Origin of the sequence: Agrobacterium vitis, assembly GCF_037039395.1 — a bacterium.
Taxonomy (GTDB): Bacteria; Pseudomonadota; Alphaproteobacteria; order Rhizobiales; family Rhizobiaceae; genus Allorhizobium; species Allorhizobium vitis_E.
On record NZ_CP146242.1, the window covers coordinates 1,840,344 to 1,898,014 of the forward strand.

General features: G+C 58.9%; 47 protein-coding genes and 2 pseudogenes (1 of these 49 only partly in view). 25 read left to right on the plus strand and 24 right to left on the minus strand.

Annotation, left to right across the window (positions count from 1 at the left end):
• Window positions 1-144: 144 nt before the first annotated feature.
• The 4 genes from V6582_RS11195 to V6582_RS11210 form a co-directional block, all read right to left on the minus strand.
• Window positions 145-714 carry a CarD family transcriptional regulator gene (locus tag V6582_RS11195; protein ID WP_041697279.1) on the minus strand — a complete coding sequence of 190 codons (570 nt, stop codon included), beginning with the start codon at window positions 712-714 and terminating at the stop codon, window positions 145-147.
• Between the two features lie 702 nt (window positions 715-1,416).
• Window positions 1,417-1,755 carry a ferredoxin FdxA gene (fdxA, locus tag V6582_RS11200; RefSeq protein ID WP_156631407.1) on the minus strand — a complete coding sequence of 113 codons (339 nt, stop codon included), beginning with the start codon at window positions 1,753-1,755 and terminating at the stop codon, window positions 1,417-1,419.
• 353 nt (window positions 1,756-2,108) lie between these two features.
• Entirely contained in the window at window positions 2,109-2,510 is a 402-nt protein-coding gene (locus V6582_RS11205) for an RNA-binding S4 domain-containing protein (protein WP_156631406.1), read from the minus strand.
• A gap of 3 nt (window positions 2,511-2,513) precedes the next feature.
• Complete coding sequence (locus V6582_RS11210) at window positions 2,514-5,672, minus strand: helicase-related protein (protein ID WP_156631476.1); 3,159 nt, start codon at window positions 5,670-5,672, stop codon at window positions 2,514-2,516.
• A 463-nt stretch (window positions 5,673-6,135) separates the two neighbouring features.
• On the opposite strand from V6582_RS11210, the gene V6582_RS11215 reads away from it, so the two are divergent.
• Together V6582_RS11215 and V6582_RS11220 are read left to right on the plus strand one after the other, a co-directional pair.
• Window positions 6,136-6,291 carry a DUF3309 family protein gene (locus V6582_RS11215; protein WP_015917565.1) on the plus strand — a complete coding sequence of 52 codons (156 nt, stop codon included), beginning with the start codon at window positions 6,136-6,138 and terminating at the stop codon, window positions 6,289-6,291.
• A gap of 34 nt (window positions 6,292-6,325) precedes the next feature.
• Window positions 6,326-6,583, plus strand: coding sequence for a YMGG-like glycine zipper-containing protein (locus tag V6582_RS11220; protein ID WP_156631405.1), 258 nt, complete (start codon window positions 6,326-6,328; stop codon window positions 6,581-6,583).
• A gap of 72 nt (window positions 6,584-6,655) precedes the next feature.
• Here V6582_RS11220 and V6582_RS11225 read toward each other — a convergent pair whose 3' ends face one another.
• Complete coding sequence (locus V6582_RS11225) at window positions 6,656-7,381, minus strand: beta-ketoacyl-ACP reductase (RefSeq protein WP_156631404.1); 726 nt, start codon at window positions 7,379-7,381, stop codon at window positions 6,656-6,658.
• 349 nt (window positions 7,382-7,730) lie between these two features.
• Window positions 7,731-8,912 (minus strand): acetyl-CoA C-acetyltransferase, encoded by a 1,182-nt coding sequence (locus V6582_RS11230; RefSeq protein WP_060718794.1) that lies wholly within the window; start codon window positions 8,910-8,912, stop codon window positions 7,731-7,733.
• Window positions 8,913-9,151: 239 nt separating this feature from the next.
• Here V6582_RS11230 and phaR point away from each other — a divergent pair, with 239 nt between their 5' ends.
• Window positions 9,152-9,727, plus strand: a complete 576-nt coding sequence (phaR, locus tag V6582_RS11235) for a polyhydroxyalkanoate synthesis repressor PhaR (protein WP_156554669.1) — start codon at window positions 9,152-9,154, stop codon at window positions 9,725-9,727.
• A 159-nt stretch (window positions 9,728-9,886) separates the two neighbouring features.
• On the opposite strand, the gene rpmF is transcribed toward phaR, so the two are convergent.
• The 3 genes from rpmF to mtgA form a co-directional block, all read right to left on the minus strand.
• Window positions 9,887-10,072: a 50S ribosomal protein L32 gene (rpmF, locus tag V6582_RS11240; RefSeq protein WP_007604390.1), complete on the minus strand. Its 186-nt coding sequence runs from the start codon at window positions 10,070-10,072 to the stop codon at window positions 9,887-9,889.
• Window positions 10,073-10,270: 198 nt separating this feature from the next.
• On the minus strand, window positions 10,271-10,930 hold the full coding sequence (locus V6582_RS11245) for a glutathione S-transferase family protein (protein WP_156631403.1): 660 nt from the start codon (window positions 10,928-10,930) through the stop codon (window positions 10,271-10,273).
• 73 nt (window positions 10,931-11,003) lie between these two features.
• Complete coding sequence (gene mtgA / locus V6582_RS11250; RefSeq protein WP_156631475.1) at window positions 11,004-11,672, minus strand: monofunctional biosynthetic peptidoglycan transglycosylase; 669 nt, start codon at window positions 11,670-11,672, stop codon at window positions 11,004-11,006.
• Window positions 11,673-11,958: 286 nt separating this feature from the next.
• Here mtgA and V6582_RS11255 point away from each other — a divergent pair, with 286 nt between their 5' ends.
• Both V6582_RS11255 and V6582_RS11260 read left to right on the plus strand, forming a co-directional pair.
• Window positions 11,959-12,855 carry a polyprenyl synthetase family protein gene (locus V6582_RS11255; protein ID WP_156631402.1) on the plus strand — a complete coding sequence of 299 codons (897 nt, stop codon included), beginning with the start codon at window positions 11,959-11,961 and terminating at the stop codon, window positions 12,853-12,855.
• Between the two features lie 88 nt (window positions 12,856-12,943).
• On the plus strand, window positions 12,944-13,582 hold the full coding sequence (locus tag V6582_RS11260) for a LysE family translocator (RefSeq protein ID WP_156631401.1): 639 nt from the start codon (window positions 12,944-12,946) through the stop codon (window positions 13,580-13,582).
• Window positions 13,583-13,673: 91 nt separating this feature from the next.
• Here V6582_RS11260 and V6582_RS11265 read toward each other — a convergent pair whose 3' ends face one another.
• The 3 genes from V6582_RS11265 to V6582_RS11275 form a co-directional block, all read right to left on the minus strand.
• A complete protein-coding gene (locus V6582_RS11265) occupies window positions 13,674-14,339 on the minus strand; it encodes an OmpA family protein (protein ID WP_060718789.1) in 666 nt (221 codons plus the stop codon).
• A gap of 106 nt (window positions 14,340-14,445) precedes the next feature.
• On the minus strand, window positions 14,446-15,708 hold the full coding sequence (gene ispG / locus V6582_RS11270; protein ID WP_156631400.1) for a flavodoxin-dependent (E)-4-hydroxy-3-methylbut-2-enyl-diphosphate synthase: 1,263 nt from the start codon (window positions 15,706-15,708) through the stop codon (window positions 14,446-14,448).
• An 87-nt stretch (window positions 15,709-15,795) separates the two neighbouring features.
• The gene (locus V6582_RS11275; protein ID WP_420360176.1) at window positions 15,796-16,983 is read right to left on the minus strand and encodes an MFS transporter; all 1,188 of its coding nucleotides are present in this window, start codon (window positions 16,981-16,983) and stop codon (window positions 15,796-15,798) included.
• A 495-nt stretch (window positions 16,984-17,478) separates the two neighbouring features.
• On the opposite strand from V6582_RS11275, the gene V6582_RS11280 reads away from it, so the two are divergent.
• The 3 genes from V6582_RS11280 (at window position 17,479) to V6582_RS11290 (ending at window position 27,344) form a co-directional block, all read left to right on the plus strand.
• Complete coding sequence (locus V6582_RS11280) at window positions 17,479-25,062, plus strand: SDR family NAD(P)-dependent oxidoreductase (protein ID WP_156631398.1); 7,584 nt, start codon at window positions 17,479-17,481, stop codon at window positions 25,060-25,062.
• Window positions 25,063-25,176: 114 nt separating this feature from the next.
• A complete protein-coding gene (locus V6582_RS11285) occupies window positions 25,177-26,544 on the plus strand; it encodes an aminotransferase class I/II-fold pyridoxal phosphate-dependent enzyme (RefSeq protein WP_156631397.1) in 1,368 nt (455 codons plus the stop codon).
• A gap of 11 nt (window positions 26,545-26,555) precedes the next feature.
• Window positions 26,556-27,344, plus strand: coding sequence for an SDR family NAD(P)-dependent oxidoreductase (locus tag V6582_RS11290; RefSeq protein WP_337739215.1), 789 nt, complete (start codon window positions 26,556-26,558; stop codon window positions 27,342-27,344).
• Window positions 27,345-27,360: 16 nt separating this feature from the next.
• On the opposite strand, the gene V6582_RS11295 is transcribed toward V6582_RS11290, so the two are convergent.
• The gene (locus tag V6582_RS11295) at window positions 27,361-27,960 is read right to left on the minus strand and encodes an IMPACT family protein (RefSeq protein ID WP_156631395.1); all 600 of its coding nucleotides are present in this window, start codon (window positions 27,958-27,960) and stop codon (window positions 27,361-27,363) included.
• 402 nt (window positions 27,961-28,362) lie between these two features.
• Between V6582_RS11295 and V6582_RS11300 the strand changes: the two genes are divergently transcribed.
• On the plus strand, window positions 28,363-28,527 hold the full coding sequence (locus V6582_RS11300; RefSeq protein WP_085946601.1) for a hypothetical protein: 165 nt from the start codon (window positions 28,363-28,365) through the stop codon (window positions 28,525-28,527).
• Window positions 28,528-28,554: 27 nt separating this feature from the next.
• Here the strand turns inward: V6582_RS11300 and V6582_RS11305 are convergent, their stop codons facing one another.
• Complete coding sequence (locus V6582_RS11305) at window positions 28,555-29,025, minus strand: Lrp/AsnC family transcriptional regulator (RefSeq protein WP_156631394.1); 471 nt, start codon at window positions 29,023-29,025, stop codon at window positions 28,555-28,557.
• Between the two features lie 133 nt (window positions 29,026-29,158).
• Between V6582_RS11305 and putA the strand changes: the two genes are divergently transcribed.
• The 14 genes and pseudogenes from putA to V6582_RS11370 all read left to right on the plus strand — a co-directional run bounded on the left by putA (window position 29,159) and on the right by V6582_RS11370 (window position 47,188).
• Complete coding sequence (gene putA, locus V6582_RS11310) at window positions 29,159-32,878, plus strand: trifunctional transcriptional regulator/proline dehydrogenase/L-glutamate gamma-semialdehyde dehydrogenase (protein ID WP_156631393.1); 3,720 nt, start codon at window positions 29,159-29,161, stop codon at window positions 32,876-32,878.
• A gap of 82 nt (window positions 32,879-32,960) precedes the next feature.
• Complete coding sequence (locus V6582_RS11315) at window positions 32,961-34,181, plus strand: TIGR03862 family flavoprotein (protein WP_349508954.1); 1,221 nt, start codon at window positions 32,961-32,963, stop codon at window positions 34,179-34,181.
• 428 nt (window positions 34,182-34,609) lie between these two features.
• Window positions 34,610-35,758 (plus strand): HD-GYP domain-containing protein, encoded by a 1,149-nt coding sequence (locus tag V6582_RS11320; protein ID WP_156631391.1) that lies wholly within the window; start codon window positions 34,610-34,612, stop codon window positions 35,756-35,758.
• A 2-nt stretch (window positions 35,759-35,760) separates the two neighbouring features.
• Window positions 35,761-36,081, plus strand: a complete 321-nt coding sequence (locus tag V6582_RS11325; RefSeq protein WP_197434344.1) for an STAS domain-containing protein — start codon at window positions 35,761-35,763, stop codon at window positions 36,079-36,081.
• A 4-nt stretch (window positions 36,082-36,085) separates the two neighbouring features.
• Window positions 36,086-36,454 (plus strand): response regulator, encoded by a 369-nt coding sequence (locus tag V6582_RS11330; protein WP_015917544.1) that lies wholly within the window; start codon window positions 36,086-36,088, stop codon window positions 36,452-36,454.
• Window positions 36,451-38,508, plus strand: a complete 2,058-nt coding sequence (locus tag V6582_RS11335) for a chemotaxis protein CheA (RefSeq protein WP_156631389.1) — start codon at window positions 36,451-36,453, stop codon at window positions 38,506-38,508. Before V6582_RS11330 ends, V6582_RS11335 begins: the two co-directional genes overlap by 4 nt.
• Window positions 38,505-39,032, plus strand: a complete 528-nt coding sequence (locus tag V6582_RS11340) for a chemotaxis protein CheW (RefSeq protein ID WP_156631388.1) — start codon at window positions 38,505-38,507, stop codon at window positions 39,030-39,032. The genes V6582_RS11335 and V6582_RS11340 overlap by 4 nt, the downstream gene beginning before the upstream one ends.
• Window positions 39,033-39,040: 8 nt before the next feature.
• Complete coding sequence (locus V6582_RS11345) at window positions 39,041-40,735, plus strand: methyl-accepting chemotaxis protein (RefSeq protein WP_156631387.1); 1,695 nt, start codon at window positions 39,041-39,043, stop codon at window positions 40,733-40,735.
• Window positions 40,736-40,941: 206 nt separating this feature from the next.
• Window positions 40,942-41,706: pseudogene (locus tag V6582_RS27545) on the plus strand (HAMP domain-containing protein); the annotation flags it as partial.
• A gap of 69 nt (window positions 41,707-41,775) precedes the next feature.
• A pseudogene (locus V6582_RS27550) lies at window positions 41,776-42,815 on the plus strand (methyl-accepting chemotaxis protein); the annotation flags it as partial.
• A gap of 85 nt (window positions 42,816-42,900) precedes the next feature.
• Window positions 42,901-44,712, plus strand: a complete 1,812-nt coding sequence (locus V6582_RS11355; protein WP_156631386.1) for a methyl-accepting chemotaxis protein — start codon at window positions 42,901-42,903, stop codon at window positions 44,710-44,712.
• A 1-nt stretch (window position 44,713) separates the two neighbouring features.
• Window positions 44,714-45,208, plus strand: coding sequence for a chemotaxis protein CheW (locus V6582_RS11360; protein ID WP_156631385.1), 495 nt, complete (start codon window positions 44,714-44,716; stop codon window positions 45,206-45,208).
• A gap of 26 nt (window positions 45,209-45,234) precedes the next feature.
• Entirely contained in the window at window positions 45,235-46,086 is an 852-nt protein-coding gene (locus tag V6582_RS11365; protein WP_337739214.1) for a CheR family methyltransferase, read from the plus strand.
• Between the two features lie 7 nt (window positions 46,087-46,093).
• Window positions 46,094-47,188: a protein-glutamate methylesterase/protein-glutamine glutaminase gene (locus tag V6582_RS11370; RefSeq protein WP_156631384.1), complete on the plus strand. Its 1,095-nt coding sequence runs from the start codon at window positions 46,094-46,096 to the stop codon at window positions 47,186-47,188.
• Window positions 47,189-47,561: 373 nt separating this feature from the next.
• On the opposite strand, the gene V6582_RS11375 is transcribed toward V6582_RS11370, so the two are convergent.
• From V6582_RS11375 to V6582_RS11390, 4 genes are all read right to left on the minus strand, one after another.
• A complete protein-coding gene (locus V6582_RS11375) occupies window positions 47,562-48,134 on the minus strand; it encodes a protein kinase (protein ID WP_156631383.1) in 573 nt (190 codons plus the stop codon).
• Between the two features lie 386 nt (window positions 48,135-48,520).
• On the minus strand, window positions 48,521-49,228 hold the full coding sequence (locus V6582_RS11380) for a GIN domain-containing protein (RefSeq protein WP_156631382.1): 708 nt from the start codon (window positions 49,226-49,228) through the stop codon (window positions 48,521-48,523).
• 33 nt (window positions 49,229-49,261) lie between these two features.
• Entirely contained in the window at window positions 49,262-49,834 is a 573-nt protein-coding gene (locus V6582_RS11385) for a DUF1700 domain-containing protein (RefSeq protein WP_156631381.1), read from the minus strand.
• On the minus strand, window positions 49,831-50,157 hold the full coding sequence (locus tag V6582_RS11390; RefSeq protein WP_060718769.1) for a PadR family transcriptional regulator: 327 nt from the start codon (window positions 50,155-50,157) through the stop codon (window positions 49,831-49,833). The genes V6582_RS11385 and V6582_RS11390 overlap by 4 nt, the downstream gene beginning before the upstream one ends.
• Before the next feature lie 279 nt (window positions 50,158-50,436).
• Here V6582_RS11390 and V6582_RS11395 point away from each other — a divergent pair, with 279 nt between their 5' ends.
• Window positions 50,437-51,195 carry an AAA family ATPase gene (locus V6582_RS11395; protein WP_156631380.1) on the plus strand — a complete coding sequence of 253 codons (759 nt, stop codon included), beginning with the start codon at window positions 50,437-50,439 and terminating at the stop codon, window positions 51,193-51,195.
• 6 nt (window positions 51,196-51,201) lie between these two features.
• Here V6582_RS11395 and V6582_RS11400 read toward each other — a convergent pair whose 3' ends face one another.
• The 6 genes from V6582_RS11400 to V6582_RS11425 form a co-directional block, all read right to left on the minus strand.
• Window positions 51,202-51,729 carry an RNA pyrophosphohydrolase gene (locus tag V6582_RS11400; protein ID WP_156631379.1) on the minus strand — a complete coding sequence of 176 codons (528 nt, stop codon included), beginning with the start codon at window positions 51,727-51,729 and terminating at the stop codon, window positions 51,202-51,204.
• A 138-nt stretch (window positions 51,730-51,867) separates the two neighbouring features.
• Complete coding sequence (locus V6582_RS11405; RefSeq protein ID WP_156631378.1) at window positions 51,868-53,058, minus strand: divergent polysaccharide deacetylase family protein; 1,191 nt, start codon at window positions 53,056-53,058, stop codon at window positions 51,868-51,870.
• Between the two features lie 184 nt (window positions 53,059-53,242).
• Window positions 53,243-54,577, minus strand: coding sequence for a S41 family peptidase (locus tag V6582_RS11410; RefSeq protein WP_156598684.1), 1,335 nt, complete (start codon window positions 54,575-54,577; stop codon window positions 53,243-53,245).
• Window positions 54,567-56,060, minus strand: coding sequence for a murein hydrolase activator EnvC family protein (locus V6582_RS11415; RefSeq protein WP_156631377.1), 1,494 nt, complete (start codon window positions 56,058-56,060; stop codon window positions 54,567-54,569). Before V6582_RS11415 ends, V6582_RS11410 begins: the two co-directional genes overlap by 11 nt.
• A 283-nt stretch (window positions 56,061-56,343) precedes the next feature.
• Window positions 56,344-56,571 carry a hypothetical protein gene (locus V6582_RS11420; RefSeq protein ID WP_070152659.1) on the minus strand — a complete coding sequence of 76 codons (228 nt, stop codon included), beginning with the start codon at window positions 56,569-56,571 and terminating at the stop codon, window positions 56,344-56,346.
• A 184-nt stretch (window positions 56,572-56,755) separates the two neighbouring features.
• Complete coding sequence (locus V6582_RS11425) at window positions 56,756-56,986, minus strand: DUF1674 domain-containing protein (protein ID WP_156631376.1); 231 nt, start codon at window positions 56,984-56,986, stop codon at window positions 56,756-56,758.
• A 109-nt stretch (window positions 56,987-57,095) separates the two neighbouring features.
• Here V6582_RS11425 and htpX point away from each other — a divergent pair, with 109 nt between their 5' ends.
• Window positions 57,096-57,671 carry the 5' portion of a zinc metalloprotease HtpX gene (gene htpX, locus V6582_RS11430; RefSeq protein WP_156631375.1) on the plus strand. 453 nt of this gene lie beyond the right edge of the window, so only the first 576 of its 1,029 coding nucleotides appear in the window; it begins with the start codon at window positions 57,096-57,098; the stop codon falls past the right edge of the window.

Consider the following 57,671-nt stretch of genomic DNA (forward strand, 5'->3'; position numbering starts at 1 on the left):
GACTCCAAAGCATCGCAGCTGAAAAGTGGGTCATCTGTTTTCGGAAAATCCGCTGCAAATACCAAAGCCTCAGCATCAATGGATGTGCAGAAGACATAAAAAAACCCGGCAATGCCGGGCTTTTTTATGTTGGAATGAGCAGGCTTACGCTGCTTCTTCCTGAGTTTCGTCTTCTTCCACGGACTTGCCGCGCTTCGGGCCTTTGGCAAGATTGACTTCCACCAGCCGGACGGCTTCGGTTTCAGACATCTTGTTGACGGCGGCGATTTCACGCGCCATGCGGTCCAATGCGGCTTCATAAAGTTGACGCTCGGAATAGGACTGTTCCGGCTGATGTTCGGCGCGGAAAAGGTCACGAACCACTTCGGCAATGGAAATCAGATCGCCAGAATTGATTTTCGCATCATATTCCTGTGCCCGGCGTGACCACATGGTCCGCTTGACACGTGCCTTGCCCTGAACGACTTTCAAAGCCCGATCGACAAAATCGGTTTCCGAAAGCTTGCGCATTCCAATGGTGACAGCCTTGGTGACCGGCACTTTCAAACGCATTTTATCTTTATCGAAATCGATTACAAAAAGCTCAAGCTTCATGCCCGCGACTTCCTGCTCTTCAATGGCGGTAATCGTACCGACGCCATGGGCCGGATAAACGATCGCCTCACCTGTCTTGAAGCCCTGACGTGTCGAGGATTTTTTCTGCTGGGTCGTCATTCGCTCTAAAAACTCCCTGTTACTGTATCGGCGACAGCCGACCCCAGGCCGAAAGACCCGGATGAGACGGGGGAACCGTCGGGTGACTCCATGCTGATCCAGTTACGATCAAACGAATAAAAGCACATCAGCGACAAAACCGGCGAGGTTTACATGTCACAAACATAACTTTCGTGGATTTTTCGGCTTTCGCGGTAGGTTTGGGCACACAAATGCCCTCACGTGTGGATCAGTTCTATAGGCTTAACATAAAAAAGTGAGGAAATCAATATTTTGCTGCCTTGCGACCGCTTGACGGCGGAAACTGTTCTTCTTTAAGGGTGCGGTTTGACCTGTGGTTGGTTTGCGTGGCCAGACCTAAATAAAATATCTTTTAACGTATTGATTTTTTTAGAAATTCATAAAAGCGTCAAACTGTGGCAGCGATTCTTTTTGCTGTCTGGCTCTCCCCAGGTCGCGTCAATTGTTCACAGCGACACGCAATTGCACGGCTGCTGTCATAAAAAACAGAAGCTGCCATGCAGTTTTATGCCAAGTCTCAAAGATGTGACCCTGAAGGCATTTCAAATATCTCAAATGCGACAAAGGTTTGAGGCATTTGGAAGGTAATAGGAAGAGGTGACCTTCAACTGGCAACGGATTGTCCGCTGCCGCCCATGGGCGGCATTCGGTTGCGGGCGTGAGCGTGTTGCAGCTTGGCGATCAATCGCCAGTGCCTGGCTTTTCCGAGAAATAAAGGTCGAACTTGCCTTCGACGCCATCCATTTCCTTGGCCTCGGGCAAAGCATCACGCTTGGTGGTGATGTTTGGCCAGACCTGGGAAAACTCCGCATTGATTTTCAGCCACTTATCGAGACCCGGTTCCGTGTCCGGCTTGATGGCTTCCGCTGGACATTCCGGCTCGCAGACGCCGCAATCGATGCATTCGTCCGGATTGATGGCCAGAAAATTCTCACCTTCGTAAAAACAGTCGACCGGGCATACTTCCACGCAATCGGTATATTTGCAGCGTATGCAGTTGTCAGTCACGATATACGTCATGCGGTACTCCAGAGATCTCTCGATGGCGAGTGCGACGCCGCGTCTTGCAGGAACGAATTAGGCAAGGAAAAATCGACTGTCCCATATCATGAACAGCTTTTTCCACAAGGGCAGTGAGCTACTGCTTTCCAGGTCCCTTAGCAAGGATAAATCATCCCTATCTCGACGCGATAGAGGTCGATTTTCCTAGTGCCTGGCAGGCGCGTCCCAAACCGGATCGGCCAGCTCTGATGCCAGGCTCGACGATGCTGGCATATCCTCGCCTTGCGCAGATTTCGAATATCTCCAATGCATCAAAGGCTTGAGATATTCGAAAATGGACGACGACCGGTCATTGTCGTTGGCCCTTGATGTCAGTCTTCGCCATCCATCAGGCGGTCCACTTGCCGGCGCTCGCGCTTGGTCGGACGGCCCGAGCCGGGAAGTCTTTGTGCCTGTTCGAAAGCGGTGAGGGCGTCGCGGGGCTGGCGCGGCGGTGACTGGTCCTCATAGAGAAGTTTTGCCTGCTCGTAAGGGCCGCGATGCGTGCCGGGCTGGCGAACGACAAGTTTCATGTCGTGATTGGCAAGCGTAATATCCAGCACGTCGCCGGGCCGGACGATGGCGCTGGGCTGCTTTGTTGGCTTGCTATTGACCCGCACCCGGCCCGAGACGATCTGCTGCTGGGCCAGCGTACGGGATTTGAAAATCCGCGCAAAAAACAGCCACTTGTCGATCCGTTGCGAGGGTCCGGCGAGTGGCTGTTGTTCGCTCATGGCTTACTTCTTCATCTGCTCCTTCAAGGCAGCAAGTTTGGCGAAAGGAGAATCCGGATCGATCGGCTTTTCCTTGCGCGGCGGCTTGGCCTCGAAACGCTGCGGCTGGGCTGATTTCGTGTCCCTGTCGCGGTCCTTGCGCGGACCGCGATCATCGCGGTCGCCCCGGTTTGCGTGCTTGTCACGGTTGCCGTCCCGGTCGCGGGGCTTGCCGTGATGACCGCCCTCGCGGCGCTTGTCGTCGCGGTCACGTCCACCTTCGGTCCGTGCGCCGTCTGCGCGCGCTTCCGGCTTCTGCTCGCCCTGTTGCGGGGCGCGCTTGGCACCCTGCGGACGGCGGTCGCCCTGTTGTGGACGTCCGGCCTGACGCTGGTTGTCGTTGCGTCCGCCAGGACGCCAGAGCAGAACCGGCTTGGGTTCCGTGGGGCCTTCCGGATTGGCAAGAAGGTCAGCGGATGGAGCCTCGGTCGCTGCGACGTCGGTCTCTTTGACCTCGGCCGGCGCTTCTGCCGTTGCTTCGGCGCTGAGCTCAGCACTCGTGACGGAAGCCGTTGGGGCGGTCTCGAGCGTTACCGGTTCAGCAGCGACAGTTTCCGTCGCTGTGGCTTCGCCGTGCTGATCTGCATCGTCTTCGTCGGCCTTTTCGACGCTTTCGGATGTCTGCGTCGATGCATTGGCGGCTGCTGCGGCAGGTTTGTCGTCCTGGGTGCCGAGGAACGCCTGGGCCTCTTCCGCCTTGACGGCATCGGCGCGGTAGCCGAGACCTTTGAGGATTTCTTCCATGTCATCGGGCGTGGCACCGAGGATGGAGAGCATGGCGGTCGTTGTGGTGAACCGACGGCCATCATAGGCGCCGTCCGGACGCGCTGTGGTGCCGGGCTTCCATTGCAGCAGCGGACGGATCAGATCCGCCAACCGCTCCAGAATGTCGATGCGTACGGCGCGCTTGCCGAGGAAACGGAAACCGGCGAGCTTGTAGAAATTGCGCTCGAAGCTTGGATCGGTCACCACGGAGGTGCGGCCTGCGGCCAGCACCGGGATGAGATCGCCGTAGCCGGGCTTGTCCAACCCGTCATTCTTCAAGGCCCAGAGCAGGGTGATCAGCTCGGCCGGTGCGGGTTTCAACAGGGCCGGCATGAAGATGTGATAGGCACCGAAGCGCACGCCATAGCGGCGCATGGAGGCGCGCGCATCCTGGTCCAGCGATTTCACCTCTTCGGTGACGTCGCGGCGGAACAGAATTCCAAGCCCTTCCACCAGTTGGAAGGCCAATCCCTTGGAGAGGCCCTGCAAGTCTTCGGCCCGCGACAGATCGTCGAGCGGCTTCAGAATGGTCGAGATATGATGATTGACGAAGCGCTCGATGCGGGCGACGACATGATCGCGTGCATTGCCGCTCAGCGGTTCATCCGCCAGCAGCAGAATGCGGGGGCGCATGATATGATCCGAGCCGGTCAGCCGGGCGACGGGATCACCCAGCCACCGGACGAGACCGTCGGAACTGAGCGCCAGATCTCCATTGCCGGAGGCATGCAGTCTTGCAGCCCGCGCTTCGAATTCCAGGCCAAGCGCCTTTTGGGCAGCGGTTTGCACCGCCTTGGCGTCCGGCCCCTCGGTTCCAGAGATCGGCGTAAACCGGAATCCGGAGAGTTGGCCCACGTGATGTCCCTCAACGAAGACGTCACCGTTCACACTGATTTCAGCTTCCAGCATCCCATTCTCTCTCAAGCGCTTCATAAGCACAGATGTCCTGCGATCAACAAAGCGTTTCGTCAACCTTTCATGTAACGCGTCAGACAATCGATCTTCGATTTCCCGCGTCTTTTCTTGCCAGTGTGTCGGATCGGCAAGCCAACCTGGCCGGTTCGACACATACGTCCAAGTTCGGATCTGCGCAATGCGCGCAGAAAGAGTATCTATCTCACCGTCTGTCCGGTCGGAGCGATGCACCTGCTCTGCCATGAAATCTTCGTTCACACTACCGTGCCGGGCAAGGTCGGAATAGAGGGTAAGGATCAGATCGGCATGTTGTGCCGGGGTAATTCGCCGATAATCCGGTAATGCGCAGGCATCCCACAGCAGCGAGACCCGATTTGGCGACGAAGCAAGGTCCTGGACTTCCGGATAGCGGGCCAGATAATCCAGCGCCTGCTGGTCGATTGCCGGTAGTGCCCGCACCAGTCCCGCCACCTTGGGGGCGGCATCCAGGCTACGGCGCAGGTTGGCAATCGAGGAAAAATCGAATTGGGCGGTGCGCCATTGCAGCACCTTGATCGGATCGAAATGATGGCTTTGCAGCCGTTCCACCAATTCCGGCTCAAAGGGATCGACCCGTCCCGTCACCCCGAAAGTGCCATCCTTCAGATGGCGTCCGGCCCGTCCAGCAATCTGGCCCAGTTCGCCGGGATTGAGATTGCGAAACTGATAGCCATCGAATTTGCGGTCCTGGGCGAAGGCAACATGATCGACATCGAGGTTCAGGCCCATGCCGATCGCATCGGTCGCCACAAGATATTCGACATCGCCGGATTGATAGAGGCCGACCTGGGCATTGCGGGTGCGCGGGCTGAGTGCGCCGAGCACCACGGCGGCCCCGCCGCGCTGGCGACGGATCAATTCGGCAATGGAATAGACCTCGTCGGCGGAGAAGGCGACAATCGCTGTGCGCTGCGGCAGCCGGGTGATCTTCTTTTCGCCAGCATAAAAAAGCTGCGACAGGCGCGGGCGTTCGACGACAGTAATACCCGGCAGCAGATGCTGAAGGATTGGCTTCATCGTTGCCGAACCAAGCAGCAGGGTTTCCTCGCGTCCGCGCAGATGCAGCAGCCGGTCGGTGAAAATATGCCCGCGCTCGAGATCGCCTGCCAACTGGATTTCATCGATGGCGACGAAAGCGACTTTGGTCTCGCGCGGCAGCGCCTCGACCGTACAGACAGAAAACCTTGCATTGGGCGGGGTGATCTTTTCCTCGCCAGTAATGAGGGCGACATGCGCCGCGCCGACCCGCTCGACCACCCGCGTATAGACTTCGCGCGCCAGCAACCGCAAAGGCAGGCCGATCATACCCGACCCATGGGCAACCATGCGCTCAATGGCATAATGGGTCTTACCCGTATTGGTCGGCCCCAGCACAGCAATAACACTGCGGCCGCTCAGGATCATGGGTTGCGAAGTCAAATCGTCGCTCCGGACTGCACTGTCAAAAGAGGATGGCAACAGCCGATCTTCCTTCGGGACCACACATGGCGATGCCTTGGAGCAAAGGCAAGAAAAGAATTGCCCTGGCGCTGCTTTTCCGGCTCCAGAGGCGAATAGGAGAGAAATAACCTCCGGTTGTGGGTCATTTTGGTCGTTTTGCGCGTCAGGCTTTGATTCGGAACAGCTAAAGAACGAATCAGCGACGAATCACTGACTCCCGCCCTTTCATGCTTTGTTCCGGCCTTTATCTTGTGGGTCCCTGGCATGAGGGGGGCGAGATGATGGAAACCATTCACAACCGAAAACGGTGCCGGACTTTAAAACCGTGCCTGATGGAGGAAAGGGTTGGCCGGGTGGAACAATACAGGGCCAGGATCATTATAGGGTCACATGAATTAAGACATGCTGAAAAGTAAAGGGAAACACCATGCTAGGCACAATTCTCGTCATCATCCTCATATTGTTGCTGCTTGGGGCGCTTCCGACTTGGGGTCACAGCCGCAACTGGGGCTATGGTCCGTCCGGCGGCCTGGGCCTGGTTGTCGTCATCATTATTATTCTGCTGCTTATGGGCCGTATCTGATGGTTGGCCAAGCCAGGGAGAAGAGGAAGCTTTCATGAAAAAGACAGTTATTGCCATAGCCATGCTTGTGCCGATGATCGCGTCTTGTACGCCCACGGAACGCGGCGCCTCAATTGGTGCGGCATCCGGTGCTGTGATCGGTGGCGTTGCAACCAATTCCTGGGGCGGTGCCGCAGTCGGCGCCGTCGGTGGCGGGGTGGTTGGCGCTTTGATCGGCCAGTCGACCGAACGCCGGGGCTACTGCGTTTACCGCGATCGTTACGGCCGCCAATACGAGCGCCGTTGCCGCTAAATCGCATAGCATTGAATATAAAAAGCCGCCGGAGCGATCCGGCGGCTTTTTTTGGCTATCAATACCAGAATATCAGACGAAGAATTGGCCGCCATTGGCGGAAATCGTCGAACCAGTGATGAAACCGGCGTCATCGGACGCCAGAAACACCACGATGCGGGCAATTTCTTCCGGTTCGCCGAGGCGTCCGACCGGAATCTGCGGAATGATCCGCTCGTTCAAGACTTTTTCCGGGATCGCCCGGACCATTTCCGTGCCGATATAGCCCGGGCAAATCGCATTGACGGTAATATTCTTCGCCGCACCTTCCTGCGCGAGCGCCTTGGTAAAGCCGAGATCGCCAGCCTTGGCGGCGGAATAATTGGCTTGGCCCATCTGGCCCTTCTGGCCGTTGATGGAGGAAATATTGATGACGCGGCCAAAGCTGCGGTCGCGCATGCCCGACCAGACCGGGTGGGTGACATTGAACAGACCGCTTAGATTGGTGCCGATCACATCGTTCCACTGCTCAGGCGTCATTTTATGGAACATGGCATCGCGGGTGATGCCGGCGTTGTTGACCAGAATTTCAACCGGCCCAAGGGCTGCCTCGACGGCGGCAATACCCTGCTTGCAGGCCTCGTAGGAGGAGACGTCCCATTTAAAGACCGGAATGCCAGTTTCGGCTTCAAACGCCTTTGCGGCCTCGTCATTGCCAGCATAATTGGCAGCAACCGTATATCCAGCCGCCTTCAATGCCGTTGAAATCGCCGCGCCGATGCCACGCGTTCCGCCGGTTACCAAAGCTACCCTGCTCATTCCAGTCTCCTCTCAATAAGTGTTTTCTTGTGTTGCGTCTCTCCGTTACCCCAGGGGGCACGGAGTAACATCCCCCCGATTCAATGGGTACTCCTGCGAAATGCACAGGAAGCGACCAGTCATTACGGTTTGACGCCGGAAACATTGAACTGGAATGATGCAGGTAAAATATGGCCGCGCCGGTTCCCGACTTGTTTATTGTCCTGACAGACCGGACACGAGCCGCCGCTGAAACCAGCTCTGTTTGGTCATATCCCGTTGAAAGACAAAGCGGGTAACCAGGCGATATCTCTTCACAATCAGGATATCAAAGCCCGATGGCAGCCATCGGGCTTCAAACTTGATCCGCTCAGAGGCCTTCGATGCACATGGCAACGCCCATGCCGCCGCCGATGCACAGGGTCGCCAGACCCTTCTTTGCGCCGCGCCGTTTCATTTCAAACAGCAGGGTGTTGAGAATACGGGCGCCGGATGCCCCGACCGGGTGGCCGATGGCAATGGCGCCGCCATTGACATTGACGATCGACGTATCCCAGCCAAGGTCCTTGTTGACGGCGCAGGCCTGGGCGGCGAAGGCTTCGTTGGCCTCGACCAGATCGAGATCGTTCACGCTCCAGCCGGCTCTTTCAAGCGCCTTGCGGGAGGCGGGGATGGGACCTGTGCCCATGATCTTCGGATCGACGCCAGCGGTGGCCCAGGAGGCAATGCGTGCCAAGGGCTGGATGCCGCGGCGGACGGCTTCAGCTTCGGTCATCAGCAGGGCGGCGGCGGCTCCGTCATTGATGCCGGATGCATTTCCAGCGGTGACGGTGCCTTCCTTGTCGAAAGCGGGACGCAGCTTGGTCATGCTGTCCAGTGTTGCACCTGCGCGGATATATTCATCGGCATCGACGATCACATCGCCCTTGCGGCCCGGCACGGTGACCGGGACGATTTCATCCTTGAACCGGCCTGCTGCCTGGGCGGCTTCGGCCTTGTTTTGCGAGGCAACTGCAAAGGCGTCCTGCTCGTCGCGCGTCAGCTGCCACTGGCGGGCAACATTTTCGGCGGTGACGCCCATGTGATAGCCGTAAAAGGCATCGGTCAGGCCGTCCTTGATCATGGTGTCGATCATTTTCATGTCGCCCATCTTGGTACCGGCGCGCAAATGGGCGCAGTGGGGGGCAAGCGACATGGATTCCTGGCCGCCTGCGATAATGATCGAGGCGTCGCCGGTGGCGATCTGCTGCATGCCGAGTGCCACGGCGCGCAAGCCGGAGCCGCAGAGCTGGTTCAGGCCCCAGGCGGTTTTTTCCTGCGGAATGCCAGCCTTCATGGCGGCCTGGCGGGCGGGGTTCTGGCCCTGGCCGGCGGTCAGGATCTGGCCGAGGATCACTTCGTCGACTTCGGCGGCCTCGATGCCTGCGCGTTCCAGTACGGCCTTGATCGCGGTCGCACCCAGGTCATGCGCGGCAACGTTGGCAAATGCCCCGTTGAAAGAGCCAACTGCCGTTCGAGCCGCGCTGGCAATGACGATGGAAGGCGTAGACATGGGTATCTCCTCGATAGTGTTCTTTGCTGCGGCTGAGACTGTCAAAGCTTCCCCGAGAAGTCAAACTCAAAGCATTGGGAAATTTCAGTCTTTGGTTGCATTTTAGCGGATGGCTATCGCTGCTTTCGATAGCGCAATCCCGCGACGCACAAAGAGATTGTCACGCCCGTCGATTTGCGATTACACTTCTCTTTCAGGGAAGAGCAATAATAACGACATAAGCCGGGTTAGGAGACACAATGGCCAAGACCGATGGCGAAATCATCATTAAGAAATATGCCAATCGCCGCCTCTACAACACGGGGACCAGTACCTATGTGACGCTGGAAGATCTGGCCAAGATGGTAAAAAAGGGCGAGGAGTTCACCGTGCAGGATGCAAAATCCGGCGAGGATATTACCCATTCCGTCCTGACCCAGATTATTTTCGAGCAGGAAGCCAAGACCACCAATACGTTGCTGCCGATTTCCTTCCTGCGCCAGTTGATCAGCTATTATGGCGATCAGATGCAGATGGTGGTGCCAAGCTTTCTCGAACATTCGATGAAAGCCTTTACCGAGCAGCAATCCCAGATGCGCGACCAGATGACCCGGGCTTTCGGTGAGACACCGCTTGCCAAGAATTTACAGGCACCGATCCAACTGATGGAGGAGCAGGTCAAGCGCAATACCGAGATGTTCCACCAGGCCATGCAGATGTTTTCGCCCTTCATGACGCCGACGCCAGCACGCGAGGCGAAGCGGCCGGAAACCAAGGATATCGATGATCTGAAAGAGCAGTTGCGCAATCTGCAAACCAAGCTCGACAAGCTCTGACAACTGGTGCCGCAACGGCGTTGTGCAGGGGTGTTCTCCTGCACCGTGCGGTTTGTTAAATGCACAAAGCTCACTGCAAGCAGGCGGTCTTCATCAAAAAATGGCAAAGAAAAAGGCCGGAAAAACCGGCCTTTTTAATATATTCAGGTAGAAAAACGCTTATGCGCTTTCCTTCGGCGTCAGAACCTGACGGCCGCGATACATACCGGTCTTCAGATCGATATGGTGCGGACGGCGCAGTTCGCCGGAATTCTTGTCTTCGACATAGGTCGGAGCCTTCAGACCGTCGGCAGAACGGCGCATACCGCGCTTGGACGGGCTTGTTTTTCTTTTTGGTACAGCCATTTTAATTACTCCACGTGACGGTCGAAAACCGATGAACCGGCCCTTTTGGAGCCGCACGATCACTCATCCGATCTTCGAATTTGGCGGCCTTATACATGCCGCCCAGGGGTTTGACCAGTCCCCGGCGGGATTTTTTTGTCATCGTGCGGTCGCAAAACACCGGTGCTGCCCGGCCTTTGCAGGCATCGGGCAATCCGTTCAGGCCTCGTCTTCCGGCACGATCCAGGGTTCGGCCAGGGCAGCATCGCGCCACTTAATCCAGGCGGGATGGGCCTGCATGCGATCCATATAGGCAAGACTAACCGGATCAGAGGTCAGTTGATAGGCCGAAAAACGGTTGACCACAGGTGCATACATGGCATCCGCAGCGCTAAAGGCGCCAAACAGGAAAGGACCGCCGGAACGGGCCAATTGCTCGCGCCAGATGGTTTCGATGCGGGAGACATCCGCCATCACCGCTGCCTGTGTCTCAGGACTGAAAGAAAGCGTCTGTGGCGAGCGGCGGAAATTCATCGGGCATGCATTGCGCATCGCCCTGAAACCGGCCAGCATTTCGAGCGAAATGGCTCGGGCCACGGCCCTGTCCGGGGAGGCCGATGGCCAGATGTCGGCATCGGGGAAAAGCTCGGCGGCATATTCGATAATGGCCAGCGATTCCCAGACCTTCACGTCACCATGCACGAGGACAGGCACCTGGCCGGTCGGGGATATGGCCTTGATGCCGGGATTGCCGGCTGGAAAGTCGAAGCGGATCAGCACCTCTTTGAAGTCGATCCCGGCTGCGGTCAGAGCAATCCAGGGCCGGAACGACCAGGAGGAATAATTCTTATTGGCAATATAAAGGGTTAGGTCCGTCATCGGTTTTTTTTCCTGAAATGTCCGGCAATCCTAACCGGCAGATACAGCTCAAAGCCAATGCCAAGTTTTGACATCACTTATCAATGCAGCTGATATATGGATCGGCGCCCCGGGCGCGGCGCTCCACCATGGCAGCAAGCCGTCGCAGACCGGGCCCAGGCTTGCCGGCATTGCGATCGATGGGATTTGGCAGGGAGACGGCGAGCAGGGCGGCTTGACGGGCTGAAAGCCGGGCGGCGGGGATTTTGAAATGATGGAGTGCGGCCGCCTCGGCGCCGTAAATGCCCGGCCCCCATTCGGCGATATTGAGGTAAATCTCCATCGTTCGGCGTTTCGACCAGATTTTGTCTGCGGTCAGTGCAAGGGGAATTTCCATGCCCTTGCGGATGAACGACCGGCTGTTCCACAAAAACAGGTTCTTCACCGTTTGCATGGTGATGGTGCTGGCGCCGCGGGTTTCCTCGCCGTCCAGCGCATCGTCGATCACTGAGCGCATCTGCACCCAGTCGACGCCGCTATGGTTACAGAATTGCCCGTCTTCCGACATCATCACAGCGCGGATCAGGTTGGGCGATATGCGCTCCAGCGGCACCCATTGCCGGTCATAGCCACGAAACAGAAGGAGATCGGCCAGCATCAAGGTGGACGGCGGGTGAATGAAGGGCAGCAGATAGAGCGCCATCAGCGCGAAAGGCAAAAGGGCAAGAGCAAGCAGTGCCTTGGCTATTCGATGCAGCACCAGCCGCCGGTCTCCTTTTTCGCCCTCCTGGTCGAGGTGCTCGTCTTGTCCGGGCACGGTCGCGTCCAGAGGGTCGATAGCATCAGGTGCGTTGTCCGTCGTCAATCCTGTCACCTGCCCCGACGCCTGCTTGATTTGCGCATTTGTTTTCTTAGCCGTGAATAAGGCTAAGCGCCAGACCAAGGCACTTTGGCGGGCCGATACCCCACAGATAGTCCCCAATACTCATTGTATCTTGCACCTTCCGGGGGCGCATGGCAAAGAGCAGCCGGCAAACCTGAGGCATGCGATGTTTGACGATCATCTCCGCGATACAGCCACGCGCGTCCAGGCGCTGCTGACCGAGCTTTTGCAGCCCGAGCCGCTATCGGATGAAATCGCCAGGCCCGGTCAATTGCTGGCGGCAATGCGCCACGCCGTGTTAAACGGCGGCAAGCGGCTGCGGCCATTTCTGGTGGTGGAAAGCGCCCGGCTGTTTCGCGGCCAGGACGATGCCGCCCTGCGGGTTGGCGCTGCGCTGGAATGCCTGCATTGCTACTCTCTCGTGCATGACGACTTGCCCGCCATGGATGATGACGATCTGCGCCGTGGCCAGCCAACCGTGCATATCGCCTTTGACGAGGCGACGGCCATTCTGGCCGGTGACAGTCTGCTGACCTTTGCCTTTGAGATCATTGCCGCGCCACAAACCACGCTGCCCGACGCTGCCAAGACCGCGCTGGTTCTGGCGCTGGCGCGGGCCGCCGGGCTTGGCGGCATGGCCGGCGGGCAGGCGCTGGATCTGGCTGCGGAGAAACACGCTCCTGATGAGGCTGGCATCGTGACATTGCAGGCGATGAAAACCGGCGCACTGTTGCGCTTTGCCTGCGAGGCTGGACCAGTGATTGCCGGGGCATCCCAGGAGGACCGGCAGCGGCTGCGCCAATTCGGCGAGTTGATCGGCCGGGCCTTCCAGCTTGCCGACGATCTCCTCGATTTGACGGCTGATGCGGCGACCATGGGCAAGGCGACGGGCAAGGATGCCGGGCGCGGCAAGGGGACATTGGTCGGCCTGAAGGGCCAGACCTGGGCGGAAGCCGAGCTGGACCGGCTGGTCGATCAGGCGGTCGGCTTGCTGGCTCCCTACGGCGAGCGTGCCGCCGTGTTGATGGCCGCCGCCCGTTTTGTCGCCAACCGCAAGAATTGAATTGCCACTGTGACAGGTTTTCGGGTGCGGAGTCTGGTTTGATGTTTTAGGGCTCAGTGGCCGTTATTCTCTTCCGAAAGCGCCCGTCATGATTGCCGATCATTTTGCGCAGTTTTTCTCCGCCTATCTCGTCTATCTGGTGGCGGTAATCAGCCCCGGTCCGGCGAATATGGCGATTATTTCGACGGCCATATCGCAAGGGCGCAGGGCGGGTCTGGTGATTGCCCTTGGCATATTTGCAGGTTCTTTTACCTGGGCCATGGCGGCGTCATTCGGCCTTGCCGCCTTGCTGCATCATTATGGCCAGGCCCTCATTCTGCTGAAAATCGCAGGCGGGCTTTATCTTTTGTATCTCGCCATCAAGGCGGGACTGTCTGCCTTGCGAAAACAACAGGCCGCCGGGGAGCAGGTCGGTGCGGATAAGCGGGACCGTTATGGTTCGATCTTTCTGCGCGGCTATCTCATCCACTTGACCAATCCGAAAGCGATTTTCGGCTGGCTGGCGATTATTTCGCTGGGCGTGCCAGTGGATGCCTCACTGGGCTCCGTGGTGCTCGTGGTCGGTGGATGTCTGGCGACCGGGTTTTCAGTCTTCTGCGGCTATGCGCTGGTGTTTTCGACCGCCCGGGCCGTGCATGTCTATAGGGCCAGCCGGCGCTATGTGGACGGGGTTCTTGCGCTTCTGTTCGGCGCGGCGGGCGTTAAAATGCTGACGACGAGCTTGTGATAGGGCAGCTTGTGATAGGCCAGCTTATAACAAGAAAGCCGCCTTTCGGCGGCTTTCTTTGTCTTTGAATGGACTGCGGCCTGGGCTGCGATCAATTGTCCTTGAGCGGCGAAATCGCCACTTCGACGCGTCGGTTCTGAGCGCGGCCTTGTGGCGTGGCATTGGTGGCAATCGGCTGGCTGGGGCCAAAGCCCATGGCCGACATGCGGCGCGGATCGACGCCCTGCGAGCCGAGATAGTTCAGCACCGATTCGGCGCGGCGCTGCGACAGATCCTGGTTATGCTGCAAGCCGCCGGTCGAGTCGGTATGGCCGTTGACGTCGACCAGGGTGCGGTTGAACTTCTTCAGCACGATGGCGACCGAGTTCAGCGTCGGGTAGAACGGCGGCAACACCTGGTCTTGATCGGTCGGGAAGGTGATGTTGGACGGCATGTTGAGGATGATCCGGTCGCCCTGGCGGGTGACGGACACGCCGGTGCCTTGAAGCTGGGCGCGCAGTTCGGCTTCCTGATTGTCCATGTAGCTGCCGATGGCGCCGCCTGCCAGCGCACCGATGCCAGCGCCGATCAGGGCGGCATTGCGCTTGCCATGACCACCGCCGCCGACCGCCAGGCCGCCAAGCGCGCCGAGGCCCGCGCCAATCATCGCGCCACCGGCGGTGTTCGACATTTTCTGTTCACCAGTATAGGGATCGGTGGTGGTGCAGGCACTCAGATAGGTGGCAGTCAGGGCAAGAAGGACGAATTTCTTCAGCATCGGGATAGGACTCCGTAGGTTCATTTCATCCTGAACAGAGCAATTGCGGCAATATGAAGAAGACATACCACCTGCCACAGAACTGCTTGCTGACAGAACGGGTTTCTTACTCCGCCGCCGACCGCTGACCGTAGCGTTTTTCGATATAGTCGATCACCAGGGCCTCGAAATCCTCGGCGATTTTCGGACCACGCAAGGTCAATGCCTTCTCACCGTCGATAAAGACCGGTGCCGCCGGGTTTTCGCCGGTGCCGGGCAGGGAAATGCCGATATCGGCATGCTTGCTTTCCCCCGGGCCATTGACGATGCAGCCCATGACCGCGACATTCAGGCCTTCCACACCAGGATATTTTTCCCGCCAGACCGGCATGTTCTTGCGAATATCGCTCTGGATCTTCTGCGCCAACTCCTGGAACACCGTAGATGTGGTGCGCCCGCAGCCCGGACAGGCAGCAACCACGGGGATGAACTGGCGAAAACCCATGACCTGCAACAGTTCCTGCGCCACCTGCACTTCGCGGGTTCGGTCGCCGTTCGGCTCCGGCGTCAGCGAAACGCGGATGGTGTCGCCAATGCCCTGTTGCAGCACATAACCCATGGCCGCCGACGATGCGACAATGCCTTTCGAGCCCATGCCTGCTTCCGTCAGGCCCAGATGCAGCGCATGGTCGGAGCGCGAGGCCAGCATGGAATAGACGGCAATCAGATCCTGAACCTGGCTGACTTTGGCCGACAGGATGATGCGGTTGCGCGAAAGGCCGATCTCTTCGGCCAGTTCGGCAGACAGAAGGGCGGATTGGCAGATCGCTTCACGGGTCACCTGCCGGGCCGATAGTGGAAAGCCCTTGGCCTGATTCTCGTCCATCAACTGGGTCAGAAGTTCCTGGTCGAGCGAGCCCCAGTTGACGCCGATGCGGACCGGCTTGTCATAGCGGATGGCCATTTCGACGATATCGGCGAATTGCTTGTCCTTCTTGTCCTTGAAGCCGACATTGCCCGGATTGATCCGGTATTTGGCCAGCGCTTCGGCACAATCAGGATGATCGGCCAGAAGCTTGTGGCCGATATAATGGAAGTCACCGACAAGCGGCACGTCGAGGCCGAGCCGCTCCAGACGGTCGCGGATTTTCGGCACGGCAGCCGCACTCTCGTCGCGGTCGACGGTGATGCGGACGATTTCCGATCCGGCTTTATGCAGGGCTGCAACCTGCGCCACCGTGCCGTCGATATCGGCTGTGTCCGTATTGGTCATCGACTGGACGACGACAGGCGCGCCGCCGCCGACAATGACGCCGCCGACATCGACGGCCACGGATGCGCGGCGTGGTTTCGGGTCAAAATCGTCGGCTGGGTTTTCGGCTGGCGCCATGGTTGTCATCCCGATCTTGCGGATAATTCGCTTTCAGGTGGATCAATCATGGTCGCTTGTCAACATCGTGACAGCGGCGCGTGTCGATCAAACTTTGGGCCGGTCGGCATGTCGGGCAAGGCCGGAGAACAGCAGGGCAACCAGGATGAGCACCGGAAGCACGCGAAACACCAACGCCAGCGACGTATGTTCGGCGACAAAACCGATCAGCGATGGCGCCACCAGAATACCCGAATAGCCCATGGCGCTGACCACCGACAGACCGACGCCCGGCGCCATGCCAGGCAGGTTGCCGGCTGCAGAAAAGGCGATGGGCACCAGGTTGGAAATGCCGATACCCATGATGGCAAAGCCGATGACGGCGGTCCATGGATCGGCGGCAAAGCCGGAAATGGCCGTGCCGATCATGGCGATCAGGGCGCAAATCCGCATGGTTGTCACCGCTCCCAGCCTGTCGCGGACGATGTCGCCGGCAAAGCGCATGATCGCCATGGTCAAGGAGAAGCCGGCATAGGCATAGCTTGAGGTGGCAATGGAGCCGCCCAGTTCATTGCGCAGATAAAAGGCGCCCCAATCAAGCACCGCGCCTTCCGGGATCATGCAAAACAGTGCGACGAGGCCGAGAAGCCAGGGCAGCGGCGTCATCGGCAGACGCGCCTTGTGATGTTCGGCATCGGGATGGGGCGGGTCGCGAAGGGTGATCGGCCAGGCGACAAACAGCATCACGGCAGCAATGACAGTTGCAACAAGGCTATGCACCGTCGATCCGGCCATAGCCAGCAGCGGCCCACCTATGCTGGCGCCAATCAGGCCACCGAGGCTCCAGAAGGCATGGCAGGACGACATGATCGAGCGTCCCATCTGCCTTTCTGTCTCAACCGCATTGGCATTCATCGCCACATCCATGGCACCCATGAAGCCGCCAAACAGGAAAATCGCCATGGCCGCCAGGGGAACGTTGGGGGCAAGTGTCAACAGCAGCAGGGTCGGCAGGAAAATCAGCGCGCAGCCCAGCGTCACCCGGCGCGAGCCGAAGCGGGCGATCTGGGCGCCAGCCACCGGCATGCAGGCGAGCGAGCCAAGCCCCAGAACGAGGATCATCAGACCGAGCTGTGCTTCGCTCAGGTCGAGATTGCGGGCAAATTCAGGAACTTTGGGCGCCCATGAGCCGATGATGAACCCGTTCATCAGGAACAATAGTGAAACGGCCAGGCGTTCCCTGGTGAAAAATCTCTGCTTCATGTCTGCAATCCTCCGCGTGTCCGGAAATTCCATTAAATCGATTAGATTTGCAAGCGCCGACCGGGTTTGCGCTGTCACGAATCGTATCTTACTGTTGGTAATGTTTGTTCAGGTGGGTGTTGATAAGGGTGTCGCCACTTCGCGACTTCCTCTGTGTCCGTCTAAAACCGGCGTCATTTTTGTCAGAAAACGACGAAATCCTCGATGACGGCTAGGTTTGAATTGAATCGGATAACCTACTCATTTTAAGGGGAAATTTTGAGCCTGTCTGTTTGTTTCCGCTTCCATATCCGGCAGGATCCAAGTGGTTTTCAGGGCGAGTTTTCCTCTGGTTGCCACCTCTCATCAGGCTGGAAAAATCGTTCTACGCCATAAGTTTCCGGCGTTTTTCTTTCATGAGGCGGATGCCTGCCTATGTGAATCCTGATTGACGCCCCTATGTCGGTTCTCTAAGTGAAGGATAATTATATCTGAGGACATCTGAAAGGCTATCAGACCTCGTTAAACTGTTGAGATCCGTAAGAATAGATGACAGTAGAGATTATAGGGCGTGCCTGCGCCGCGCCGGGAGCCACGTCTCCCGAAGAACTGTTTGATCTTTTGCGTGCCGGCGCATGCACTGTCTCGACCTTGCCTGGGGATCGTTGGGATATTGCGCGCTATTGGCATCCCGAAGTCGGTACGCCTGGAAAATATTACACCTTCGCTGCCGGTGTGATGGATGGAATCTATCAGTTCGATCCCGCCCTGTTCGGCATGTCCAGGCGCGAAGCGGCTTTTATGGATCCGCAGCAGCGCATCCTGCTGGAATTGACTTGGCGGGCGCTGGAAGATGCCAATATCCCCGCCAATAGCCTGGCCGGCCAGAATGTCGCGGTCTATGTCGGCGCATCCAGTTTTGACCATGCCAATCTGGCGGCGGAAGATCCCGCCGGTCCCGGCCCGCATTTCATGACCGGCAATACGCTATCGGTGGTCTCCAACCGTATTTCGCATGTCTTCGGCCTGAATGGTCCGAGCATGACGGTCGATACGGCCTGTTCGTCCTCGCTGGTCGCACTCGATCACGCGGTGCGCGCCATTGCGTCTGGCGAGGTGGACACAGCGATCGTTGCCGGTGTGAACGTGCTGGTCCATCCGCTGCCTTTCGTCGGCTTTGCTCAGGCGCGCATGCTGTCGATCGACGGTTTGTGCAAGGCCTATGCCAATGACGGTATCGGGTATGTTCGCTCCGAAGGCGGTGCCGTGCTGGTGCTGCGCTCCAGCGAGAAGGCCAGACGCGAAGGCGACCGCAGCCACGCGACGATCGTTGCCAGCGGCACCAATGCGGCCGGGCGCACCAACGGCATTTCGCTGCCGTCGCGCGAAGCGCAGGCCGTTCTGCTGCGCGCTGTCTATGACGGCAATGGTCTCGACCCGGATCGGTTGGCCTTTATCGAAGGCCATGGCACCGGCACCAAGGTTGGCGATCCCGCGGAAGTCTGGTCGCTTGGCACGGTCATCGGCCAGCGCCGCAAGGAACCGGTCTGGATCGGCTCGATCAAGACCAATATCGGCCACGCCGAACCCGCATCCGGCCTGCTTGGTGTGATGAAGGCGATGATGGCCTTGCAGCACGACCTGCTGCCAGCCTCGCTGCATTTCAATGAGCCGAATGACACGATTGATTTCGATGGCCTGAATGTCCGGGTTGCCTCGCAAGCGGTGGCGTTGGAGCGTGATGGCTTACCGCGCCTTGCCGGTATTAATTCCTTTGGCTTCGGCGGCGCCAATGCGCATGTGGTGATTGCCGATCCCCAGATACCTGATTTGGCGCCTGAATTGGCGTCAGGCGCGGCTAATCCAGCCGGTGCCGGTCGCCTGTTCATGGCCAGCGCCCACTCTCAGGACAGCCTGAAAGCGTTGCTGGACAGCTATGACAAGGCCTTTGCGGCGGCGGACAGCGATGGTGATCTCGAAGACCTGATTTCGGCTGCGGCCTCCAATCGTGCGCCGCTCCGGCACCGTTTCGTTGCCAGTGGCAGTGCGGATGCCATCGTCAAGGCAGTGCGGGAACGGCTTGCCACCGCAAAGACCGGCGGGGAAACCGGTGAGGCCTTGTCGCGCAACGGCAAGCTCGCCTTCGTGTTTTCCGGCAATGGCGCCCAATGGGCGGGCATGGGTCTTGATGCCTACCGGGCAAACGCCGGCTTCCGCGAGAGCTATGAGCGGATTGCCGCGCTGTTTACGGCGCATTCGGACCTTGACCTTGTTGCGGCCCTTACCGATCCGGATTTGGAAGCCCGATTGAAAGATACCAGGCTTGCCCAGCCTATGCTGTTTGCCATCCAGGCCTCGTTGTCGGATGCGCTGCAAACTGCCGGTCTGGTGCCGGATGCCGTCTACGGCCATTCGGTCGGCGAAGTCGCTGCGGCCTATGTATCGGGTGCGCTGTCCTTGAAGGACGCAGTCTGCGTGATCGCCAAACGGTCGCAGCATCAGGCGGTGCTGGCCGGTGAAGGCACGATGGCGGCCCTGAAGCTTGGCGAGGCCGATGCCCGCGCCATGCTGGCCGAGCTTGGCTTTGATGACTTGACGATTGCCGCGATCAATGCGCCCAATTCGGTGACCGTCTCGGGTCGTGAAGACGCGATCCGGGCACTGAGGGAACATGCCCGCAAACAGCGGGTTCCAGCCCAGGTGCTGGATATCGACTATCCCTTCCATCATCCGCTGATCGATAAGGCGAAACCCGCCTTTTCCGCCGATCCGCCACTGATTACCCCGCGCCAGACCACCCTTCCGTTCATCTCCACGGTGACGGGTGAACAGCTGGAGGGAACTGCGCTGACCTCGGATTACTGGTGGAAGAATGTCCGCCAGCCGGTGCAGTTCCAAGGGGCGACGGAGGCGGCTATCGCGCTTGGTTGCAGCGTGTTCGTTGAAATTTCTCCGCGAGCGATCCTTGGCGGCTATGTGTCGGAAACGGCGCAGCATGTGTCGTCGACGGTTGCCGTCAGTGCCAGCCTCAGCCGCGAGGCTCTGGATGAGACGGTTGATCCGGTGGCGCGGGCTTTGGCGCGCGCTGTCGCCAGTGGCGCAAAGGTGGATGAGGCCAAGGTCTTCGGTCCGCGCCGCGCCGATATCGTCCTGCCGGGCGTGCCTTTCGAGCGGGCGGATCTGCGACCGGAGCCGACCAGTGACCGCGTCGATCTCTATGGCCGTTTCGATCAGTCGGCCTATCGGTTGAGCGGATGGCGAGTCGATTTGAATGGCGGCCATTGGAAAAACCATCTCGACGCCCATCTGTTTCCCGATCTGGCCGAACATGTGGTCGATGGCCGCGCCATTTTGCCTGGCAGCGGTTTCGTGGAAATCGCCATTTCGGCGGCGCAGGCGCATTTCGGCTCCGATCAGCTTGAGATCAGCAATGTCGAGATCCTGCGGCCGCTGGAATTGAGCGACAGCCGGATCGTTGAGCTTTCCACGCTGATTTCCTCTGCTACCGGCGATCTTCAGATTCGCTCACGCGAGCGGCTGAGCGATGACGACTGGACGGTCAATGCGGTTGCCCGGGTTCGCAAACTCACAGCTTCTGAACTGGATGATGCGGTTGATTTCGACCTGTCCAGCCCGACATCGCAACTGGATAAATCTGCCGCCTACCGGACGGCTCGCAATTTCGGCCTGGATTATGGGCCGCGCTTCCAATTGCTGGAAAAGGCGATCTGCCATGGCGAGCGGCTGGTCGAAGTGTTCCTGAAGCCGGCAGCGGCGCCGGGCCACCCGTTGCTGCGCTATAATCTCAACCCGATGTCGGTCGATGCGATGTTCCACGGGTTGGTGGCGCTGTTTGGCCGCTTCAGCGGCGAGCAGGGCGGAGCGCCCTATATTCCCGTGCGCTTCGGGCGTGTCCGTACGCGGGTTCTCGGTGCTCCGGTCCATCGGGCGGTAATCGAGATCGAGCGGATCAGCGACAGCTCGATCAAGGCGAATTTCCATCTGTTCGGCGAGGCCGGTGAGCGGATCGCCACTTTGAGCGATAGCCGGTTCCGCCGCACCTATCTGAAACAGCACAAGACGCTCGACGGTCTTGCCTATCATTATGAAACCATCGCGGTGCCCCTGGTGAAAGATCCGGGTGCGGCTCTGGTCGCGCCGTTGGGCGACGTTTTCGCATGCCAGGAGCGCGACCTGGACAATGCCACGGTGCTGATCCATGCCTGCGTGCTCAGCGCTTTCTATGCGCTTGCCGAGCGCCTTGCCGGTAAAGACCAGTGCGTGTCGCTGGTGGACTTGCCGGGCGATGTGCGGTTGCGACGGTTCCTGGCCAATGCCCTGCACAGCCTGACCGATAGCGGCTTTGCCCAGTATGCCGATGGTAGCTGGACGCTTGAAGACGGTAGCGATCTTCCGCCCGCTTTCGAGTTGATCCGGGAACTCTACCGGGATTTCCCGGAGCGCACCGTTGAACTGGTGATGATCAATGACGTCCTTACCGCCGTCAATGCTGTGCTTGATCAGCCTGCCGGTGCCGTGGACGAGGGGCTGGATTGGGACGGGGTGATCAGCGAAGCAACGCTGGAGCATTTCGCCGTTCATTCCACGCTTGCCACTGAGCGCCATGGGGTGTTGCTGAAGGCGGTGATCGACTGTCTTTCGACGCTGGATGCCGATGCGCCGCCGCTGGTGGTCGAGCTTGGCGCCAGCTCGCTTCATCTCAGCCGCAAGCTCGCCGATCTGGTTCGGGCGGCTGGCGGAAATTTGGTGATTTTTGAGCCTGAGGCAGGCCTGCGCCGCAATCTGGAACTGTCTTTCGAGGCCGATCCGCGCGTTACTGTCGTTGATGCAAAGGGGTTGGATCAGCTTTCGCTCCTGAAAGCGCCGGTCGACCTGATTGCCAGCGCTCATGCCGATCTTGGCCGCTTGCTGGATGGCGAAATGCTGGCACGGCTCAGCCATGGCGCCTTGGCCTCGGCCCGTCGCCTTGTTGCCGTGCAGCCAGCGCCCGGCCTGTTCCATGATTTCGCCTTCGGTCTGCTGGATGGTTGGTTCGACAGGACGGTTTCAGAGGAATTTCCGCTCGGCCGGCTTGGTGGTAGCGAAGACTGGACGAAGTCCCTGCAACAGGCTGGTTTTGCCGCAGTCCATGCCCGGCAATTGCAGACGGATGGTGGCAGCCTCATCGTGGCGGAAGCCCAAGGCCGGACTGACGTTCCTGAGCCAGAGTCTGGTTCGCGTCAGGATAGCGGGTCGGTAGACGAGGTTGCGGCCAGGGGACCGGTGATCATTGTCCATGAAAAAACCGCGGATCTTGCCCGGCTTTCGGCGGCGGCAAGAGCGCTGGGCGGTTCCCAGGTGTCTTTGCTTTGCCTGTCAGGCAGCTTTGAAACGGACCGGCCGATGCTGGCCGACGCTCTGGGCAAGGCTGGACCGGCCTTGGGCGGAATGGTCTGGCTGATGCCCGATACCGATGCGGCTGCGGATGGATCGCTGCTGTTGCAGGACCGGGTCGGCGCTCTCAGCGCATTGGCCATGGCGCTTGGCGATGTCGCGGCATCGGCACTCGATGCTGCGAGGAGGCTTCCGGTTACGCTGGTATTGCCCGGCGGCGCGCCCGTCACAGGCGTTACCGGCAAGGACTTGACCCGTTCCAGCCATGCTGGGCCTGTCAATGCAGGCCTTTGGGCCTTTGCCCGTGTGTTGCGCAACGAATTCGACCTGTTCGACATGCAGGTCGTCGATACCGGACCCTCCAGCAATACGCTGGAAATCATGTTGGACTGGGGCATGCGCCTGCTGGCCGACAAGGGCGATAACCGCGAATGGCTGGTGGAGCCGGAAACCGGGCGGATGGCCGAGATTCGCGCCGTGCCTGGTCCGGCCCCGCTGACGGCGCAGCGTACGGATGCTTTTGAGGCGGCGGTCATTCGCCAGCAGGTGCCCTCGCAGGTCGCCAGTATTCGCTGGGAAAGCTGCCCGGTCCCAGTCATCGGACCGACCGAAGTGCTGGTGAAGACCGCAGCGACAGGCTTGAATTTCCGCGACGTGATGTGGGCCATGGGCCTGCTGCCGGAAGAGGCGCTTGAAGACGGCTTTGCCGGGGCCTCGATCGGCATGGAATTTGCCGGTGAGGTGGTCGCTGTCGGCGCCAAGGTGAGTGATCTTGCCGTCGGTGACAATGTGATGGCGATTGCCGCGGCGGCTTTCGGCACCCATGTCAAGGTTGAGCGCGCTGGCGTGGCCAAGTTGCCGGATGGCGTGGACCCGGTATCGGCGGCGACCATTCCAGTGGTGTTCCTGACGGCTTATTACGCCATTCACGAGCTTGGGCGGGTGCGTCCGGGCGAAACCATCCTCATTCACGGTGCCGCTGGCGGCGTCGGGCTTGCGGCTCTTCAGGTCGCCCGGCATTTCGGCGCCAAGATCATTGCCACGGCTGGCACAGAGGAAAAGCGGCGCTTCCTGGAAACGCTGGGGGCGGACCATGTGTTTGATAGCCGCTCGCTCGGTTTTGTCGGCGATGTGCTTGACGTGACCGGCGGTGAAGGTGTCGATCTGGTGTTGAACTCGCTGTTTGGCGAGGCGATGGAAAAATCCCTGTCGCTGGTCAAGCCGTTCGGGCGCTTCCTGGAGCTTGGCAAGCGCGATTACTACGCCGACAGCAAGATCGGCCTGCGGCCTTTCCGTCGCAATGTCAGCTATTTCGGCATCGACGCCGACCAATTGCTGGTTTTGCATCCCGATCTGTCGCGCCGCATGCTGGCCGAAATCGGTGGCTTGTTCGAGCAGGGCGTGTTCACGCCACTGCCGTTCCGCGCCTTTGAACATGACGAGATTGGCGATGCCTTCCGCCTGATGCAGAATGCCGGCCATATCGGCAAGATCGTCGTGCTGCCGCCGGTTGCGGGCCGTGACCGTGTGGCGATAAAGTCTGCGCGCCGGATGGCGGTCGATGCCGATGGCATGCATTTGGTGGTCGGTGGTATTGGCGGTTTCGGCCTTGCCGCTGCCGATTGGCTGGTAGAGCAGGGTGCGCGCCATATCGCCTTGTCGACTCGGCGCGGGCTTGTCGATGCCGAGACGCAAACCGTTGTTGACCGTTGGGCCAAGCAGGGCGTAACGGCCTATATTCGTGGCTGCGACGTGACCAGCGAAGCTGCCTTGTCGGCGCTTTTGACTGAGCTGCGCACCATTGCGCCGCTGAAGTCCGTTATCCATGCGGCCATGGTGCTGGACGATGCCTTCGTCTCCAATTTGACACGCGCGCGAAACCAGCCGGTTATCGACGTCAAGGCCAAGGGAGCCGCACTTCTTGACCGGCTGACCCGGCAGGACGGGATCGACAATTTCATTCTGTTTTCGTCGATCACCACCTATGTCGGCAATCCCGGTCAGGGCAATTATGTCGCCGCCAACGGCTTCCTGGAAGGCTTGGCGCGGGCGCGTCGAGCCGAGGGACTGGCTGGTCTTGCCATCGGTTTCGGAGCAATCGGCGATGCCGGTTATCTGGCCCGCAACGCGCAGGTCAATGAACGCCTTGGACGCCGGATCGGCAAGACGGCGCTGGACGCCCGCGATGCACTGTCAGCGGTCGGGCGCTATATCGCCGCCGATACTGGCTCCGTCGATGCGGCCGTGGCGATGATTTCCGAATTCGACTGGGCTGCCGCGCATTCGCTTGCCGTAGTCAACGAACCCCTGTTTTCGCTGATCATGCGCCGTAGCAACCAGCATGCCGGTAGCGGTGAGGGCGGCGAGATCGATCTGGTGGCGCTGATCGACGGCAAGGCTCCGGCTGCGGCCCAGGACGTGCTGTTTACGGTGCTTGCCGGTGAAATTGCCGATACGTTGCGGGTGCCCAAGGAAAGCATCGGGCTGAACAGCGTGCTGAAGGATATCGGACTGGACAGTCTGATGGCGGTCGAACTTGGTATGAATTTCGAGCAGAATACCGGCTTCGACATTCCCCTCAGCAGTCTTGCCGACAATGCCACTGTCGGCGACCTGACGCGCCGCCTCTATGAAAAAGTCAGCCTGCGTGGGCGGACGGGCGACAAGGACGAGGCGACACCGCAAGACAGCAAGATCATGGACGATCTGCATCGCCGCCACAGCGGGCTGGGCCAGTAAAACTGGCCCAGTTTTTGCTATCCGTTACGCCCCTGTTCATGTTTGTGTTGATAAACATCATTCTGTTCGGCATAGGTGATAGACGATTGACTAAAATTCTAGGGTTTTCTGCGGATGAATGAGAACAAGCGTCAGGATCTGCTGGCCCGTATGCGTGGCGTACAAAAGGATGTGGACCGGAGCCGGGCCACTCGCAGCCAGCAGAGCGTGTCGCGCAGCCAGCCTGGTTTTGCCGAACTGCCTGAATATAAGCAGGTGGTGATGCAGAAGCTTGTCAGCGAGCAGCTGAATATGCCCAATCCGTTTTACCGGGCGCATGAGAGCGCCTCCGGGGCCACGGCCGATATTGACGGGCGCGCTTACGACAATTTTGCCTCTTATGACTATCTCGGCTTGAACAGCGATCCGCGCATTCGCGACGCAGCCATGACGGCCATTGATCAGTTCGGTATCTCTGCGTCCGCAAGCCGGGTTGTTGCCGGTGAGCGCACCATTCATGCAGAGCTGGAAAAGGCCTTTGCCAAGAACTACCAGACCGAGGACGCCATCTGTTTCGTCAGCGGCTATCTCACCAATGTCACGACCATCGGCAGCCTGATGGGGCCGAAAGACCTGGTGATCCATGACGAGTTCATTCACAACAGCGCCCTGACGGGCATCAAGCTGTCGGGCGCCAATCGCCGCTTCTTCAAGCACAATGACATGGCGGATCTGGACCGCATTCTCGCAAGCCTTGCACCCCTGCATGAACGGATCCTGGTGATCTCGGAGGGCATTTTCTCCATGGATGGAGACGTTGCCGATCTGCCGGGTCTTCTTGCGTTGAAAAAACAGTATAATTTCTGGCTGATGATGGATGAGGCCCATTCACTGGGCGTGCTTGGACAGCGTGGCCACGGCATTTTCGAACATTTCAATCTCGATCCCGCCGATGTCGATATCTGGATGGGGACGCTGTCGAAAACCACCTGTAGCTGCGGCGGCTATGTTGCCGGCAGCGAGGCGCTGATCACGCTGTTGAAGGCGCAGGCCGGTGGTTTTGTCTATAGTGTCGGCCTGGCGCCAGCGCTGGCGGCTTCTGCCATCGCCAGCCTTTCCGTACTGGACGAAGAACCGGACCGGGTAGAGGCCTTGCGTCGCAACAGCCAGCTTTTCCTTGATCAGGCCAAGCTGCGGGGGCTGGATACCGGTCTGAGCGAAGGTTTCTCGGTGGTGCCTGTGATTGTTGCCGATTCGGTGCGCGCCGTGCAGCTCTCCAATGAATTGTTCGAGGCGGGCATCAATGCCTTGCCGATTATCTATCCGGCGGTGCCGGAAGGCCTGGCGCGCCTGCGGTTCTTCATCACCAGCGCCCATACGCCCGAACAGATTACCCGCAGCGTCGATAAAGTGGCGGAAATTCTGGACCGGCTGAAGGCCGAGAATTTCGGCATGGGCTCGATGGATGTCCAGAAGGTCATGCTGCAATTGGCGCAGCGCTGAAGGACAAGAGCGTGAACAGCCGCACCCCGCCGCGCCACGTGATCATTACCGGCGGATCGAGCGGGATCGGGCTGGCCTTGGCGAAAGCCTATCTGTTGGCTGGGTCGAGGGTCAGTCTTGTTGCCCGCTCGCAGGCACGGCTTGAAGCGGCCCGTAACAGCCTGCCGCAATCCTGTTTTTCGCATATCGGACTTCATGCCGCGGATGTGACGGATTATCCGGCTCTGTCGGTCGCCTTGCTAGCGGCTGAGGATAGTTTCGGACCCTGCGATCTGCTGATGACCTGTGCCGGCATCGTGCATCCGGCCACCATGGATGCCATGGACATCGCCGATGCGCGCCAGCAACTCGACATCAATGTCATGGGCACGATCCATGCCGTTAAAGCCTTGTGGGCGGGGATGACGGCACGGGGCGGCACCATGCTGTTGATTTCCTCCGGGGCCGCATTCATTGGTCTGCACGGCTACGGTACTTATTGCGCCTCCAAGGCGGCGCTGGTGGGACTGGCCGATTCGCTGCGCATGGAAGCTGTTGGCACGAAGCTGACGGTGGCGATCTGTTTTCCACCCGATACCGATACGCCGCAACTGGCCGCAGAATTGCCTTTGCGATCGCCTCAGGCACAGCGCGTTATGGGGACGGTCAAGCCCTGGAATGCAGACACTGTCGCGGCGCGGATCGTTCGCCAGCTGCAAAAAGGCCGCCGGGAGATTTTCTTCGGGATGACGCTCCTGCTGCTCGCCCGCTTTGGTTCGCTGGTGCGTCCGGTTTTATATTGGTGGTATAGCCGCCGTTGACGGCGCGCGTGCGGCTTTACAGCGCGCCAATCTCGTCCTTGAGCACCTGAACTCGTCCAGCACTCACGTCACTGATCATGCTAAGGGTCGCGTCCAACCTTTCCTCAGGTATGGCGAGGGTCAGTTCGGCTCCCGTATCGATAAAACTCTCCTTGATGACAAGCAGATCTGCGACAGCGGTAAGCCGGGCCTTGACCAGCGCAAGATCGGCAAAGCCGATTCGGATGGTCTTTGTGGTCCTGTCGATGATTTCCACCTTTTCGGCTTGCCGCAGGCATTGCGCTGCCGTGCCGCCATAGGCCCGGATCAGGCCGCCACTCCCCAGAAGTATGCCACCGAACCAGCGGGTCACGATGACCAGCACGCCATCCAGCGTCTGGCCGTCGATGGCTTGCAGGATCGGTTTTCCGGCAGTGCCGGAGGGCTCGCCATCGTCGTTGAAGCGATAGGTCTGCCCCAGCCGCCATGCCCAACAATTGTGGTTGGCGGTGGCATCGGACTGGCGGTCCAGAAGGGGACGGATGTCATTTTCATGGGAGATCGGAAAAGCGGTGGCGCGAAACCGGCTCTTCTTGATCTCCTGTTCATAGCTGTGTAGGCCGGGAAGGGTAAACATCGCCTTTTGTGACGTGATTTGAGTCGCAAGAAAAGACCGATGGGTGCCGTGACAGCGGCTCATCAGAAAAAAGGAGACGATCCAGTCCCACGCAAGCGACGGCTTTTAGAGTTGTCAGGGAGAGCTAGGAGATCTGGCTCGGGTTTTAGGCTTTGATCCGGCAGTTTGACTGCACACCTGCTGCATAATTCCATAAATCGGAATCGATTTAAGGAGAAAATTATGAAGCGGAATCAAAGCATTACAGCATGCTTTTTGCGTTTTATAAAACGCACGGCGCTGTAAGCTGACCCGGTCGAACTCCGCAGAAAATGACAGTGTTGCGGCGTCTTTTCGCGTCATGATGACGTTGGTCGCCGCCAACAGAAAGCCGGGATGATCCCGGGGAAACAGGATAGGCCTATGTCTGACGATTTTGAACCGGAAGCGACCATCGAAACCTCCAACCTGGCGGCTCTGGTTCTGAGCCAGGAAATCGATTCGCTCACCGATGTCCTCGTCAAGGCCCTTTACGAAGTCTATCGTATTCTCGACGACAGCCATCCGCAGCCCGGCACCGTGCATTGATGGGCAGGGTCGCCAAGACAAAACCGTTTACCGCCCATATTCTTTGACCGCCTGCATGACGACGAAGGTCGATGTGCTCGCCACATGCGGCAGGCTGGAGATCTTCTCACCCAGAACCTGCCGATAGCGACGGATATCGCCGGTGCGCACCTTCAACAGATAGTCGAAGGCGCCGGCGATCATATGGCACTCCTCCACTTCCCGGATCTTGCGGACCGCCGTGTTGAATTCCGTCAATGCCGTTTCACGGGTGTCGGACAGTTTCACCTCGGCGAAGGCGATGTGGTCCAGGCCGAATTTGCGGGCATCCAGCACGGCGCGGAAGCCGAGAATATAGCCGTCATCCATCAGCCGTTTCAGTCGCACCTGGCAGGGTGTTTTTGACAGCCCAACCCGCTCGGACAAGTCGGTAATCGACATCCGGCCATCCTGCGACAGCGCCTCGACAATTTTCATGTCGAATTGGTCGATCCCACTGTCCGATTCAATTTTTGCCATCATATCTCCTGAAAATCTGCGATTTTTTAGAGAATTTAACTAGATTGGCCTTGAATTCAAGTTCGCTGATTTTATTGACCCCATGGTATGATCCGGTCATTGCAAAAATCTCCATCGAGCCAGGATAACAGTGATGAACCAGACCGTTTCCGTCGCATCGCAGGCCGTTTCATCCTCTCCAGAGCCAATCTTTGCCGCTTTCGCGCCGCCGCTGCGTCAGCCAAGCCCTTTGCGCCAGGCGATTACGGCTGCCTATCGCCGCCCAGAACCGGAATGCCTGGCACCGCTGCTAGAGGCGGCCCGCTTGCCGGATGCCATGCGCAGCACCGTCGAGGGCACTGCCCGCACACTGATCGAAGCCCTGCGCGCCAAGCACAGGGGCAGCGGCGTCGAGGGGCTGGTGCATGAATATTCGCTGTCCAGCCAGGAGGGTGTGGCACTTATGTGCCTGGCCGAAGCGCTGCTGCGCATTCCCGACCACGCTACCCGCGATGCGCTGATCCGCGACAAGATTGCCGAGGGGGATTGGAAGGCCCATCTCGGCGGTGGCCGGTCGCTGTTCGTCAATGCCGCCACCTGGGGACTGGTGGTGACTGGCAAGCTGACCTCGACCGTCAATGATCGCGGCCTGTCCGCAGCCTTGACCCGGCTGATTGCCCGGTGCGGGGAGCCGGTTATTCGCCGGGGTGTCGATATGGCCATGCGGATGATGGGGGAGCAGTTTGTCACCGGCGAAACCATTGAGGAGGCGCTGAAACGCGCCCGCCCGCTGGAAGCCAGGGGCTTCCGCTATTCCTACGACATGCTGGGCGAGGCGGCGACCACGGCTGGCGATGCGGCGCGGTATTTCCGGGATTACCAGCAGGCCATCCATGCCATCGGCAAGGCTTCGGCGGGACGCGGCATTTATGATGGCCCCGGCATTTCCATCAAGCTGTCAGCCCTGCATCCGCGCTACAGCCGCGCCACGGCAGAGCGGGTGATGTGCGAATTGCTGCCACAGGTCAAAGCGCTGGCGCTGCTGGCCAAGCAGTATGATATTGGCCTCAATATCGATGCCGAAGAGGCCGACCGGCTGGAACTGTCGCTGGATCTGCTGGAAGACCTCTGCCTCGATCCGGCTTTGTCGGGCTGGGATGGCATGGGGTTCGTTGTACAGGCCTATGGCAAGCGCTGCCCCTTCGTGCTGGATTTCATCATTGATCTTGCCCACCGTGCAGAGCGTCGCATCATGGTGCGGCTGGTCAAGGGGGCCTATTGGGATGCCGAGATCAAGCGGGCGCAGGTCGATGGGTTGGAGGATTTTCCGGTCTATACCCGCAAGGTTCACACCGACGTCTCCTATATCGCCTGCGCCAAAAAGCTGCTGGCGGCGCGGGATGTGATCTTTCCGCAATTTGCCACCCACAATGCCCAGACGCTGGCGGCGATCTATCATCTCGCCGGCCCGGATTTCAAAACCGGCTCCTACGAGTTTCAGTGCCTGCATGGCATGGGAGAGCCGCTCTACGACGAAGTCGTGGGCAAAGCGAAGCTGGATCGCCCCTGCCGGATTTACGCGCCGGTGGGCACGCATGAGACGCTGCTGGCCTATCTGGTGCGTCGCCTGCTGGAAAATGGCGCCAACTCCTCCTTCGTCAACCGGATCGCCGATCCCGCCATTTCCGTGGAGGAGTTGATTGCCGATCCGACAGAAACCGTGCTCGCCATGGTACAGCCGGGTGCAAAGCATGACAGGATTGCTTTGCCCGCCGATCTTTTCGAAGGCCGCAAAAATTCCGCAGGTCTCGATCTCAGCAATGAAGCTGTGTTGCAGGCGCTTGGCGAGACCTTGCGCCAGACCAACAGCGGGTCTTGGGATGCGGTGCCTGCTTTGATTGCCGGGAAAAGTGCCGGGCCTGTGCGTCCCGTCGTTAATCCCGGCGACCATCGTGATGTGGTTGGCAGTATCAGGGAAGCAACCGAGGAAGAGGCTCGCCAGGCCGTGGCCGATGCCGCGCTTCATGCGCAGACCTGGGCGCAGACGGTGCCTTTGGAGCGGGCGCGGATGCTGGACGAGGCTGCCGACCTGATGCAGGGGCGATTGCCGGTACTGCTGGGGCTGATCATGCGCGAGGCGGGCAAATCGGCGGCCAATGCCATTGCCGAGGTGCGCGAGGCCATCGACTTTCTGCGCTACTACGCCGAGCAGGCGCGCCGCACCTTGGGGCCGGTGCATGCGCCACTGGGGCCAATTGTCTGCATCAGCCCCTGGAATTTTCCGCTGGCGATTTTCACCGGACAGGTGGCGGCAGCGCTGGTGGCAGGCAATCCGGTTCTGGCCAAGCCCGCCGAGGAAACACCGCTGATTGCCGCTGAGGCTGTGCGCCTCCTGCATCAGGCGGGTGTCCCCGGTGCCGCCCTTCAGCTTCTGCCAGGCGACGGGCGGATCGGGGCGGCGCTGGTGGCCTCGCCGCAGGTGGCGGGCGTGATGTTTACCGGCTCGACCGAGGTCGCCAAACTGATCCAGAGGGAGCTTGCCGGGCGTCTGCGTGCCAATGGCAGGCCAATCCCGCTGATTGCCGAGACCGGCGGACAGAACGCGATGATCGTCGATTCCTCGGCGCTTGCCGAACAGGTGGTGGCGGATGTGATTGCGTCTGCCTTCGACAGCGCTGGTCAGCGCTGCTCGGCGCTCCGGGTTCTATGCCTTCAGGATGAGGTGGCGGATCGCATTCTTGCCATGCTGAAAGGGGCGCTGCATGAACTGACGCTGGGCCGCACGGACCGGCTGTCCACCGATATCGGTCCGGTGATTACCGCCGAGGCCAAGGGCGTGATCGAGGCGCATATTGACGCCATGCGCGCCAAGGGCAAAGCGGTGGAGCAGATCGGTGCAGGCGAGGGCGCTGAGCACGGCACTTTTGTTGCGCCGACCATCATCGAGATCGGCGCATTGTCCGATCTTGAACGGGAAGTGTTTGGCCCGGTCCTGCATGTGCTGCGCTACCGGCGCAACGATCTCGACCGCCTGATCGACCAGATCAATGCCACCGGCTATGGCCTGACCTTCGGCCTGCATACTCGGCTGGATGAGACCATTGCCCATGTGACATCCAGGGTGAAGGCGGGCAATCTCTACATCAACCGCAATGTGATTGGCGCGGTGGTCGGCGTGCAGCCGTTCGGTGGCCGTGGCCTGTCCGGCACCGGGCCGAAGGCTGGCGGCCCGCTCTACCTGGGCCGTTTGGTTGAAAAGCCGCCGGTGCCGCCACAGCATAGTTCGGTTCATGTTGATCCGGGCCTGCTGGATTTTTCCAAATGGCTTGACGAGCAGGGTGAAACGGCAGCGGCTGAAGCGGCGCGCAGCCTCGGCAGCCTCTCGGCAGTCGGGTTGGTCCAGGATCTGCCGGGGCCGGTCGGAGAGCGCAACCTTTATGCCCTGCATCCGCGTGGCACCATTCTGCTGCTGCCCCGCACCAAGCAGGGACTTTACCGGCAAATGGCCAGCGCGCTGGCGACCGGCAACAGCATGGTTATCGATGCAAGCCCCGATCTTCGTGAGGGGCTGGCGGGCCTGCCTGATGGTCTGCTTGCCCGTACTAGCTTTGTCGAAAGGTCAGGCTGGGCTAAGGCAGGTCCTTTCGCAGGCGCATTGTTGGAAGGCGAGGGTGAGCAGATTATCGAGCAGGCAAAAGCCATTGCCGCCCTGCCCGGTCCGCTGGTCCTGACCCAGGTGGCATCACGTGATGAGCTGGATAACGAGCTTGGTCCTGATGATGCCTATTGCCTGAACTGGCTGGTCGAGGAGGTTTCGGTGTCCACCAATACGGCTGCTGCCGGAGGCAATGCCAGCCTGATGGCAATTGGCTGAGGGTTCCGCTTGCTTTTAACCTGTGCTTTGCCCAAAACCAGCTGACATTCGCTCGCAAGCGATATCGTGGCAAGGGACAGGCATGACAGGCAAGACGGTTGCGATCATCGGCGGGGGCCCTGCGGGCCTGATGGCGGCGGATAGCCTGTCGCGGGCTGGTTTGACTGTAACGATCTATGAGGCGATGCCGACACTGGCCCGGAAATTTCTTCTGGCGGGCAAATCCGGGCTGAACATCACCCATTCCGAAGAATATGCGCGGTTTTCGAGCCGTTTCGGGGAGGCTGGACGCCATTTGAAGGCAGCCCTCGATGGTTTTACGCCGGATGATGTACGCGCCTGGACAGCAGGTCTTGGAACCGAGACCTTCATCGGCTCCTCAGGCCGGGTGTTTCCAAGGGCAATGAAAGCGTCACCGCTGCTTCGGGCCTGGATCAAGACATTGCAGGATCAAGGTGTGATGATCCGCACCCGGCACCGCTGGACTGGTTTTTCCGAAAATGGCTATCGGTTCGCAACGCCGGATGGCGATGTCACTGTTGTGACAGATGCGGTGGTTTTGGCGCTGGGTGGGGCGAGTTGGCCACGATTAGGTTCGGACGCCGCCTGGGTGCCGTGGCTGCGGGACATCGGCGTTGCTGTCATGGATTTCAGACCTGCCAATTGCGGCTTCGATAGCGCCTGGAGCGATATGTTCCGCGATCGGTTTGCTGGCGAGCCGGTCAAATCGGTTGCCGCCACGTCTGCGGCGGGGCAGATCCAGGGAGAATTCGTCATTTCCCGGCACGGGATCGAGGGCAGCCTCATCTATGCCCATGCGGCTGCCCTGCGCGATGATCTTCGCCTTCATGGCAAGGCAGTTCTTCTGCTCGATCTTGCACCGGGAAAGCGGCTTGAAAAGCTGGCGGAAGATCTTGCCCGCCAACCCGCAAAGGCCAGTTTCTCGACCCGGCTCCGTAAGGCGGCTTCTTTGGACGGCGTCAAGGCGGCGCTCTTGCGGGAGGTCGTTCCCGACATTGCCAACCGGGATGCCGCATCGCTCGCGGGTCTCATCAAGGCTTTGCCGCTACCGTTGCTGCGACCACGCCCGCTGGCGGAGGCGATTTCCTCGGCGGGCGGTATCGACTGGAGCGGTATCGACAGCAGCTACATGCTGGTGGACCGTCCCGGCCTGTTCGTCGCTGGCGAAATGCTGGACTGGGAAGCGCCAACCGGCGGCTACCTGCTGACCGCCTGTCTTGCCACCGGGCGGGCGGCAGCGGTTGGCGTGATTCGCTGGCTCACCAATGATTCAGATGCTTGATACAAAACCCGGATGCCACAATTGGCGGGCCAGATCCTGTCTGTTTTCGGGACATGCGCACCGTCCACGTCAGGAAGTTTTTTACGCCCATTGGTTGTTTTTTGTCAAAAAAATATTGGATGAATCAACAAAAACAACACGTTAATAAACCCCAAAATCCTATGGCTTATTAGAGCTATCAATTAAATATAGTTGTGGCCTAACAGTGTTAGTTCTATCTTAACTTACTAACGTGAGAATTCGTTTCAGAAATCTGGAAATATCTATGGCGTTGCCACAATGTTCCGGAATTCGCTCCCCGCATGATGCGGAATGGTCCCAAAAAATTCACAGATATTAACAGCGCTTGAGATGGCTTGTCACATCGCATGGGAACATGCGCGTGTCACCGTTGCTATTCAAGCCTTCATGGCGGAATGGAGCTTCCCTTGCATGCCGTTGTGATAGACGACAGCCGATCCACACTACTGGCATTGCGTCTGGAACTCCTTGAAATTACGGGTCTGGAGGTGGAAATCTTCGCCGATCCCGAGGAAGCCATTCGCGTTTGTGAGACCCGGCAATTCGACCTGGTGCTGGTGGATTACAATATGCCAAAGCGCTCGGGTATCGATGTGATTACCGCTTTGCGTGCCATGCCGAACTATGAGCTGGTGCCGATTTTGATGATCACTTCGGAGACCGAAACAGCGGTCTGCTTGAATGCGCTGGATGCGGGGGCGACGGATTTTCTGCGGAAATCCGCCGATCCGGTCGAGTTGAAGGCCCGTGCGCGTAACCTTTTGAGCCTGCGGCGTGCCCAGGTGGAACTGTCGTTGCGGGCTGATGGTCTGGCTGCTGCCGTGACGGCGAAATCCGCAGCACTGGTTGCCAGCGAAGAGGAACTGATCTGGCGTCTGGCCCGAGCCATGGAATATCGCGACGGGGAAACCGGCGATCATGTCTCGCGTGTGGCGCAGATTTCCAGGCTGCTGGCGCAGGATCTTGGGCTCGACGAGGATCGGCAGCGCAAGATCTATCTGGCGGCCCCGCTGCATGATGTCGGCAAGATCGGCATTCCCGATGGCGTCCTGTCCAAGCCCGGCAGATTGACCGACAGCGAGCGGGATATGATGCGCAGGCATGTCGATATCGGCGTCAAGATTCTGGAGAACGGGACCTCCGATCTGTTGCGGGTCGCCGAGCGGATTGCTGGCGGCCATCATGAGAAATGGGATGGAACCGGTTATCCCAAGGGATTGTCTGGACGGGAAATTCCGCTGGAAGCACGCATTGTCGCACTCGCTGATGTGTTCGACGCATTGTGCTCGCCCCGTGCCTACAAGCCGGCCTGGTCGCTGCAAGACGCGCTGGATCATATCAGGAGCGAAAAGGGTCGTCATTTCGATCCGGCCTGCGTCGAGGCTTTTGAGCGGCAATGGCCAAAGATCGCCTCGGTCATGGGAGCGCGTGAGACAGAGATGAGGATCCACATGAAAGGGACGCCGTCCCTGGATGCCGCCCATCCTGAAAATGCCCTGCGCCTCCACAAGCAGACGAAATACCAACCAACACCCCAGCCAGCGGGACGGGAATGACGATGATAACGCAAACATTGCCGCATGAGACCATTGCCTTGCCACAGGCGCTGACCATTCGCACTGTGCAGACCACCAGGGACCAGCTTCTGACAGGCCTTTCGGCTGCTCAGGCCGTCGTTATCGACATCCCCGCGGAAGCGGAGGTTGACCTGAGTTTTATTCAATTGATTGAAGCGGCGCGCATGTCTGCGCAGACGAATGGCCAGGATCTCACGCTTCGAAACGCTGCGGTTGGTGGTGTTTTGTCCACGCTGGAGCGCAGCGGCTTCCTGACCGACATGGATCCGTCCGCTCGATTTTTCTGGTTACATGAAAGGTAATGCCATGAGTGCCCATATTCTCACTGTTGACGATTCCGCCAGCATCCGCATGACAACGAAGATCGCCTTGACCAATGCCGGCTACAAGGTGACCGAAGCCGTCGATGGATTGGATGGTCTTAACAAGGCCAAGTCATCGCAGTTCGATCTGATCGTCACCGACCTCAACATGCCCAACATGAACGGTTTGGCGATGATCGAGGCTCTGCGCCGGTCTCCGGCCCATACGGGTATTCCGATCATCTTCCTGACAACCGAATCCGACGCCGACATGAAGAACAGGGCCAAGGCCGCTGGTGCGACCGGCTGGATCACCAAGCCGTTCGATGCCGAACAGCTGGTGAAAATTGCTAGAAAGGTTCTCGGCAAATGACAAATCTGGATCCCATTCAGGTTTTCAGGACAGAAGCAGCAGAGCTGTTCGAGCAGATCGAAAACGGCCTGCTCGACCTGTTGCATGACCTGTCCAATCAAGATCAGATCGATTCGGTATTCCGCGGTCTTCATACCCTGAAGGGATCCGGAGCCATGTTTGGCTTCGAGGCTCTGGCCGCTTTCACCCACCATTGCGAAACCGCTTTCGACCGTGTCCGCAAGGGTGAAGTACCGGCAACCGCCGAGCTTGTCGCAGCCGTTCTCGACGCTCAGGACCACATGAAGGCACTGGTTGCCACGCCCAATGGCGATCATGAAGCCGCCGGAGAGCATCTGCTGGCCAAGTTGCAGGCCGCGGTCGGCGACCATGGTGGCAATGCGCATGCGGTGCCGGTTGCAAAGCCCGGCAATGGTGGAGCCGCCAAGCCGCAGCCGGCAGCCCGGCAGGCTGCGAAGACATGGCGGATGAAATTTCGCCTGCCAGCCAATTCCATGGTCAATGGCACCAATCCACTCGGCCTTCTGGACGAGCTTCGAGACCTTGGAAAATGCATCGTCAAAGCGGATTTGACCGCTATCCCAAGTCTTGAGGAGATTTCTCCTGTCGATCTTTATATCGGCTGGAGCGTCGAGCTTGTTACCGAAAAGCCGAAGTCGGATATCGAGGATGTCTTCATCTTCGTCATGGATGACATGGATCTCGAACTGACCGAGGATGCGTCCGCGGCCTCTTCCGAGACCGTTGCCGCCGATGATCCAGCCGAACAACCCGCTGCCGCGCCGGTGACGCCTGACAACAAGCCCGCGCCAGGCCAGGCTCAGGCCGCGGCGCCCGCCGCCGCTCAGACGGGTTCCAATGACGCCAAGCATGGCCGTGCCGCTGAAAATGTCCGCGTTCCGGCCGAGCGCCTGGATGAATTGATGGACAGGGTCGGCGAGCTGGTAATTGCCCAGTCCCGCCTGTCGCAGCTGGCCAATACCAGCGCCGACATCATGCTGCGATCCGTTTCGGAAGATGTCGAGCGGCTCTCCGGTGAGCTGCGCGATACGATGATGGTGCTGCGCATGGTGCCGGTTGGCAGCCTTTTCACCCGCTTCCGCCGCCTTGTCCACGATCTTGCCCGCGAGACCGGCAAGGTCATCGAGCTGGAGACGGAAGGCGAAACCACGGAAGTGGACAAGACCGTCATCGAGCGGCTGGCCGATCCGCTGGTGCATCTGGTGCGCAATTCCATCGACCACGGGCTCGAACCGCCGGAAGAACGCCTGGCGGCTGGCAAGAACAAAGCCGGCAAGGTGGTGCTGGCGGCCCATCAGTCCGGTGGTGAAGTGATCATCACCATCAAGGACGATGGCCGTGGCATCAACCGCGACCGGGTCCGGGCCAAGGCGGAATCCTCGGGGCTGATCCAGCCAGGCCAGCAGCTAATGGACCAGGAATTGTTGCAGCTGATCTTCCAGCCGGGCTTTTCCACCGCCCAGACGATCACCAATCTTTCCGGGCGTGGCGTCGGCATGGATGTGGTGAAGAAAACCGTCGAGGCCCTGCGCGGGGTGATCGACATCCGCAGTGAAAACGGCAAGGGCTCTGAAGTATCCCTGCGCATTCCGCTGACGCTGGCGATCATCGACGGTCTTTTGGTGCGGGTTGGTACCGGGTGCTACGTCATTCCGCTGTCGGCGGTCGAGGAATGCCTGGAACTGTCGATCGAGGACGATCTGCGCTCCAGGGGCCGCAGTTTCATTTCGCTGCGTGACAGCCTGGTTCCCTTCCTCAGGCTCAGGGATCTGTTCCACACGGGAACGCAGCCTGATCCTTTCCAGAAGGTCGTGGTGATCTCGACCGGCGACGAGCGGGTCGGCCTGGTGGTCGACCAGATCATCGGCGACCACCAGACCGTGATCAAATCCATGTCGAAGCTTCACCATGATGTCGCGACGTTTTCGGGCGCGACCATCCTGGGTGACGGCAGCGTCGCGCTCATCCTGGATGTCACCCATCTGGTCAGCGCGGGCCAACAGCAGGAGGCGCAATTGCGTGTAGCAGGATGAGCATGGTTCCTAACAAACAGGATTTTCACCACTTCTGGGCCAATCGCGATGAAGTCGCTGTGCTGACCTTCAACCTGAATGGCGAGACGTTCGCAATCGAGGCCATCACGGTGCAGGAGATCATCGATCTCCTGCCGGAAACCAAGGTGCCGGGCGCAAAACCCTTCGTCTCCAGCGTCATCAATTTTCGCGGCAAGGTCATTCCACTGGCCGATATCCGGCTGGCCTTCGGCATGGAGGCAACGGAGCCGACCATCGACAGCCGTATCATTGTCATCGAACTCGATCTCGATGGTGAAACCACCCTCACCGGTATTCGCACGGACCGGGTGTTCGAAGTCACGACATTGGCGCACTCCGCCAGCGAACCGCCCCCGAGCGTCGGAATGCGATGGCGTCCCGACTTCATCGAATGCCTGGTCAAACGGGATGGAGAATTCATCATTCTCCCCAATCTCCAGGCAATTTTTTACAGCACAAGTGACCGGATCGCCGCTCCAGCGGCTGGTCTGGCAACAAATTGAGGTCTGTTATGCGGTTTACAATCAAAATGAAGCTGGGGTTGGCTTTCGGCGTTGTCGTCGCGTTGCTGATTGCCAGTTCGGTTCTGGGAATTCAAAGCCTGGGATCGATGAACGATGCCACGGGCAATATGCTTGCAGGTCCGGTAGAGCGGTTGCGGCTGGCTCAACAGCTCCAGATGGAGCAGCTTCAGCAATTGCGTCAGCAAAAGAATGTTCAGCTGGCGCAATCCGAAGACGAAATCAAATCCAGTATCGCCAAGGCCAATGCATCGCGTGCCGAATTCGACCAGGCTTTTGCTGCCGTGATGGCCAAGGCAACGGAAGAAGGCAAGGTATTCTGGAACAAGCTTGCCGTGGTGGAAGCTGACTTCCGAAAGACCGACGACCAGATCAAGGCTTTGACAATCGCTGGCGACACTGCGGGCGCACTGAAAATCTCGACAAATGAGAACCGCAAGGCTGTTAATGAAATCGACGATCTCCTGTCGCAAGTCGTCACTCTGGAGCAGTCCCGCCTGCGCGATGCTGACGCCGCTGGCGATGCCGAATATGCCAGCACCCGGTTGATGCTTTTGTCCCTGTCGATTGCGGCCTCCGTTATCGCCGTCATGGCAGCGGTCTGGATTGTCATCAGCGTCACCGGCGGTATCAATCGTGCGGTTGTGGCTGTGCGAAAGGTTGCCGATGGCGACCTGACGGAGTTTGCCCAAATCCGCTCACGCGATGAAATCGGCGACATGCTGCAATATGTCAACACGATGATCGAGCGTCTTCGCGGCGTGGTTGGCGATGCGCTGTCGGCATCCGACAATGTGTCTTCGGGTAGCCAGCAGCTGTCATCTGCCTCCGAGCAGGTCAGCCAGGGCGCGACGGAACAGGCCTCGTCTGCGGAAGAAGCTTCTGCCTCGATGGAAGAGATGGCAGCCAATATCAAGCAGAATGCCGATAATGCCGCTCAGACCGAAAAGATTGCCCGCCAGTCCTCCAAGGATGCGGAAGCCTCCGGCGAAGCGGTAAACCGTGCGGTCGGTGCGATGCGCACGATTGCCGAGAAGATCTCCATCGTCCAGGAAATCGCTCGTCAGACCGACCTTCTGGCCTTGAATGCGGCAGTTGAAGCCGCCCGTGCAGGAGAGCATGGCAAGGGCTTTGCAGTTGTTGCCTCTGAAGTGCGCAAGCTTGCCGAACGCAGCCAGGCAGCAGCGGCTGAAATCAGCACGCTGTCTGGCCAGACGGTACAGGTGGCAACAGAAGCCGGTGAAATGCTGACCCGTCTTGTTCCTGACATCAGAAAGACGGCGGAACTGATTTCCGAGATCTCGGCTGCCTGCCGCGAACAGGATATCGGCGCCAGCCAGATCAACGAAGCGATCCAGCAGCTCGACAAGGTGACGCAGCAGAATGCGGGCGCTTCGGAAGAAATGTCTGCAACCTCTGAAGAACTGGCCGCACAGGCTGAGGAACTGCAAACCTCCATCGCCTTCTTCAAGGTTGATGGTGCTGGCGCAAGAAAACCGGCTTCTCAGACCCGGGCTGTTGCCGCTCGTGCTGCGCCAGTTCGGACGGCTGCACCGGCAAAACCCCGCACACCGATGTCGTCTCAGTCGGTTGCTGCCCAGCAGGCAAGAGCCAAGGGCTTTGCCCTCGATCTTTCCATGGGCGGTCCGGATGAGGAGGATCTGGATTTTCGCCAGTCGGCCTGACCCAGGCTCGTATTCGATTTCGCATCGGGCCGAATAGCGGCCCGATGGCACCCGACAGGCATGTATGTGCGCCGAGCCGGTCCTCATCCGCTTCGAACGAATGATGTCGTTCGGCCTGGAATTCCTTCTATATTAATTTAGGGATGACGCACATGCGTTTCACAATAAAGCTCAAACTCGCGCTGGCTTTCGGGCTTATGATCGCAATGCTGATTGCGGTAGCATTGTATGGCATCTCCAGCATCGGGACGATCAATCAGGCTGCTTCCGATATCATCACCGGACCGGCCAAGCGGCTCGAATACGCATTGTCGGCTTCTAGCAAAATGTCAGAAGCCATTCGTGCCCAGAAAAATGCTCTGCTTTCCAAGGACGATGCGGAAGCCAAGGGATATTATCAGGTATCCGACGCCAACATCAAAGATATGATTGGCTTGGCACAGGCAGGTCTTACGATTGCAAGTCTTCAGGGCAGACCCTACTGGGAGGCCGTAATTAAGAATGCTCTGGATTTCAGAGAGTCTGCGGCTCGTTTGCCGGATATCCAGGCAGCCGGCAAAGTGAATGATGCCATTGCGCTTTCAAATGGCGACCTGCGGTCTATGGCATCCAATATGGCTGAGGCCATTACAAAACTGGTCGAAATTCAGAAGCAGGGCATGTCCAAAGCCGATGAGGACACAGATACTCTCTATGCTGATACGAGGACCATGGTTCTCGTTGTCGCCGGGGTCGCTACGCTTCTGGCGATTGCGGCTGCCTTGTGGATTGCTCTCGGCATCAGCGCCGGGCTTCGCAAGATCGAAACTGTTGCCAATGCCGTTTCCATCGGTGATCTTGATCAGACCGTCGAGGTGAAAACCAATGACGAGATCAAGGATCTTGTCATGACGATTAACGGGATGACCGAAAATCTGCGGGCAACCGCCGCTTTGGCAAACCGCATCTCCGAAGGTGATTTATCCCAGGATATCACGCCTCTCTCGAGCAAGGATTCATTGGGCATCGCTATGCGATCCATGACCGTCAATCTGCGTGAAACGGCGGCTATTGCCGACAAGATTGCCAATGGTGATTTGACGGTGACGCCGACGCCGCGTTCCAATGTCGATACGCTTGGCCTTGCCTTGCAGAGCATGGTGGAGCGTCTTCGGGGTGTCGTTGCCGATGCCTTGTCGGCCTCCGACAACGTCTCTTCCGGCAGCCAGAACTGTCCTCAAGCTCAGAACAGCTGTCGCAGGGTGCAACGGAACAGGCCTCGTCTGCCGAAGAAGCCTCTGCTTCGATGGAAGAGATGGCGGCCAATATCAAGCAGAATGCCGACAACGCTGCCCAGACCGAAAAGATCGCCCGCCAGTCTTCCAAGGATGCGGAAGCCTCCGGCGAAGCGGTAAACCGTGCGGTTGGCGCGATGCGCACGATTGCCGAGAAGATCTCGATCGTCCAGGAAATCGCTCGTCAGACCGACCTTCTGGCCTTGAATGCAGCGGTTGAAGCCGCCCGTGCAGGAGAGCATGGCAAGGGCTTTGCAGTGGTTGCCTCTGAAGTGCGCAAGCTTGCCGAGCGCAGCCAGGCGGCAGCGGCTGAAATCAGCACGCTGTCTGGCCAGACGGTACAGGTGGCAACGGAAGCCGGTGAAATGCTCGGCCGGTTGGTTCCAGACATCAGAAAGACGGCAGACCTGATTTCCGAGATCTCGGCTGCCTGCCGTGAGCAGGATATTGGCGCCAGCCAGATCAACGAAGCGATCCAGCAGCTCGACAAGGTGACACAGCAGAATGCCGGCGCTTCGGAAGAAATGTCTGCGACCTCTGAAGAACTGGCCGCCCAGGCCGAGGAACTCCAGGCTTCCATCGCCTTCTTCAAGGTCGATGGACTGAAAGCGCAGAAGAAAGTGGCACAGAACTATATGCCGCAGCCTGCAAGACCGACCAAAATCACGACAGCGGCGGCTGTTGTGCGCAGGCCGTCAGCAGCTCAGACCGTTTCCGCTCAGCAAGCGAGGGCCAAGGGCTTTGCCCTCGACCTCTCCATGGGTGGACCGGATGATGAGGATCACGATTTCCGCCAGCAGGCGTGAAATCGGCCGACGACAAAGACCGGGACAGGCAAGACATTGGCTGTCCTACCACGCTTAAATACGCGGAAATACCTGGGGGACTACCATGCGATTCACGATCAAACTGAAACTGGCCGTAACCTTCGGCTTAATGATCATTATGCTAGGAGTGATGGCATTCTATGGCATAACGAGTCTTTCGACAATCAATCAGGCCAGTACTGATATTATCGCGGGCCCGGCCAAGCGCCTAGAATATGCGCTTACCGCTTCAAATGAAATGTCGGAAACAATTCGCGCCCAGAAAAATGCCCTGCTGTCTAAGAGCGCTGATGATGCGAAAAAGTATTATCAGGCGGGGGCGCAAAATATCGAGGATATGCTTCAACTTGCTGAATCTGGAAGGACCATTGCCAGTGTTGAAGGCAAATCATACTGGGAGGCTTTGATTGCGACCGGCGCTGTTTTCAAGGAAGCTTCGAGCCGTCTTCCCTCTGTCCAGGCTGCGGGCGATTTAGATGCTGCGATCGCATTGTCTAACGGATCAATCCGAGACAGTGCAGCAAAAATGGGAGAAGCTGTCGCAAAGCTCATCGATATCCAGAAAAAGGCCATGGCTAAGGCCGATAGCGACACAGACATTCTTTATGATCAGACGAAGACCTTGATGATATCCATCGCCACAGTGGCAATGCTTTTGGCGTTTGTCGCTGCCATCTGGATCGCCATTAGCATCAGTTCCGGCCTGAAAAAGATCAAGTCCGTTGCAGATGCCGTTGCCATTGGCGATCTGGATCAGGATATCGACATCAGAACCAATGATGAAATCCGCGATGTCGTCGAGAGCGTCAAGGTGATGACCGGCAACCTCAGGGAAACGGCAGCTATCGCCAATCAGATTGCCGATGGCAATTTGACGGTGGCGCCGAAATCCCTGTCCGACAAGGATACGCTCGGCCAGTCCTTGCAGCTAATGGTGGAGCGTCTTCGCGGCGTGGTTGGCGATGCGCTTTCGGCCTCCGACAATGTGTCTTCGGGTAGCCAGCAACTGTCGTCTGCCTCCGAGCAGGTCAGCCAGGGCGCGACGGAACAGGCCTCGTCCGCTGAAGAAGCCTCTGCCTCGATGGAAGAGATGGCAGCCAATATCAAGCAGAATGCCGATAATGCCGCTCAGACCGAAAAGATCGCCCGCCAGTCTTCCAAGGATGCGGAAGCCTCTGGCGAAGCGGTAAACCGTGCGGTTGGCGCGATGCGCACGATTGCCGAGAAAATCTCCATCGTCCAGGAAATCGCTCGTCAGACCGACCTGCTGGCCTTGAATGCAGCGGTTGAAGCCGCCCGTGCCGGTGAGCATGGCAAGGGCTTTGCAGTGGTTGCCTCTGAAGTGCGCAAGCTTGCCGAGCGCAGCCAGGCGGCAGCGGCTGAAATCAGCACACTGTCTGGCCAGACGGTACAGGTGGCAACGGAAGCCGGTGAAATGCTGACGCGGCTTGTTCCTGATATCCGCAAGACGGCAGACCTGATTTCCGAGATCTCGGCGGCGTGCCGCGAGCAGGATGTTGGTGCCAGCCAGATCAACGAAGCGATCCAGCAGCTCGACAAGGTGACACAGCAGAATGCGGGCGCTTCGGAAGAAATGTCTGCAACCTCTGAAGAACTGGCCGCTCAGGCCGAGGAACTCCAAGCTTCCATTGCCTTCTTCAAGGTTGATGGTGCGCATCAGAAGAAGCCTGCACAACAGACCCGGGCTGTTGCCGCTCGCGCTGCGCCAGCGCGGACGGCTGCACCGGCAAAACCCCGCACACCGACATCGTCTCAGACGGTTGCTGCCCAGCAGGCGAGAGCCAAGGGCTTTGCCCTCGATCTCTCCATGGGCGGTCCGGATGAGGAGGATCGCCTCTTTCAGGAAAGCGCGTAACATGAGTGGACAATCGTCAGAATCGCAATTCGTCACCTTCAGCCTTGGTGAAGAAGTGTTTGCCGTGCCCGTTACCGTGGTCCGGGAAATTCTCGATCACGAGGACCCGTTCAAGATCCCGCATGGACCAGATTATCTTCTGGGCCTGCGGGATGTCCGGGGCCAGGGCGTGCCGGTCATTGATCTTCGTCTGCGGCTTGGCATGTCGCGCACGGTGAAGACGCCGCATACCCGGATTCTCGTGATGGATGTGCCACTTACCGACCGCAGTCTTGCGGTCGGGGTGGTGGCCGACAAGGTCTTCGAGGTCATTCCTTTCCGGCACGCCGATATCGAGCAGGCGCCCGATATCGGCATCCGCTGGCGCTCAGACTATATCCAGGGCGTGGTGCGGCGTGAGGCGGGCTTTGTGGTGATCATTGATCTGGCGCGGTTGTTTTCGGGCGATGAAACTGCCCTTGCCTCTTCTTCCGCACCGGCTTTTGCCGTCGCCTGAAAAACCATTACAGGGAGGCCGCCAGCGTGAATGCATTGGCAGAAGCAGTTGTTGGGGACCACAGAATCAGCCCGAAAAATTTCAGGCGTCTGTCGAACTACATTTTTGAATATAGCGGCATCAAGATGCCGGAAACCAAGGTGACGATGCTGGAGGGCCGGTTGCGCAGGCGGTTGCGCGCTACCGGCTTTACGGACTTCGACAGCTATTGCCATTATATTTTCGATGAGGGCGGTCTTGCGACCGAATCCGTCCACCTGATCGATGCGGTAACCACCAACAAGACGGACTTTTTCCGCGAGCCCAACCATTTCGACTATTTGACGCAAAAGGCCTTGCCGGATCTGGAGGCCAGGGGCGTGCGCCGGGTTCGCATTTGGAGTTCGGCCTGCTCCATCGGTGCGGAGCCCTATACGCTTGCCATGGTGATGGCGGAATATACGGAACGCCGCAACGGGATGGACTATCATATCCTGGCAACGGATCTGTCGACAGATGTGCTTCAAAAGGCCCGCCGCGGTGTCTATCCTGCCGATATGCTGGAGCCGGTGCCGCGCACCATGGCGGCGCGGTATGTGATGCACGCGCGTGACAAGCAGCGGAGCGAGGTACGGATCGCGCCAGCACTTCGCACCCATGTCGGTTTTGCCCGGCTCAACCTGATGGACGACAGCTATCAGGTGGGGGAACCGATGGATATTATATTCTGCCGTAATGTATTGATTTATTTTGATAAAAATACGCAGTTCAAGGTGCTGCGACGCCTATGCGATTGCCTTGGCCAAGGGGGCTATATGTTCATAGGCCATTCCGAATCAATTACTGGGCTGGATCTTCCGCTCAAGCAATTGGCCAATACGGTGTTCAGGAAGGTATGATTGTCAGATGCCGAAGAAAATTCGCGTCCTTATTGTCGACGATTCAGCCAGTGTCCGGCAAATCCTGACAAATGTCCTGCAATCCGATCCGGACATCGAGGTCATCGGAGCCGCTTCCGACCCCTTCGTTGCCGCCCGGCGCATTGCCGAGGAAATTCCGGATGTGATCACGCTGGATGTTGAAATGCCGCGAATGGACGGCATCACCTTCCTGCGCAAGCTGATGTCGCAGCGCCCCATTCCGGTGGTGATGTGCTCCTCCCTGACGGAGGCCGGCAGCGAAACTCTGATGCAGGCCATGGAGGCGGGCGCGGTCGACATCATTCTCAAGCCGAAGATCGCCGCTGCGGATCACCTGGCTGAGCAGGCCGAACGAATTTGCCAGGTGGTGAAAAGTGCGGCCCAGGCGCGGCTCGGAACGCGAAAGTCCAGTGTGATGGACCGTGCTTCCGCCAGCGGTGAGCCAGCAAAGAAACTGACCGCGGATGCCATGCTGCCACCACCGACCGGCCGCGCCATGGCCAAGACCACGGAAATGGTGGTTTGTGTGGGAGCATCGACCGGTGGCACCGAGGCGCTTCGGGAATTCCTGGAAAAAATGCCCGCCAACGCCCCGGGCATCGTCATTGTGCAGCATATGCCGGAAAAATTCACGGCGGCCTTTGCCAAGCGCTTGAACGGCCTGTGTGAAATGGAAATCAAGGAAGCCGAAAACGGCGATCCGGTGCTGCGCGGCCATGTTCTGATCGCACCTGGCGATCGCCATATGATGCTGGAGCGCCAAGGGGCGCGGTATCATGTCTCGGTCAAATCAGGCCCGCTGGTGTCGCGTCATCGTCCGTCCGTGGATGTACTGTTTCGCTCGGCGGCCCGCTCGGCAGGCGCCAATGCCATGGGTGTTATCATGACCGGCATGGGGGATGACGGCGCGCGCGGCATGCTGGAAATGCATCAGGCCGGGGCCTTCACGCTTGCCCAGGACGAGGCAAGCTGCATTGTCTTCGGCATGCCCAAGGAAGCCATCGCCCATGGCGGCGTCGACAGGACCGTACCGCTTCACCAGATTGCACCGGAAATTCTGGCAGAGGACCGGAGGCGCTAGAGGTTACTTCGGAAAATTGGTCACCAGTTTTCCGGAAAAGACAAACGAAAACAGAAAGCTATAGCAGTCGGACTTGTGCGGTTTTCATAGTACACGACGCAACTTGATCAATTGGCTTCGCCCCCCTCATCCCCCTGCCGGGGACTTCTCCCCGCTGGGGAGAAGAGGTCCACACGACAGCACTGAGCCTCATCTTAAGGCTGCGGGCAAAGGAGTTTATCAGTTTTTGCGGCGTGTAGAAGGCACAAGAGGATGCCGCAGGTCTCTTCTCTCCATCGGGGAGAAGGTGGCGGCAGAGGCAAGAGGGGGCGGCAAAGCCGAGAGCCGTTTGTGTCGTGTACTCTGGTTCGGTTTTTCTGCACGATGCTATAGCTCACGGTGCCGGGACGTTCCGCTCGGTATCATGTTCCAGGAAGACCTGTCGCGCACGAAGGAGCGCTTCTTCTGGTGGGCGGTTGTTGCGGTATTTTTCGACAATGATCTGGTGAATTTGGTTGCGGATCTCTTCATTGTCTCTGTCTGCGGGAGGCGACGAGGAGATGAGAGCGTGTCCGCGTTTCATTGACCCGCCAAAATTCTCACTCTCTTTGTTTTCAGGCATTTCCGAACGCAAAATCGCTTCACACTTGTCCTGGAAATGCTTCAGATCCGGGTGCTGGAGTGCTTGCTTTGCCTCCTCCAGCCGAGCTTGCAAATCCATCAGCGAATTCAGCAGGAGCATGTCGACTGTTTCAGCGGCGATGATGTCTCCAGTCGGCTGCTCCTTCATCCACTGATAATGGCCCGACAAAGGTGGCTCTGTTTGCAACCGCGTGCGGTGGCGCAGCAACAGCCCTAACACGCCCAAGCCGAAAGCAGGTGGGGTGACAATCAGCAAAGCTTTGATCCAGTTGGATGAGGATTGCCATGTATCGAAAAGATCAGCCCAGAGATTGTAATCGGCCATTGTCCATCCCTCCCGCATCTAGAAACCGATCGACCACCGGAGGCGTGAGCCTCTGGTGGCCGGGGAGCTAGAAAAATCGTACCATGACGACCGCCTCGACCTTTAAGCCGAAGCTCTGGACATGCGTCGAGGCCTCCCCGACCATAAAGAATGGTGGGAGCAGACCATATAAACATGGCCCACCGCCTCAGCCACAAACCTATGGCTGAGGGGTGTCATTTAACGGCCGACACCGACCGCATGGTAAGGAGTTTTCTAGGCTCCGGGACTGGCCCCGTTCCGACCAATCCTGATGCAACCATAGGGTATTGTCGGCAGGAGGGGAACAGGGAATTTTGGGGGGCGAATGTAAAACAATGCAGTCGAGTTTGAAGGGCTCGACGAGGTTAGGGTGCTTGCACGATGCGACCGCTGCCGTTGATTTCTGAACGCCGCAACGTCGGGTGACCGGCGAGATCAACATTGCCGCTCCCGGAAATAGACACATCCGCATCTTTCAGCGCTGTCATGTCTGCGTTCCCGCTGCCGAGGATCACGATTCGTGCGGACTGAGCCGTCAGCCTCTTGAGCTGGGCGGTACCCGACCCTGACATGTCCACATCGACCGTCTCGGCAGCTCCCGTCGCGGAAACGCTGCCGCTCCCCTTTATGCTCAATCGCAATTGAGGCTGGTTGATGTGCGATAGCGATAGGTTGCCGCTTCCAAGCAGCTTCCAGTCTGTTATCGCAGGCCCCGACACGCTGATATAGAGTTTTGATTGAGACCAGCCCAGATGGCAATCCAGGCTCAGCCGGTGGCCATCCAATCGGACATGTTCAACCAGGGTAGGATCGCCACTGACGATTACTTCCGCCTTATCGCCAGGCTGATAGCGGACCGAAGCCGGCAAATCGATGGTAAGACTGTCGCTGGCGGTAAAGGGCAGGGTGACCTGATGGTTGGTGGATTGGCTCGATCCGCAGTTGGAGGATGTCGTTGCCCACAATTGCCGGGCTCCACCCCAATTTTCGCCTGAAATTCCGATACCCAATGTTAGAAAAACGACTGCACCAATCAGTCCCGTCGTTGCAACGAATGCCAATTTTCTCGTCATTGTCCGTTCCTTCAATGAGGTGTCAGGGAAAGCTCAAGCGTGATCCGGGCTTAATTGAGCCAGGCGAAAATGCAGCCGTGCATAGTGGCCGAGTATGCGGATACCGGTGCCCAGCCCCATCAACAACAATGCGCCGCCGCCCAGGAACCCGCTGACAAGGCCCGCGCCGATCAGCAGTTGCGACAGCGTTTCTGTTGTTGGTCCATCTAGGGGAAACAGCATCGTGGTAATGATGATTTTCACGCCCGCCGCTCCGATGGCCGTGAGTGCAACGCCAAGGCCGAACACGATAAAGAACGCCACGGTAAGCAGGGGCAGTAAAAACAGGATGTCAACGATGGCGAGCCCTGCCAGCGCCATCATGGCCGCCAGCATATTCGACAGGCTCCAATGGGATTCGAAACGGCGCAGCCCCATTTCGGCTCTGAGTTCCCTGGCAATTCTGGCCGGATTGCCCAAGGCCGCCGCAACCTCCTGTTCACTGCGGCCGGAAGCGGCTGATTCGGCAAAGTGAGCCTGATAATCGGCGACGATGTCATCCACTTCTTGAGCAGGCAAACTGGCCAGCCCCAGTCTCAGCATGCGTAAGAAGGCATCCTTGGTCATGGCAAATCCTCAAGAAGTTTATCGACGGCGCTTGCAAAGGAGCGCCAGTCGCGGCGATGAGCTTCGAAAATTGTTCGGCCCTGTTCCGTGAGCCGATAATATTTGCGTGGTGGCCCATTGCTGGACTCAACGATGCGGGTGGCCACCAATCCGTCATTCTGCATTCGACGCATCAGCGGATAGATCGTACCTTCTCCCATGCCGACGGCGCTGACCAATGTACTGGCGATTTCGTAGCCATAGCTTTCGCCGTGAGAAAGCACAGCCAGGACGCAGAGGTCGAGGGCGCCTTTCCGCAATTGAACTTGGATCGAGTCAGTCATGGGTACCTCAGCTTTGTATTTTGAATATAACAAGCTATCTGTTTATACAAGGTAGTGGGTTAAGTTTTTCGGCGGGGATGAGTGCGCAAAAGATATGGGGCTTATGGTTGGAAACGAACTTGGCGCGCCCTGATCTGCCGTCGTATTTCGTCCAACAAATAACCTCCGGTTAACCATGTGGCGTCACAATGGATTTGCCCGATGCGAATGGGTTGCCCGATATGTTTGGGCTCTTGGAGAGCGATGCATGGCTCCGTTATGGCTGACCGAGGTTGCTTCATGCCCATCATTACCTTCGCCAATACCAAGGGCGGTGCCGGAAAGACCACGGCGGTTCTGTTGCTTGCGACGGAACTGGTGCGCCGGGGCTACTCAGTTTCGGTGATCGACACCGATCCGCAGCGCTGGATTTCCCGCTGGTTCGAGGGCGCGGACGGTTATGCCAGCAACTTGCGCGTCGCCACCTATATCTCCGTCAATGCCCTGGCCCGCACCATCGAGGCTTACCGTGGCAGCTCCGATTATGTGATCGTCGATCTGCCCGGCGCGCAATCACCCTTGCTGGCGACGGCGCTTGGTCTTTCCGATCATGTGCTGATCCCCATCCAGGGCAGTGCCATGGATGCCCAGGGCGGCGCCCAGGTAATCGAACTGCTGCAATATCTGTACAGCAAGGGCAATATCCGCATTCCCCATTCTGTGGTTCTGTCGCGGGTTAATTCACTGGTCACCACCCGCGCGCTTCGTGCCGTCAAACTGCTTCTGGCTGAACGGTCAGTGCGGGTTCTGGCGACGCCGATCATCGAGCGCGCCGCCTATCGCGATATGTTTGAATATCGCACCAGCCTGCACCGCCTCGACCCGGAGCGGGTCAGCAATCTGGATAAGGCTATCGCCAATGCCGAGCGCTATTGCGACGAGGTGGAAATGCTGGTGCCTGCCATCCGCATGCCGGTTGCCGATAACCTGACGAATAGCCGGGCCGATAACGGCAATCGCGGTTTTGTGGAAATGCCACTGTTGCGGGCCGCCTACTGATAACCGTCAGGCCTCGGCAGGGGAAAGATGCCGGAAGGCGGCGACCACCTGTTCGTAGACGCCGCGTTTGAATGGCACGATCAGGTCCGGCAGTTCTGCCATTGGCTTCCATTGCCATTCATCGAATTCGGCATGCTGGCTGGTCGGCGGCGGATTGATCTGGATTTCGTTTTCGTCGCCGTCGAAGCGAAAAGCAAACCAGCGTTGTGTCTGGCCGCGAAACTTGCCGCGAAGACCAATGCCGATTAGGGCTGGCGGCAGATCGTAATTGATCCAGTTCGGCGCTTCGGCCAGCAGGGTAACGGTTTTCATGCCGGTTTCTTCGTAAAGCTCGCGATAGGCTGCCTCTTTCGGGTCTTCACCCGGATCGATCCCGCCCTGCGGCATCTGCCAGAGCTGCGGCGAGCCATCATATTCGGAATTGAGCAGCGGAATGCGGCGGCCGGCCCAGACCAGTCCTTGCGCATTCAGCACCATGATGCCGACACAGGGGCGATAGGGCAGATCCTCGGCTTTGACGGTGGTCTGGGTCATGGTGTCCTCACTGGAGCATGTCTCCCGAAAGTGTGCAGCGGTTTCGGGAAAAAGACATGCGAAAACAAAATTCTATAGCATGTCAGGTGATTACCTCATCACGTGACATGCTATAGATCATCGGGCCGCCTGTAAAAATCACTGTTGCGCTTCCATGGCAAGGGCGGAAACGCCGACGATTTCGATGCCGCGTGCCTTGGCGCCTTCCGCCCATTTGGCAATGGCATTGACGCTTTCATCAAACGCCGAGGCAACACCGATGGCAGAGCCATTGCGCCGGGCAATCCGCTCCAGCTCGTCCAGCCGTTTCAGGATGGCCTGTTCCTGGATCTGGTCGTCCAATTGCAGATCGGCGACGGAAAACGGCATGTTCATCGCCTTGGCGAATGTGGCTGTCAGGGATCTTGCCGAGGAGCCGTCATCGAGAAACAGCAGGCCACGCGCCGCAATATCGCGCATGACAGGGTCCATCGCGCCGCTGTCGGACAGGAAACGCCCGCCCATGTAATTCATCAATCCGGTATAATTGGTCATGCTGGCCATGGCCTTATGCAGGTCACGCAGATTGTCAGTGGCGGGGCGCCCAACCTGCAATGTGCCTCGGCCTGGATCATTTGCCGGGTAACCAACAGGCTCCAGCGGCACCTGCAACAGGATCTCATGGCCGCCGCGCCGCGCTTCCTGCATCCAGCGCGACAGGCTGTTGCCGCTGGCGGCAAAACCCAGTGTCACTTGTTCCGGCAGGTGCTTGATTGCTCTTTGGGTGCCTGTCTGGCTGAGGCCGAGGCCGCTGACGACGATGGCCACCCGTGTTCCATGCGCGCCTGACCATGGCCGTGCATATTGCTCGACGGGCCGCAGCCCGTCGCGTCCCGTCACCGGGATTTGCCCCTCTGGACTGTTTTCCAACAGGTCCGGATTGGGCATCGTTGCCACGCGGGCGTCCTGGCCCACATGCGGCGTGGCGACCAGGGCCGGGCCGGAGCCGCCCCGGCTGGCGGGTGAATATTTGGTGACAACCGAACCGTCCGGCAGGGTCGAGCGCTCTACTGTGGCGCCGGAGGTCGGGGCGCGGGCTTCCATGCTGCGGGACGGGCCGGGCGCTTTCGCGGCTGGCTCCTCGGCAGGAACGGCCGCCGCAACCGGCTGGGTCGTGGTGAGCGGAGGCGGATTGCGCAGCGGAAGCGGGGTGAGTGTTGTGTAAACGGACAGGCCGAGAAGAGCGACCGAGCTTGCTGCTGTCAGTGCCTTGAAGGGAGAGATTTTCGGACCGCCCGTGCGGCGCTTCTTGCGGTTCTGGCCCAAAGCTGCGTGCAGATCAGCGCTCAATGTCATGTCCTTCGGCGCATTGGATTGGACTGTCCTCTCCATGCCGCGAATCACTTCGCCATTTCGATGACCATGCCTTTCCCTTCCATACGGTTCAAGCTTTGCCTGCGTGCAACGGGAAAGGCGCTATAAACGAAAAATGCCGGCCCCGAGGCCGGCATTTCGAGGACCTACAATCTGGTCCTTACTTCTTCTTGGCGCTTTCCAGCACGGCCTTGCTTGGGTCCGGCGGGAAGGACGGGTCTGTCTTGGCGCCGCGCAGCAGGTCGAGTGCGTAGTTAAGCTGCACGTCATCCTTCGGGTCCGGCGGCACATAGGCAACCGAGCCGGAGCCTTCTTCCGTCTCGCTCTGGCCCTGGATATGGCCCGGCAGCGAGGATTCGCCCTCGGTGCGCAGCTTGCCTTGCAGATCGGCGGGCAGCGGTTCTTCCACCTTGATATCAGGATGGATGCCCGTCCCCTGGATCGACTTGCCGGATGGCGTGTAATAGAGCGCCGTCGTCAGGCGCAGTGCGCCCTTGTCGCCCATCGGGATGATGGTCTGCACGGAACCCTTGCCGAAGCTGCGGGTGCCGACCACGGTTGCCCGCTTCAGGTCCTGAAGCGCGCCAGCGACAATTTCAGATGCCGAGGCCGAACCACCATTGACCAGCACGATCAAAGGCTTGCCATCGGTCAGATCGCCAGCGGTGGCATTGAAGCGGCGGGTGTCTTCCGGATCGCGCGAGCGGGTGGAGACGATTTCGCCCTTCTGCAGGAAGGCGTCGGAGACGTAAATCGCCTGATCGAGCAGACCGCCCGGATTGAGGCGCAGGTCGAGAACGAAGCCCTTCAGCTTATCGGCCGGGACTTCCTTCTTGATCTTGTTGATCGCGGCTTCCAGATCGTCATAGGTCTTTTCGGTAAACGAGATCACCCTGACATAGCCGACATCGCCATCGACGCGAGACTTGACGGCGCGGATCGGGATGATTTCGCGCATGACGCTCATCTCGATCGGCTTGTCAGCGCCCTTGCGCAAAATGGTCAGCTTGATCGGCGTATTGACCGCGCCACGCATCTTTTCAACGGCGTCGTTGAGCTGCATGCCGCGTACGGGTGTGCCATTGATCTCGGAGATCATGTCGCCGGCCAGAATGCCGGCCTTTGCGCCGGGTGTGTCGTCGATGGGGGTAATGACCTTGACCAGGTCGTTTTCCATCGTCACTTCGATGCCGATGCCGCCGAATTCACCCTTGGTCTGGGTCTGCATGTCCGCCGCTTCCTGGGCGTTCATGTAGCTGGAATGGGGATCGAGAGAGCTCAACATGCCATTGATGGCGGCTTCGACCAGTTTCTTCTCGTCGGGAGGCGTGACATACTGAGCGCGGACACGCTCGAACACGTCTCCAAAAATCGCCAGTTCCTTGTAAGTGGAATTGCCTGCCGCCTCGGCAGGAACGCCAGCCGAATAAACAACGCTCATCGCCGTCGCGCCCATCAGCGCGCCAACCAGCATTATAGAAGCCCTACGTATCATTGCGAACCTTTCCGGCGTCCTTCGCCCACCATGGTCGGGAATCAACCGAGTTACCGTCTTTTCTGAATTCTATGTAAAGGGTTGGGCGATCTGTTTCCAGCGCGAAAGCAGCTGCGCTGACGACTCTCTTTTCACCCATAGCACCAATCGGCTCGCCGGACAGCACGAATTGTCCGGCATGCACGTTGACACGGTCCATGCCGGACAAAACTATGTGATATCCGTTGCCTGTATTGAGGATGGCCATTTTCCCGTAACTGCGGAACTGTCCCGCATACACCACCGTGCCGTCGGCGGGGGCAATCACCACGGCTGCCGGCGCGGTGGCAAGAACAATCCCCTTGGCCTCGTGACCGGTGCCGTCGGGATCGCCGAATTGCCGCAATACATCGCCCACAGCCGGAAGTTCCAGCTTCGCCTTCAACTCTTCAAAGGAAAATGCGGGGGCAATGCGGTTTTTATCGGGCGGCGTGGTCTGGGCCTGAAGGCGCGCCTGCTCCCGTTGCGCATCGGTCATCTGGCGGCGCTTTTCCTCTTCCAGCTTTGCCTGGTCGGTGGCTTGGCGCACAGAGGCGATTTCGTTTTCCAGGCTGCCGATCAGGCCCTGAAGCGATGAGGATTTCTGCGCAAGCTCCTGCGAGCGCGCCAGTTCTTCTTGCAGTTGGGCGTTGTTTTGCTGGCTCAGGCGGGCGTTTTCAGCCAGAAGCATGTCCATGCGGGCTTCTTCTTCCTGGCGGCTTTTCAGGCTGGCGACCATCTTTTCGCGCTCATCGATGCTTGCCTTGCGCAGGTTGGTCAGCTCCTGCAAATCCTGGGCAAGCTTCTCGGTTTCCTTGCGCATGCCAGGCACCACAGCGCCAAGCAGAATGGCGGTGCGCACCGCCCCCAAGGCATCTTCCGGCGTGACCAGCAGAGCTGGCGGCGGATTGCGGCCCATGCGCTCCAGGGCACCCAGCACCTCGGCCAGCACGGCGCGCCGCGCCCGGAACGATTTGTGGATGACGTCTTGCCGGACACCGTAGTCCGCCAGCTTCTTTTCGCCATCGGCGATCTTTTGCTCCAGATCCTTGCGGCGTGCGGCAGAATCGATCAGCGCCTGGCGCAGGCTGGTGCTGCTCTTATCCAGCGCATCGATGCTTTTGCGCAGCTCCTCGGATTTTTCCGAGGAAAGCTGCATGGATTGGGACAGATCCTGCAATTGACGGGAAACGTCCTCACGCTTGGCCCGCAAAGCACCGGCGGGATCGTCGGGGCTCGTCTGGCTCGAAGCGTCTGGGCCTGCCTGGGGGCCAATATCGCCCGGGCTTGTTGGGTTGCTGGGGCTGTTGGGCGTTATGGAGGGCTGCGTCGAAGCTGGACTATCCGGGGCTGGCACTTGCTGGGCCTTGGCGGAGGACAGGGCCATGGCACAAAGGACTGCGATTGTCCCGCACGACAGTGTTCGAGAGGCTAGCCGCCTGCGTGCGAAGGAGTGGGATGTCATCGCGGTTTTGATCGTGCCTCTGTCTCTTTGCCTGGCTCTTTGCGGTCTATCCCGGCTTTTTATCCGGACGAAGAAATCCGTTTCAGTCTTTCCCGATAGACGCCGCGAAACCCAGACGATCACGCCAAGCTAACCGATTTGCACCGAAGCGAAAAGTACAGCAGAGAAAAGTCCAGGCTTCTCAATAAAGCTGAGGCCCACACGTGCTATCCACGTGCGGGCCTCAGCTTGAACAATCACAGGTGATTGCGGCAATTATACAGCATTGGCATGCGTCATGCCATTAACGGCAGACCCGTACCCTCTTGACGATTTTCTCGCCATGGTGCCAGCGAACCACTTTGCGAACCTTGCAATGCGGCGGCGGCGGTGGTGGGCGGTGCATATGGCGCGGCGGCGGGCCACGGCGCTCGTCCGGTGGAGGCATCATACCCGATTGAGCGTAAGCGGGGATAATACTGCCGGCCATCGCCGCAATGGCAAAAACCGAAGCAAGAAAAATTTTCTTCATGGAGTTCCTCTGAACATTTCCTGAGTTCCGCTGGCATGAACGTCGCGCAGGGCAAAAGGTTTCATGATAAAACAAGCTTTCACCGAGACGTGATTACGACAGGAAAACGGCCATTGGAGGGCAGTGGCTTTCGATGCCCAGTCGGGTTTGTCGTCTGGCTGGTTCAATCCGAACTTGAGAGACCTTAGAAATCGATGGCGCGGCCGTTGATTTCCCAATCGCCGAACCGGGCCGGGTCCGCGCCGCCGCGTCCACCGACTTCCGGCGCCGGCTTTTGGGCCTGCTCCGCCTTGCGGCGCTCCTCGGCTTCGGCCAGCGCACGGGCTGCGGCAGGCGACAGCGTTTTCAGTGCGGCTTCGGTGCCAGCACTGTTTGCTGTGCCGGGATCTTGTCTGTCGTTCTGGTGCTCGTCCATTCGGCATCCATCCTGTAGCAATTGAAAATGATCGATGGTCTTTACATATGTAGGACATCGCAGCGAGCTGGAAAACCCTCTCCGCTGCCGGACCCTTTTGGAGGACCCGATGAATATCATGCGCACCGCCATGCTTCTGGCATTCATGACCGCCCTGTTCATGGGCGTCGGCTTCCTGATTGGCGGCAAGGCCGGGATGATGATCGCGCTGGTCATTGCCGGTGCGATGAACCTGTTTTCCTACTGGAATTCCGACCGGATGGTGCTGTCGGCCTATCACGCCCAGGAGGTCGATCCGCGCAATGCGCCGGAATTTTATGAGATCGTCCGTGGTCTCACCCAAAATGCCGGTCTGCCGATGCCCAAGGTCTATATTTTCGACAATCCGCAGCCCAATGCCTTTGCCACCGGTCGCAATCCGCAAAACGCTGCCGTTGCCGCCTCGACCGGCCTGCTGCAGGCGCTGACGCCGGAAGAAGTGGCGGGCGTGATGGCCCATGAGCTTGCCCATGTCGAGCACCGCGACACGCTGACCATGACGATCACCGCGACGCTGGCCGGGGCGATTTCGATGCTGGGCAATTTTGCCTTCTTCTTTGGCGGTCGCCGCGACGAAAACGGCAATGGCGGTGGCATTATCGGTCCGCTCGTGGCGATGATTGTCGCGCCCTTTGCCGCCATGCTG

What these genes read in the sequence shown, in the direction of transcription:
- putA (WP_156631393.1), top strand. Translation starts at nt 29,159, where the DNA reads ATGAACCAGACCGTTTCCGTCGCATCGCAGGCCGTTTCATCCTCTCCA.
- V6582_RS11400 (WP_156631379.1), bottom strand. Translation starts at nt 51,729, where the DNA reads ATGACCCAGACCACCGTCAAAGCCGAGGATCTGCCCTATCGCCCCTGT.
- V6582_RS11335 (WP_156631389.1), top strand. Translation starts at nt 36,451, where the DNA reads ATGACAAATCTGGATCCCATTCAGGTTTTCAGGACAGAAGCAGCAGAG.
- V6582_RS11315 (WP_349508954.1), top strand. Translation starts at nt 32,961, where the DNA reads ATGACAGGCAAGACGGTTGCGATCATCGGCGGGGGCCCTGCGGGCCTG.
- V6582_RS11230 (WP_060718794.1), bottom strand. Translation starts at nt 8,912, where the DNA reads ATGTCTACGCCTTCCATCGTCATTGCCAGCGCGGCTCGAACGGCAGTT.
- V6582_RS11210 (WP_156631476.1), bottom strand. Translation starts at nt 5,672, where the DNA reads ATGATCCTGAGCGGCCGCAGTGTTATTGCTGTGCTGGGGCCGACCAAT.
- V6582_RS11255 (WP_156631402.1), top strand. Translation starts at nt 11,959, where the DNA reads ATGTTTGACGATCATCTCCGCGATACAGCCACGCGCGTCCAGGCGCTG.
- V6582_RS11370 (WP_156631384.1), top strand. Translation starts at nt 46,094, where the DNA reads ATGCCGAAGAAAATTCGCGTCCTTATTGTCGACGATTCAGCCAGTGTC.
- ispG (WP_156631400.1), bottom strand. Translation starts at nt 15,708, where the DNA reads ATGGCGCCAGCCGAAAACCCAGCCGACGATTTTGACCCGAAACCACGC.
- V6582_RS11380 (WP_156631382.1), bottom strand. Translation starts at nt 49,228, where the DNA reads ATGACGAGAAAATTGGCATTCGTTGCAACGACGGGACTGATTGGTGCA.
- V6582_RS11305 (WP_156631394.1), bottom strand. Translation starts at nt 29,025, where the DNA reads ATGGCAAAAATTGAATCGGACAGTGGGATCGACCAATTCGACATGAAA.
- V6582_RS11225 (WP_156631404.1), bottom strand. Translation starts at nt 7,381, where the DNA reads ATGAGCAGGGTAGCTTTGGTAACCGGCGGAACGCGTGGCATCGGCGCG.
- V6582_RS11280 (WP_156631398.1), top strand. Translation starts at nt 17,479, where the DNA reads ATGACAGTAGAGATTATAGGGCGTGCCTGCGCCGCGCCGGGAGCCACG.
- V6582_RS11275 (WP_420360176.1), bottom strand. Translation starts at nt 16,983, where the DNA reads ATGGAATTTCCGGACACGCGGAGGATTGCAGACATGAAGCAGAGATTT.
- V6582_RS11340 (WP_156631388.1), top strand. Translation starts at nt 38,505, where the DNA reads ATGAGCATGGTTCCTAACAAACAGGATTTTCACCACTTCTGGGCCAAT.
- rpmF (WP_007604390.1), bottom strand. Translation starts at nt 10,072, where the DNA reads ATGGCTGTACCAAAAAGAAAAACAAGCCCGTCCAAGCGCGGTATGCGC.
- fdxA (WP_156631407.1), bottom strand. Translation starts at nt 1,755, where the DNA reads ATGACGTATATCGTGACTGACAACTGCATACGCTGCAAATATACCGAT.
- V6582_RS11195 (WP_041697279.1), bottom strand. Translation starts at nt 714, where the DNA reads ATGACGACCCAGCAGAAAAAATCCTCGACACGTCAGGGCTTCAAGACA.
- V6582_RS11285 (WP_156631397.1), top strand. Translation starts at nt 25,177, where the DNA reads ATGAATGAGAACAAGCGTCAGGATCTGCTGGCCCGTATGCGTGGCGTA.
- V6582_RS11295 (WP_156631395.1), bottom strand. Translation starts at nt 27,960, where the DNA reads ATGTTTACCCTTCCCGGCCTACACAGCTATGAACAGGAGATCAAGAAG.
- V6582_RS11360 (WP_156631385.1), top strand. Translation starts at nt 44,714, where the DNA reads ATGAGTGGACAATCGTCAGAATCGCAATTCGTCACCTTCAGCCTTGGT.
- V6582_RS11300 (WP_085946601.1), top strand. Translation starts at nt 28,363, where the DNA reads ATGTCTGACGATTTTGAACCGGAAGCGACCATCGAAACCTCCAACCTG.
- V6582_RS11220 (WP_156631405.1), top strand. Translation starts at nt 6,326, where the DNA reads ATGAAAAAGACAGTTATTGCCATAGCCATGCTTGTGCCGATGATCGCG.
- V6582_RS11420 (WP_070152659.1), bottom strand. Translation starts at nt 56,571, where the DNA reads ATGAAGAAAATTTTTCTTGCTTCGGTTTTTGCCATTGCGGCGATGGCC.
- V6582_RS11375 (WP_156631383.1), bottom strand. Translation starts at nt 48,134, where the DNA reads ATGGCCGATTACAATCTCTGGGCTGATCTTTTCGATACATGGCAATCC.
- V6582_RS11205 (WP_156631406.1), bottom strand. Translation starts at nt 2,510, where the DNA reads ATGAGCGAACAACAGCCACTCGCCGGACCCTCGCAACGGATCGACAAG.
- V6582_RS11415 (WP_156631377.1), bottom strand. Translation starts at nt 56,060, where the DNA reads ATGACATCCCACTCCTTCGCACGCAGGCGGCTAGCCTCTCGAACACTG.
- phaR (WP_156554669.1), top strand. Translation starts at nt 9,152, where the DNA reads ATGGCCAAGACCGATGGCGAAATCATCATTAAGAAATATGCCAATCGC.
- V6582_RS11245 (WP_156631403.1), bottom strand. Translation starts at nt 10,930, where the DNA reads ATGACGGACCTAACCCTTTATATTGCCAATAAGAATTATTCCTCCTGG.
- V6582_RS11260 (WP_156631401.1), top strand. Translation starts at nt 12,944, where the DNA reads ATGATTGCCGATCATTTTGCGCAGTTTTTCTCCGCCTATCTCGTCTAT.
- V6582_RS11410 (WP_156598684.1), bottom strand. Translation starts at nt 54,577, where the DNA reads ATGATACGTAGGGCTTCTATAATGCTGGTTGGCGCGCTGATGGGCGCG.
- V6582_RS11425 (WP_156631376.1), bottom strand. Translation starts at nt 56,986, where the DNA reads ATGGACGAGCACCAGAACGACAGACAAGATCCCGGCACAGCAAACAGT.
- V6582_RS11345 (WP_156631387.1), top strand. Translation starts at nt 39,041, where the DNA reads ATGCGGTTTACAATCAAAATGAAGCTGGGGTTGGCTTTCGGCGTTGTC.
- V6582_RS11330 (WP_015917544.1), top strand. Translation starts at nt 36,086, where the DNA reads ATGAGTGCCCATATTCTCACTGTTGACGATTCCGCCAGCATCCGCATG.
- V6582_RS11265 (WP_060718789.1), bottom strand. Translation starts at nt 14,339, where the DNA reads ATGCTGAAGAAATTCGTCCTTCTTGCCCTGACTGCCACCTATCTGAGT.
- V6582_RS11390 (WP_060718769.1), bottom strand. Translation starts at nt 50,157, where the DNA reads ATGACTGACTCGATCCAAGTTCAATTGCGGAAAGGCGCCCTCGACCTC.
- V6582_RS11215 (WP_015917565.1), top strand. Translation starts at nt 6,136, where the DNA reads ATGCTAGGCACAATTCTCGTCATCATCCTCATATTGTTGCTGCTTGGG.
- V6582_RS11385 (WP_156631381.1), bottom strand. Translation starts at nt 49,834, where the DNA reads ATGACCAAGGATGCCTTCTTACGCATGCTGAGACTGGGGCTGGCCAGT.
- V6582_RS11395 (WP_156631380.1), top strand. Translation starts at nt 50,437, where the DNA reads ATGCCCATCATTACCTTCGCCAATACCAAGGGCGGTGCCGGAAAGACC.
- V6582_RS11355 (WP_156631386.1), top strand. Translation starts at nt 42,901, where the DNA reads ATGCGATTCACGATCAAACTGAAACTGGCCGTAACCTTCGGCTTAATG.
- V6582_RS11325 (WP_197434344.1), top strand. Translation starts at nt 35,761, where the DNA reads ATGATAACGCAAACATTGCCGCATGAGACCATTGCCTTGCCACAGGCG.